We start from the raw sequence: 57,671 nt of genomic DNA on the forward strand, positions 1-57,671 counted from the left end.
CTTCAAAAGGCTCACGGTGCTGTTCCCACTGAGTATTAAATTGCCTGGGGAAACGAGCAAGACTGCTTTCTGAGGGAGACATACCTCCCATGAGATCAAGGAGGCTTTTTGCTTCACCGGGAGACATTTGAGCAACAACCCAGGCAGCTTGCTTTGCAGCCCGAGGCGTCCAGAAGCCTTCCACGATCCCGGCTTTCAACTCCATGGGCACGATACACGGCTCTTTGCCGTTACGGTAAAGTGTGCGCATAACCCGGACTGAACCAACCGCTGTCTGGTAGGTTTTATAACTGCGCAACACCTGCTTATAAGTGATCCCGCTGACCTCAATAGCTGGGGTATCAATATCAAGCTCAGCCAGCGCCTCTGCTAAAAAATCTTGCTGAGCTTGATTAAAGAGAGCATTAACGGTCTGCTCAAACTCTTCAAAGTGCCTGATAGGATTGCCAGACTCTCGCAGAGCCTGCAATTGGTGGCCTAACCGTTGAATCGCATCACAAGAAATGGTGGCGGCTTCAGTCCGTAGCTGACATACTTCCATGGGGCGGCCTCTCACTGGCAAGGTGTTGTGTGCTATCAACATCATACCTGTGATTGGCTGCCTTCTGTTTAAGCATTGAAAAAATAGCTGCCTACTACTTTCCCCGGTTGGCAAGCTGAAGAAGCTCGGTCAATTTGAGACTTTCACCCTAATGATTAGACATCACGGCATAGGCACAGACTTCAATGGCAAAAATAGCAGCCAACTCTGTCAGTCTATCAACCACCCACTGCCGACGGTGCTCATAATTCTTACCTGAAAAATGATCCTTCCCACAAAGATAGGCACGGCGCACACACCGAGCCATACAGTGGTAGTAAGGTGTGCTTTCAGGGGCAATCTGACTGTTACGGGCGCGAGTCATAAGCACTTTTGTCTATAGGGTGAAGTTTTAGTGACAAAAGAAAGGTAGCTTATCTGAGGGATCAGTCAAATTTATGGATGTCCTTTAAGTTCTATATAAAAAATTTAAATAAAGCGGATTTGCTGAACATTTCATCAGTCTATTTAAGTAAAGGTAGTATTGCTGAAATCTATGATGAGAATAATTTACAAGGAAAAAAGCTTACTGTAGAGTCCAGTGGAGATTATCCAGATATCAAACGCTTTATCAAAAGTTTTAAAGTTTCAACAAGGGAGCTACTAAAAAATTCCACTATGCAAACTAGCTCGTACAGTTTAGGCGGGAGTTCTATTGACGATGTTGCGAATTACAGAATCCTGTACAATGAAGATAATTCGATGAGCGCTACTCACATGTTATGGAAAAATACACCAGCTGATCAAGAAACTCGAATTATTGGAAGTCAATATTATGACTATGAAAATAGATATATGGGTGAAGAGTCTGGATTTAAGAAAGTACCAAAGGCTATTTTATTATACCATCAGGGGTCAGACCTTCTTGATGATATAAGTGATGAGTATCTTTCTAAGCGTTACTCAATGGAAAAAAGAATTAAGAGCTATATGTTACCAAAGTGGGTAATAGTTATAGCAGAGTGGGATGATTTAAATAGACCACGAGTAATGAATAAATATGTGCTTAATAATTCTAAATTGCAAAAACGAATATATGATAATGTTGTTGCCGGACGTGATCCATTTGACAATGTGAGCTATGACTATGATCAATTTGACACTGTTTTGGGAGTATATAAGTTCGATTATGTAGGCGACTCTTTATTAGTAAATAAAATAACCACCTATTACATGGATGTTGGTTGTAAAACTTCTTGTACCACCCCCGATGGAATTGAAAATCCTATCCCGGGTTATTATTACACTCAATCACTTATCTATGAAACGGAGTTTGATGGTGTTTCAGGGCTTGCTCACACTACATATTATAGAACCAACTTTGAACAAGGCAGTGATTCCCCCATAGAGGTTTCTTTCTATAAGGAGAGACTAAGCTTTACATATAAAAAAAATTTAGAGAAACAACAAGGGTATTCGATAATTGCGGGCTTAAATAACGGCGTAGCTCATTATGATGTTCCATTTATGGATTATGGGTATGACTATATAGAATCTAATTATGAGCAATTGCCAAATTACGATATATTTCAACTCGGTTATGTCGATATTGGAGGGGCGAGCGATTACCTATATGATTTAACGTTCCCTTCAATACTTGCTGCCGAATTAGATGAAGGGTATAGGGATAAAGGCCTTTTTGCTATAGAAGTATTATCGAGCTACATTGGAGAGCGAGAGATAGCTGTAATGGCTGGAGCGCTTAACTCAATAGCTGTCCCATGAGCCAGTAAAATAGCTCTCTAGAGCAGCTCTTTAGAGAGCTCTTTAGGACAGCCATAAATTTCACACTACATACAGCATTTTTTTAGGACAGCCATAGTTTTTTAGCATAGTTTTTTAGGACAGCCATAAATTTTACATTAAGTAGTGTATAGATTGCTTTCGAATAATTTAACCATCCAGTCGGACAGTATTAGAAAATGAGATCATATACTCCTCTCCAAATGAAAAAAGCACCCGTTCAACTTCTTTTTCAAATTCCGCAAAGCTCTTGATTGACAAGAGGTTGAGCCATTCATACTTTATTTTCCTCCACAGGATTTCAATCAGGTTGAGCTCAGGTGAATATGTTGGCAGAAAGCAGACCAGCAATTTCTTTTCAATCATCCAGTCATCAATTCTGGCACAAAACTTTTTGCTGGTGTGAATGCTGGCATTATCCACCATAACTACCGTGTAACGATCATTTGAGCTGTATTTTTCATCTGCCATTTTCTCTGCAAAGTCATCAAAGGCCGCAATCACCGTATCGCTATTCACTGAACCCACAACAGGATAATGAAATAGCTCACAGCTTCGGTTCATAAACCCCAGTACGTTGATGCGTTTACTTTTGACTGATGGTATTCTGAGCTGCTTTCCTTTTTCCTGCCAACCGTATGGCACACAAGGTTCCTGGGTAAAGCCGGACTCATCAAAATAAAATAAATTGATTAACCCTTTGCTCTCGGCTTCCTGGGCATCTTTCAGAGCAGTTTTACAGTCATGGAATTGCTCTTCGTCCCGTTTATGTTTGCATGATTTACGGAGTCTTTTGTAAACCAGCCCTGCTTTTTTACAATGTTTGCCAGAGTAATTTTTGATGAAGATTTACCGGTTTCATCCTCGATCTTGGATTTGACATACGATAAGCGACGAGGCTCTTCAGCCACTAATTCTTTTATGCGTTGCACTTCGGATTCGTCATATATGCACGGCCTACCGCCACCATGCCCCTTGTACAAGGCACGAATACCATATTCTTCCCAATCATCAATCCACTGAGAAGCAGTTTGATATCTAATTTCAAGTATTTCGGCAATTTGCTCAAGGGTAAAGCCACGATTGCTCAATAAAAGGCTATGGGCTCTTTCCCTTATACATCTCAGAGGTCCGTAGTGTTTGGCGAATTTCAAAGTTAATAAAACAGCTTCATCAGTGATTGTAGTGACGTACTTCATAGGGAGAGGGATTTAAAGACCAGTACTCTCTTTATAATAGAGTAAATGTATCATTCAATAGCTATCTGATCGTTAGATCAAGAAGTAGATTTCTCGTACTGGCCGAACATCCAGTTTATTTGAAACCAAACTATGACCTACTTACAAACCAATAGACTTTGATAAATAAACTATGGAAACAAAAGATGGGGATTAGCTACGATTGGTTTGAATCCAGCAGTGATTTGCAAAATTTAATATTTGACCAAGAATGCTGGTTATATATACAGCATCGGTGGAAGGTTACATGAAGTTTATGGAGTAGGTTCGAAATACACTGCGGGTTAAGCGCTATCTTGAAGCAGGGCATGGCGAAGTATGGATGCCTGATGCCCTGGCAAGAAAGTATCCGTCGGAAGCGTTCAGTTTCCACTGGCAATACCTGTTTGCTTCCTACAAACGCTCTGTTGAACCCCGTTCGGGCAAGGAAATGCGCCATCATATGGGTGACACACTACCGTCCATCCACTTACGCTTTTGTAGAAACAGCCGGTGCCAGGTTATATCTTGCTTTATTTCCATAACTGTAAAAGAGAGGATTATACAGAAATCAAGCCGTAGTCCTATCTCTTGAAACTGCAACGGACAGGCAAGGCTGGGTACTTATGAAATAGCCGAATTAATAAAAGACCGTGGTTTCATCTTCCAGATTATACTTTTTAATCTTTCGGTATAATGTGGCAATCCCTATTCCCAGCTCATCTGCCACCTTCTGTTTACTGCCCGTTTTACCATAGGATTGCAGGGCTTTATTCACCAGATACTTTTCCATTTCTTCCAGTTTAAGGGAGAACTGTCGTGAGTCATCTATGCTTTCTTTGTTGTTACTGTCACCGGTCGTCAGGGCTAATGAGTTGCACTGGCGAATAGGTGCAGGGAGATAACCGGGTGTCACCGGTTCCTCAGGTTCAGCCATATTAACAAGGTATTCAATGGTGTTTGCCAGTTCCCGGACATTTCCTGGCCAGTGCCATAAGTTAAGGCATTCCATGGTTTCATCGGTTAATACCGGTTTTTTTACCCCGATGGCAACAGCATGCATGTCCAGAAAATAGTTCGTCAGCAGTGAGACGTCCCCGGTTCGATTACGCAGTGGGGCTATATTGAGAGGAATAACATTCAAGCGATAAAAAAGGTCTTCCCGAAACTTGCCGTTTTTCACCAGCTTATCAAAATCCTGATGGCTGGCAGAAATAACGCGAATATCCACGGGAATCACGGTGGAAGTGCCCACAGGAATAATTTCTCTGCGATCCAGAACTCGCAACAGTTTGGCCTGTAAATGCAGTGACATATCGCCGATTTCATCAAGAAAAAGCGTTCCGCCGTCTGCTTTTTTGACCAGCCCATCCCGGCCCTGGCTGGATGCACCGGTAAATGCCCCTTTGGCGTAGCCAAACAGCTCGCTTTCCAGTAGTTGCTCCGGTATGGCAGCACAGTTAATGGCAACAAAAGGGTGGTCTGCCCTATTACCTGATTCGTGGATCATACGAGCCACCACTTCTTTGCCTGAACCGCTTTCGCCACGAATCAGAATACTGGAAGGACTGATAGCGACCCGTGCAATTTGCCTACGTAGCTTTTTAATGGCGGGAGACTGCCCAATCAGTTCAGTTTTATTATGTCGGTTATTTCCGGTTCGTGTCTGCCCTGCCTTTGAGTGCAATACTAAAAAACGTCGTTGGTCAAGAACAAGCATACGGCCGGGCAATATCTGCTCCTTATCGCGCACCTGAATAATAAATTTGTTTTGCTGCTGCCTGTTATCGTCTTTGCTGCGGCCAAAAGGTCTAGCCTGTATATGCCCAGCAATTCCCGCAAACCAGATTCCGGCTGGCACATTTTCAGTTAATTAAAAATGATTTTATCGCGGATGAACAGAGCCAGACTGCTGCTATATCGGCAGTCGGTTTTAATGACAGGTAACACAGGTCACAGGGCTAACATCAACGCTCTATGTCGTATCGACAGTCAGCAACTTCAAGCTCACACTTCGCCCTTCAATGATAGCTGTAAATACGTCTGTCCAGTTATCAATGCAGAACCAGTCAAACAGCCCTCGTATGGCATGCCAGAATGCCTTTTTAGACTTTTTTATCTTGAGCGCTTCCTGGAAGAGCTTGCAAGACAGTTGTTCTATCTGGTTGATGAGGAAGGCCGTAAAAGTCAGGCATGCCAGATTGCTGGCCAGATGCTGCTTTCCGTGCCCGTAATTGTGTTCGAGATGGTAGCCCTGTGTTTTCAGTGTATTGAACGTTTCGTTTTCAATTTTCCATTTAGCGCGTGCTCCTCGCATGAATTTATTCACGTTCTCGGCTGAAAGCTCAATGTCCGTGACCCAGGTGTTGACGTACTTCTTGTTGCCCTCTGGATCAATTTCTATATATTCGAGAAAGTTAACCAGCACATCCGGGTGTGACTTGTTAATGGGGGCACCATTCACAAACCGGAACCAGTGCGTAAACCCTTTATCATCGGTATATTCATAGCGCACCACTTTGTCTGCACAATCCAGCTCATCGACGGCCTGGTATAACGACTCATGGGTTGAATCCTTTGCCACCATAATGAAGCTATAGCCAAAGGACTTTACCAACTTGATGGTCGGTCCATCTGAGTACAGGTCATCAAAAGTCAGAACCAGTGGCAGGTGCGGATGCTCTCTGGATAAATTCGCCAATAGCCGCTTGAGCGCTACCTTCTCACAATCATTCTTTGACGCATCAACTTGTTTGATGATGGGTTCAGGCATTAAAGGTAATACTTCTTTCTTGCCCGGCTTTACCAGACAGCAGGCCAGTAACTGATGGTAGTATTGCGGATTTTTGCTGCCTGGCTTTTTTACACAACACTCAGGACAACTAATCTTCCCTGAGCAAAAGTGCCCCGTACCATCGATAGGCGCAAGATACCCTTCCTCAAAATAAGTGAACTGCTTAAGCCGCCCAGATCGTTGCACAAAGGCAAACAGGCGGGTAAAGAACTTCCTTAAATAGCGTGTTTCGATAGGGTCAATCAGATCCCTCAGATAGGTATCACTGGGGACACAGCTGACATTGTACATCGACTTTAAGTTCTTGAGCCTATCTGGGTTATTGACACAATCCTGATCAAAAGCCAGTAATGAAGGGTATTTCAGGTGCATGACTGCCAGGCCACTCATGACCGCATCATGAAGGACAATTTTGTCATGTTGGCTTTTCTTGCGAAAGTCTGGAATTTGACCCGCTTCATCAGAGACTATTTTGAGCAGTTTTTCAGCAATGGTTCTTGGTTTCGTTAGCGGCACAACATGAGCATCGTTATTATTATTGTGGTGAAATTCTACCGGATAGTCTGCGATTTTAGCAAGAGGCTACCAAGCTACAGCCCTTGTTATTAAGGGCTTTAATCAAGTCTGCGGGAATTGCTGGTATATGCCGGATTGACTGGTTGGATTGAATATGTAGCAGTTTTCTGGCGGCAGTATTCATGTGTTGGCATTGGCCCCTGCTATTGAGTTCCAGTAGGCCTTCTACCAGATATTCCCCCACCTCCTTGATCATTTTCTCACTGCGGCGAACCTTGTGGCGATAGATGCTCTCCATGGTTTTGGCAATAAAAAGCTGGGCAGTGTTTTCAATGGATTCAATATAGAAATCAATATTGTTCAGCAACTGGTTTCTTTTTTCTTCACTGAAACAGACCAGGCTAATGACACCAATACAGTCGCCATGAAACATCACCGGTACACCGAGAAATGCTTTTTCCTTGCAGCCTATCCGACGACTGCACATCAGGCATTCCGGGTCTTTGCCGGAGCGTTCAATGACTTTATATTTACGGGTGCTGATAATAGATTTGTAAACATTCGTTCCCGTGGTCAGGGTGCGCCCGAGGTTGCTGGAATATAGGCCGGTTCCAGCAATTCTCAGCAGTTTTTCATCCACTACCTCCACATCCAGATTCAGCATACGGGACAGCACTTGCACGAAACGAAGTACTGTTGACTGAATAGACATCAGGCGGGAGTTAGATAACATAACCATACTCTGCTTTTTTTATTAATCTTTTTTATTCTTCATAGCTGGAAGCTTCCCTACATTGAGCTGGAGCAGTATTTTTATTCTTATGCATCCCTATTTTCGCAATTAATATAAAGAAGCAAATAATTTGAATCAGTGTTCGCTTAATTTTATGGTTATTCAGCCATTAAGTTTCTCTGATATTGACGTAAGTCACGGACGTTTTCTTATATTCATTGCCATGCTGAACCACGACCTATTACAGAGCCATCGTTTGATGGTTCTGTTTAATAATGTTTTTTAATAAACAGGCCAGAAGTATCCTGTATTCAACCGAATTTAAAATCGGTTGCCATCAGTATATTGCTGATAACACTCGGGAGTATCTATGTCCTTATGAATAGCCGGATCAGCAACGGGAATATAACGATGGGGGCCTGATTGCAGTACTGCTTTCATCCGGGATTCTACCGGCGCGGTGAGAATAGTGTGAAATACACTGCCATGGATAAGAACCGGATGGCCAGCCATTTGCCCTGATGTGTTGACTACGGGAAATAGTGTGTCTTGCTGTCTTTGATTCCAGAGCTTTTCGAATACCGTATCAGAAATCAGTGGCATATCACCGTGGCTAATAAACAGGTAGTCACCCTGGCAGTCCTGGCTTTGAAAATGGCGAATTCCGGTCTGAATGGAACTGAACAACCCGAGCCGGTAGGAAGGGTTTTGAACGATTCGCAGGCGCGGCTGTGCCTGGTATCGATCCTGCAGTTCATCGCTGCGATGGCCTGTCACCAGAATAACCTGATGGCAGAATTTCAGTGCGTTAGCAATGCTGTAATCAAGAATGGTTCTCCCTTTTGGGCCAAAGGGGAGCATCATTTTCCATTGCCCCATGCGAGATGAAAGACCGGCTGCGGTGATCAGGCAACTGACAGGTTTGGGTTCTTGATCAGGCATAACAGTATCTCTGAAGCATAGAGTATTCAGGGGAGGATCAAAGGTGTTTTATTTTCCCGGAATCAATCCCGTTAAGGATCGCATTATTGCGGCAACCGGCGCAGGAGGGAAGACCCATTGTCTGGAATATCTGGCCCAAGGGCTTAAAGAACTCGGACACCGGGTATTGTTAACCACCACCACCCGGATTGTTCATCCTGGCAGTACCGGTTTTGGCCAGCATATAGATCGCCTGATTGACCGTAATATTCCAGAATCCCTGGGTATTAAGCCAGCTGCAGCAACACTCACCGTAGCAGGTTATCCGGATAAAGCATCAGGAAAGCTATCAGGTCTGAGCCCGGCTCTGATCGCAGCGCTGGTAAAAGAGGATATTTATGACAGCATTCTTGTGGAAGCTGATGGTTCAAGGGGCTTGCCGCTGAAAGTTCCGGCAGGTCATGAGCCGGTTTTACCCGATGAATGTCAGGTGGTTATTGCGGTTACGGGCTGGAAAGGGATACGCAGGGCCCTTAATAAAGGAATTGATGCCAGCCAGGTTCATCGCTGGCAACGGTTTTCCCGAATGACCGGTTTATTGGACGGTGACCATATAACGCCTGCTGTCATGGGAAAATTACTGGGGGACAACCATGGGCTTTTTAAAAATACACCTGCCAGTGCACGAAAAATATGGCTCGTTAATCAGGTGGATAGCGAGCGGGATAAAAGCCTGGCAACCGAATTTATTCAAACAGTAACAGCCCATTCAATAGCTATTGATCACTGTCTGATAAGTTGCTTTCAAGATACTTCGCAGTTTCCTGTCAGGACAGTGAGCAGAACAAGAAATTTATCAGGAAGGTTTTTTAAAAATAAATCAGAGGGGGTTTAATGAATATTTTTGCGGAAGCGGCCCGGCTCTATGAGCAAAACATTCCTTTTGCGCTGGCTTCAATTATCGAAACCAGGGGGTCAGCCCCCCGGCATGATGCCATGCTGCTGGTCCAGGAAGGAGGAGAAACCCTTGGTACTATCGGGGGGGGCATGATTGAGCGACATGTGATTAATGAAGCGATGGCAGCCCTGAAAGAGGGGCGGTCAAGAACGGTTAAAGGTAGTATGTCAAGGGCTGGCAAAGATGCCATGGACATGGACTGTGGTGGCACTATGAAGGTTCATATTGATGTTCAGGGTATCCGCCCGGATATGCTGCTGGTGGGGGGCGGTCACGTTAACCGGGCTGTTGCAAAACTGGCGGCGGTACTGGGTTATACCATGACTGTGGTGGATTCCTGGGAACCTAACCTTAATGCCCGCTTTTTCCCCCCTCAAACCCGGTTTTTCCTCGGTGGCACCATTACAGGGGCTATCGGTCAGGCAACTATCAGAGACAATACCCAGGTTATTATCGCCACAAACCATGAAGATACTGTGGCATTGCCTGTTATTTTAAAAAGCCCTGCCAGGCATATAGGTCAGCTGGCCAGCAGGAGAAAAGTGGGGATTCTTCGGGAGAAATGCCGGGAGGCAGGCATCAGTGAAGCCCGTTTTAATCAGGTGCGTACCCCGGTAGGGCTGGATATCGGTGCGGAAAGTCCGGAGGAAATTGCCCTGAGCATTATGGCGGAAGTGCTGGCTCTATCTAAAGGTAAGGCGTTGAACTCTGGTCTGCCTTGCGTATCTATCAATGGTAACAGGCGGGTTGTTATTCGTGGAGCCGGGGATTTAGCCACGGGAACTGCCGTTAAACTCCATAACTGTGGCTTTCAGGTGGTGATGCTGGATCTGCCAAAGCCCACCGTTATCAGAACCAATGTATCCTTTGCGGGAGCCTTGCTGAACAGTAATGAATCTATCTGCGTCGAAGGAATTACCGCTCGCAAGGCCTGCTCCGTGAGTGACGCAAGAAGGGTACTGGATCAGGGGGAGGTGGCCGTGCTCGCTGACCCCGATTGTCATACCTTGAGGCAGCTTAAGCCCGCTATTCTGGTGGATGGCATTCTGGCCAAGAGGAACCTGGGAACCACCCGCGATATGGCACCGGTCACCATCGCCCTTGGCCCGGGTTTCAGTGCCGGTGACGACGTGGATGCGGTGATTGAAACCTGTCGTGGTCATAGCCTGGCCAATGTTATCTATCAGTGTGAGGCTTTACCTGATACGGGTAAACCGGGCAATATCCTGGGCTATGATAAAGAGCGGGTTTTGCATGCACCCTGTGCCGGACGGGTGTTGCCTAAAGCGGTGATTGGTGATTTGGTTCAGGAAGGCCAGATTATCGCAGTGATTGAAACCGGGGAGGGTGAGCAACCCGTGACAACCAGAATTAGTGGCAAGGTTCGCGGGTTGATTACCGCAGGAACATCGGTGACCGAAGGCTTCAAGGTGGGCGATATCGATCCCAGGGGAGCCTCTGTTGAACATACCACCGTGTCCGATAAGGCAAGGGCTATTGCCGGTGGTGTGCTGGAGGCTATTCTGAAACTGTCCCGATAAAGGGCAGTCGCTGTGATTGTTTTATGGCCCTGACGGTTTATTGGTTTGCAAACGTCAGGGCTTTTTTTTGAGTGGGGTTTCAAATTGATTGGTTTTTTTCTGTTTTATCAAACTGATAGATCAAAGCGAGCTTAGTGTTTTGTTCCTGAAAAATAGAAATTGCTTCAGGTCATTTTTTTAAATATGGAAAACTTAATTCTAAAGACCACGTTATTTGCATAGTTATTACCTATCACTGATGAATAAAGGGCGATGGATAGTTTTCCAGAAAAATTATTTTTTTGTGGGTTCGTTATCAAGAGTTGGCACGCATATTGGCTATTAAAAGCCATAAATAACAATCTGGCTGATTCTTAGGTATTGCATGGTTAACCACTTCGTATGCCATAGCGTTCAGCCATTCAATGACCCCGGATTCAGGGGCGTTTTTTAGCTCCGGAATCGCTATACCCAAAATAAGGAAACACCGTGAGTAGCTTCAATGCGTTAATACAACAGATTCAAGCCTTCGACACACAACTGCATAACAAGGATCTTATGTTGACCTGGGAGCAGTCAACAGACGAGTTGAAACAGGTATTGAGCGTTGCCGAGGCACTCCGAACCCTGAGAAATGAAAATATCTCCACCCGGGTATTCGACAGTGGTCTGGGTGTTTCCCTGTTCCGGGACAACTCCACCCGTACCCGTTTCTCTTTCTCTTCTGCCTGTAACATGCTGGGGCTGGCAGTGCAGGATCTGGATGAAGGAAAGTCCCAGATTGCCCACGGTGAAACCGTTCGTGAAACAGCCAACATGATCTCTTTCTGCGCCGATGTGATTGGTATTCGTGATGACATGTACCTGGGTTACGGCAACAGGTATATGCGTGAAGTGGGCAAGGCACTGGACTTCGGTAAGGAAAACGGGGTTCTGGCACAGCGTCCCGGTGTGGTTAACCTGCAGTGCGACATTGACCACCCAACCCAGAGCATGGCAGACCTGGCCTGGCTCACCGAACACTTCGGCAGTCTTGAAAACCTGAAGGGCAAGAAAATTGCCATGACCTGGGCGTACTCCCCCAGCTACGGCAAGCCACTGTCTGTTCCCCAGGGCATTATTGGCCTGATGACCCGCTTTGGCATGGATGTCACCCTGGCCCACCCTGAAGGCTATGACCTGATCCCGGAAGTGGTGGAAACCGCAGGCCGTCAGGCCAAAGAAAGTGGTGGCAGTTTCAGGCAGGTCAGCACCATGGCTGAAGCCTTTAAAGAGGCTGACATTGTCTATCCAAAGTCCTGGGCTCCCTATCATGTCATGGGTCGTCGTACCGACCTGTTAAAAGCCGGTGACCATGATGGCCTCAAGGCGCTGGAACAGGAGTGTCTCGCCGAAAATGCCCGGCATAAACACTGGCACTGCACAGAGGAGATGATGAAGCTGACCCGTGATGGTGAAGGGCTCTACATGCACTGCCTGCCGGCAGATATTACCGGGGTTTCCTGCGAGGAAGGCGAGGTCACAGAAAGTGTCTTCAACAAGTATTTGATCCATACCTACAAGGAAGCAGGCTGGAAGCCATTCATTATCGCTTCCATGATCCTTAATCGGCGCTTTGCAAACCCTGAAATAGTGCTGGAAAACCTGATGAAAAATGGTGCCCGTCGTATTGATGCCTGATTGCATCAAGGGAGGTGCATACCATGTCAACATTTGCCTTATCCATTGAGCAGATGCCAAACCGTTTTTTTAACGGTCAATCTTCGCCCCTGTTCAGTGCAGAAATAGCCAGTGCTGTTCGGGCTTTTCATCGAAGGATTCCGGGTTACCAGGCGACGCCACTTTGCTCGCTTGATGGGCTGGCGAGAAAACTCGGTTTGGGGAAAATTCTGGTAAAGGATGAGTCCTATCGTTTTGGCCTCAATGCTTTCAAGGTATTAGGGGGTTCTTACGCCATTGGTCAAAGTATTACCAGAAAACTCGGTATTCCCCTGGAGTCATTCAGTTTTGACAACCTGAACGGCCATGAGCCTATCACCTTTGCCACCGCTACCGATGGCAACCACGGTCGTGGTGTTGCCTGGGCAGCGATGAAACTGGGTCAGCAGGCTGTTGTTTACATGCCAAAGGGCGCAGCGCAGGAGCGGGTAGATAACATTAGAAGGCTGGGTGCTGAGTGCATAGTCACTGACTTGAACTACGACGACGCTGTTCGTCTTGCCTGTCAACAGGCGGATGAAAACGGCTGGTTGATGGTTCAGGACACTGCCTGGGCAGGCTATACCGAAATTCCCACCTGGATTATGCAGGGTTATACAACCATGGCTGATGAAGCCGTTGAGCAGATGCAGGCCATGGGTATAGAGCGTCCCACTCACACTATTCTACAAGCCGGAGTTGGTGCTATGGCGGGTGGGGTGGTGGGTTATCTGGCTAACCGTTTTGGCGCTGACCGGTTCACCGCTATTACCGCTGAGCCTCATCAGGCGAACTGCATCTATCGGTCTGGCTGTAGCGATGATGGTTCAGCCATTAATGTTCCGGGGGATCTGGATACCATGATGGTTGGCCTGGCCTGCGGTGAGCCGAATCCGCTGGGCTGGGAGGTACTAAGGAATTGCTGTCGGCACTTCCTTTCCGTGGAAGACCGAACCGCAGCATTAGGTATGAGGATTCAGGCCAGCCCGATGAAAGGGGATCAGGCCATTATTTCCGGAGAGTCCGGTGCCATTGGTGTAGGAATGCTTTACGCCATTGCCTGCCATCCGGATTCAGAAAGCATCATGAACAGTCTTGGGCTGGACCATCACTCTGTGGTGCTTCTTTTCAATACCGAAGGCGATACCGATCCGGTGAATTATCAGGATGTGGTCTGGGAAGGTAAATACGGTATTGGATCCAGTCAAAGTCAATATTCATAACGTTAAGGTGGTTGACGGGTTGAAACAAAACCCGTCAACAAGGATATCAAGGATATAAAACCATGAGCAGTGAACTTAAAATCCCCTTTGCTGAAATCCTGAAAAAAGCGGAGGAATATAAACCGGAAATGACCCGTTTTCTGCGGGACATGATCGCCATTCCCAGCGAGTCCTGCGATGAAAAAAAGGTGGTTCTTCGCATTAAGGAAGAGATGGAAAGGGTGGGTTTTGACAGGGTGGACATTGACCCACAGGGTAACGTGCTGGGTTACATGGGCCATGGCAAGCGGATTATTGCCATGGATGCCCATATTGATACCGTCGGGGTCGGTAACCTGGATAACTGGACCTTTGATCCCTACGAAGGTTATGAAAATGATGAGACCATTGGTGGTCGTGGTGCATCTGACCAGGAAGGGGGAATGGCATCCATGGTCTATGCCGGTAAGATCATCAAGGATCTGGGGCTGGAAGATGACTATACACTGGTGGTCACTGGTACGGTTCAGGAAGAGGATTGTGATGGCCTGTGCTGGCAGTACATTATTAATGAAACCGGCCTGCACCCTGAGTTTGTTGTCAGTACCGAGCCAACCGATTGCAACATCTACCGTGGTCAGCGGGGGCGAATGGAAATCCGTGTGGATGTCAGTGGTATCAGCTGCCATGGCTCGGCACCAGAACGTGGTGATAACGCCATCTTCAAGATGGGGCCGATTCTGAATGAACTCAAGGAACTCTCCAGTCATCTCGGTGATGACGAGTTTCTCGGTAAAGGTACACTGACCGTTTCCGAAATTTTCTTCACGTCTCCAAGCCGCTGCGCCGTTGCTGACAGTTGCGCGATTTCCATTGACCGTCGTCTGACCTGGGGTGAAACCTGGGAAGGTGCCCTGGATGAAATACGGGCACTGCCCAGTGTGAAACAGGCAGACGCCAGGGTTTCCATGTACAACTATGACCGTCCTGCCTACACCGGCCTGGTGTATGAGACCGAGTGCTATTTCCCGGCCTGGCAGATTCCTGAAGACCACCTGGTGACCAGGACGACCAGCGAGTGTTTCGAGCTGCTCTTTGATAAAAAGCCACTGGTCGATAAGTGGACATTTTCCACTAACGGCGTGTCTATCATGGGTCGGTATAACATCCCTGTGATTGGTTTTGGTCCAGGCAAAGAGCCGGAAGCCCATGCACCCAATGAAAAGACCTGGAAAGACCACCTGGTGAAGTGTGCGGCCATGTATGCAGCTATTCCAGGTATGTATCTCCATAACCTGCAAAAATAATAGCCCCTCAAAGTTAGTCGGCTCAGACCGTGAGCCGACTTTTTAAGACTCCTGACCAGAAGGTAAGGAATCATGAGTGTCCTGATAAAAAATGCGACATTGGTGAATGCGGATACCAGTGAGCGGGCAGATATACTGACTCGCAACGGTATTATCGAAAAAATAGCATCAGAGATTGAGCCTTCAGAGGTGGGGGGCGTGGAAGGCGGCCTGACAGAAATTATTGATGCCGCCGGGCATTATGTGATTCCTGGCGGCGTTGACGTACATACCCACTTTAATATTGATGTGGGCATAGCGACCAGCTGTGATGATTTTTACAGTGGCACTGTATCGGCAGCCTGTGGTGGTACCACCACTATTGTGGATCATATGGGGTTTGGCCCGGCAGGTTGTTCCCTCCATCACCAGCTTGAACGGTATCATGAGTTTGCCCGGGACAAGGCCGTTATAGACTACAGCTTTCACGGCACCATTCAGCATATTAACGATGGCATTCTTAGGGAAATGGAATCCATGGTGCAGGAGGAAGGGATTTCCAGCTTTAAAATCTATCTTACTTATGATTTTAAGCTGAATGATAGTGAGATACTTGCCGCCCTTGAGCGTTTAAATCAGCTTAACGCGCTGACCTGTGTGCACCCTGAGAATGATGGTGCAATCCGCTTTCTCAAAGAACGTATTCTCGGTCAGGGATCAAATGCACCTATCTATCATGCGCTGAGCAGACCGCCGGAATGTGAGGCAGAAGCAGTGGGTCGCATGATCAACCTGGCGACACTGGCGGGTGATGCACCCATTTATATTGTTCACCTGTCCAATGGTATCGGGCTTGAATACATTCGACAGGCCCATCAACGTGGGCAAGCGGTATTTGCGGAAACCTGTCCTCAATATCTGTTACTGGATATCAATAAATACAACACCATGTCGGATCAGGTCAGTATTGCCAGTCATCCTTATGATGAAGGGCTTAAATACATCATGAGTCCGCCGCTCCGGGATCATTACCATCAAAACCAGCTCTGGCAGGGAGTGATAGACGGAACCATCAGTACACTGGCTACCGACCACTGTGCATTTACCCTGGCACAGAAAAGGGCGGGACGGGATGGTTTTCAGTATTGCCCAAACGGTATGCCCGGTGTAGAAAACCGGGTGCCCCTGCTCTTTTCTGAAGGGGTTATGAAAGATCGCATTTCCATCAATCACTTTGTTGAGCTGGTCAGTACCCGTCCTGCGCAATTGTTTGGTCTTTATCCCCGTAAGGGACTGATAGCTGAAGGCGCCGATGCGGATCTGGTGATTATTGACCCCACCAAAGAAGTGACCTTGAGCCAGGGTCTCATGCATGGTGGCTCTGATTATTGTCCTTACGAGGGAATCAAGCTGTTGGGGTATCCGGTAATGACGTTATCAAGAGGGAGAGTCATTGTCCGGGATGGTCAGTTTATTGGCAGGCCGGGACATGGGCGGTTCCTGCATCGTCAGCCACTTAATGAATGTTACCGTTACTGGGAAAATGGGGAATAAATGAATGTCTGTTGGATACCCTCAGGAACGTCTGGATGCCAAAGCCAAGGTAACAGGGCGTTGTCGTTTTACCGCTGATCTGGCTTTACCGGGTACACGCATAGCCAAATACCTGCGCAGCACCATTGCTCACGGCAAAGTCGTGGGGATTGATGTTTCGGAAGCCCTGTTAATAGCGGGTGTAGAAGCGATATTTACCTATGCTGATGTGCCAAAGAAAGCCTTTGCTACAGCAGGGCATGCATTCAACCTTGATCCTGAATCCCGTGATAAGGCAGACCGGCTGCTGCTCACGGACTATGTGCGTTATCACGGTGATGAGATTGCCATCGTCGTAGCGATAGATGAGTTGGCTGCCAGAAAGGCATTAAAAAAAATTAAAGTCACCTATGAAGAGTATCCGGTGATTCTTGACCATGATCAGGCGCTTAATGGTCAGGCGTCTGAGCTGCATGGGAACAGCGGCAATATCGTGGGGGAACATGGTTATGAATGCGGTGATGTAGCGCGGGCTGTTTCAGAAGCGGATCACTGCCTTAAGGGCCAATTCAGAACCCAGATGGTGCAACACTGCCATATGGAAAACCAGGTTGCCTGGGCTTATATGGATGATACGGATCATATTATTATTGTGTCATCTACACAGATTCCCCATATCTGCCGTTGTATTGTCAGTGAGGCGCTGGATCTTCCCATAAGTACCATTCAGGTTGTCAAACCCGCTGTGGGTGGTGGGTTTGGTAATAAGCAGGATGTTGTGCTTGAACCGATGGTGGCCTTTCTGACTCAGAAACTGGAAGGCACTCCTGTAATGATTGATTTATCCAGAGAGGAGTGCCTGACCAGTACACGGATTCGACATCCGTTCCGGGTTGATGTGGAGTGTGCTGTAAACGAGGGCGGGCAGCTTAAGGCTCTGGCCATTGATGTATCCTCCAATACCGGTGCCTACGCTTCCCATGGCCATTCCATTGCCAAGGCGGCAGGCTCGAAAGTGGTACCCTTATATCCCAAGTCTGCCATTGCCTATCATGCCCTGACCCATTACTCCAACCTTCCAGCAGCAGGTGCCATGCGTGGTTATGGTTCACCGCAGCTGGTGTTTGCTGTTGAGTGCATTATGGAAGATGCAGCCAGAAAAATAGCGATGGATAGTATTGATTTTCGTCTGAAAAATGTTGCCAGAACAGGTGATATCAACCCATTGACCGGAAAGGTCATTGAGAGTGCAGGCATTGAAGAGTGCCTGATTAAAGGTCGGGAGCAGTTCCGCTGGGAGCAGAAAAAACAGAGCCACCGGTCTTATAAGTCCGGTAATAGACGTCGGGGTCTTGGCCTTGCCTGTTTTTCCTATGGCAGTGGCACTTATCCGGTATCGGTGGAAATTGCAGGCGCACGAATGGTGCTGAATCAGGACGGACGGGTCTCTGTTCAGGTTGGAGCCACAGAAATAGGGCAGGGGGCTGATACGGTGTTTGCCCAGATGGCCGCAGAACAGCTGGGTATCCCTACCTCTGAAATTCGTATGGTATCGACGCAGGATACCGACACGGTTCCCTTCGATCCGGGTTCCTTTGCTTCAAGGCAAACCTATGTTGCTTCCCGGGCAGTGGCTGAGGCCGGTACACTTCTGAAAAAACGCATACTATCCCATGCCAGCGATATGCTGGAAGTAAGCACTGATCAGCTGACCCTTTCCGAAGGGGTTATTATCAGCCCCGAAGGCACCCGTTGTTTAACCATCGGGGAACTGGCCCTGGATGCCTACTATCACAAAACCCGTGGTGGGCAGCTGACCGCAGAGGTATCCCGAAAGGTGACTGCCAATGCCTATTCCTACGGTTGTACCCTGGTGGAAGTAGAAGTGGATATTGCCCTTTGCCAGGTTTCTATCCTTAATATCCAGAATGTTCACGACGCAGGTACCCTGATTAATCCCGCCCTGGCGGCCGGACAGGTCTATGGTGGTGTGGGCATGGGTATTTCCGGTGCACTCAGTGAAGAGTTGCTGGTGGACCCGGCATCAGGATGGATCTACAACAATAATCTGCTGGATTACAAAATTGCCACTATGGTGGACACTCCTGATATTTGCTGCGCCTTTGTTGAAACCTGTGAACCCACCTCGGCCTTTGGTAACAAGTCACTGGGGGAACCGCCTTTGATCTCGGTGGCTCCGGCCATCAGGAACGCCATTCTTGATGCCACCGGAGTTGCCATAAACCAGCTGCCCATGTCGCCTAAAGCGTTATTTACCGCATTTCGCTCTGAAGGTCTTATTTGAAGGAGATCAGGGATGTTTCCCATAGAACAATATCATCGTGCCACCAGTATTGGGCACGCTTGCAGGTTATTGGCAGATTACCCGGGCAGTAAGCTTATTGCGGGAGGGACCGATGTTCTTATACGGCTTCGTGAAGGTAAGCCCGGCTTCAGTGCGCTGATTGATATCCATGGTTTGAATGAGCTGACAAATATAAAGAAAGCATCAGATGGTACCCTGCATATAGGTTCGGGTGTCAGCTTTTCACAGCTTATTAGCTATTTACGAAAGGGGCGGCTATTGCCAGCACTGGCTGATGGTGCATCGTCTATAGGTGGCCCACAGGTGCGTAATATGGCAACCCTGGGAGGGAATATCTGTAACGGTGCGCCCAGTGCTGACAGTGCTGCCCCCTTATTGGTATTTGATGCCCAAGTCACCCTGCAAAGTCTTAGAGGTATCAGGCATGTTTCCGTGGAAGCCTTTTACGCCGGGCCGGGCAAGGTTCATCTTGAGCCTGATGAAATGGTGACCGGTTTCTCCATAAGCCCTGAAAGCCAGCAGGATACCGGAAGCTATTTCTATAAATACGCCATGCGGAAAGCCATGGATATTGCCACTATTGGCTGTGCCGCTGCCTGTCGTTTAAAAGACAACCGTATTCAAAGCCTGCGTCTTGCCTATACGGTGGCTGCTCCTGTTCCCAAGCGCTGTCACGTGCTTGAAGAACAGGTGACGGGGCAGCCCGTTTCCGGAGAATTGATTGCTGATATCGCTTCCAGGGTGCTTGAGGAGCTTTCACCAAGGAACTCATGGCGTGCCAGCAGGGATTTCAGGGAGCATATTATCCGAACCCTTGCCCACCGGGTGGTTACTGAGGCCATTGTGAGAGCTGGAGGCCAGCTGGAGAACAGAGTATGAAAGAAGTTATTCAATGCCAGCTGAATGGCAAAGCGGCAGAACTGGTGGTGGATATTCGCCAGTCACTGATGGATGCCTTGAGAGTCCACGGCCTCAATGGCTGTAAGGAAGGCTGCGGTGTGGGTGAATGCGGTGCCTGTACGGTATTGGTGGACGATGTGCCAATAAATAGTTGTATCACCCTTGCAATACGTACTGAAGGAAAATCCATTCGCACGATTGAAGGAGAAAGTGTAAAGGGTGTGCTGTCGCCAGTGCAGCAGGCCTACGTTGATGCAGGTGCAGTGCAGTGTGGTTTTTGTACACCCGGACTGGTGATGAAGACCACGGCATATGTTGAAAGTTTGAATAAAGCAGGCTGTTGCCAGAATTCAAAAGACATCAGCCGGGACGATATCCGCCGTGAACATGCGGGTAATTTGTGTCGATGTACGGGTTATCAGACAATCGTGGATGCGGTTGAGAAGGCCATAGATGGGAGTGTGGCAAAACCCTGAATGTTCTCTGCCGTCATCCTGTACAATTCCTGTATAGGATGACGGCATCGAATCTATTTCAGACTTTTGTCACAGTCACGACTGCCGGGAGCCGCAAAGTCCAGCGCAGCGCCCGGGGGTATGACATATACGGGCTAAGCTGTCATTGGAAAATAAGGAAGATCTGTCCTGTTATTTAATGGGTTCTCATTACTGACCGTTATTTTTTGCTCGTCTGTTGCCTGTCGTGAATGACTGGGCGTCTGGTTAAAACGCTTTCTGTAAAGTTGGGTAAAATAGGACTGGCTATTAAAACCTGACTCCAATGCGATATCGATAATGCTTTTATCAGTATTAACGAGTTGGGTGAAAGTCTCATATTGACCACAACTAAACACTGCCACCTTTCTCTGGGAATGGTATGACATTGCTTGTAGCAGCCTTGGTGACTTTCCCGCAATAAGTTGCAGCAAATAACTTCCAGCCATTTTCAAACCAGTGGCTCTGAACTAATGACCGAAGCGTCAATACGCCCTGACCACCCGGATTTCGCCAGCGCATACCTGAGCACTTCATCCGCTGGGTAACCAAGGTTTTACAGGCTGCCTCTACCACACCAGAGCCGATCGGAAGGTTATTCGACAAGTGTTCAGCATAGCGCATACGCTGGCGATTTTTTCTGAAATACTCCAGCTCGGTCTTTAATTTTGAGCGGCGCGGATGCTTTTTATGCTGATAAGCCAGGGCTTTAATAATGCGCTCAACCCCATCGAGTTCCTCTTTTAGGACGTGTCGGTAAGTGACAAACTTTTCTTTGGACTTGATGCTGTTTTCTCCATAAGCCTGGTCAAATGCTTTCTTCAGGTGATCGGCTGCGTGGTAGTAATCAATAACCTCAACACCCGCTGGTAGTTCCTGGGAAAGGTATGACCAGTTGTCCTTGGCGCCATCAGCGACTTTGACCAGTGACAGCTGTGGCTTTTGTCGCAACGCTTCTTGCAATAGTGCTGACAAAGACTGCTTGAGTGTGAGTTTTTTAGTTTCTGGCATTCGTCCTATGCGGACTGTTGATAAACGCTCCCCCTGTTGATCGTAAAACGACAAAGTTCCGCAACTGGCCTCCTTGCAACCTGTTGGCCCTTGAGTCCGTTTGCCTTCAGAAGCGCTCCTGGCTCGCTTTTCTACTCGTTTGCCATCTTTCATGGGCAGCATAACGCCATCCAGGGAGGCGGCTACTGTGACCGCATTGGTGGGCACGTTAAGTTTCTCAATAAGCATCTCTTCAAAAGGCTCACGGTGCTGTTCCCACTGAGTATTAAATTGCCTGGGGAAACGAGCAAGACTGCTTTCTGAGGGAGACATACCTCCCATGAGATCAAGGAGGCTTTTTGCTTCACCGGGAGACATTTGAGCAACAACCCAGGCAGCTTGCTTTGCAGCCCGAGGCGTCCAGAAGCCTTCCACGATCCCGGCTTTCAACTCCATGGGCACGATACACGGCTCTTTGCCGTTACGGTAAAGTGTTCGCATAACCCGGACTGAACCAACCGCTGTCTGGTAGGTTTTATAACTGCGCAACACCTGCTTATAAGTGATCCCGCTGACCTCAATAGCTGGGGTATCAATATCAAGCTCAGCCAGCGCCTCTGCTAAAAAATCTTGCTGAGCTTGATTAAAGAGAGCATTAACGGTCTGCTCAAACTCTTCAAAGTGCCTGATAGGATTGCCAGACTCTCGCAGAGCCTGCAATTGGTGGCCTAACCGTTGAATCGCATCACAAGAAATGGTGGCGGCTTCAGTCCGTAGCTGACATACTTCCATGGGGCGGCCTCTCACTGGCAAGGTGTTGTGTGCTATCAACATCATACCTGTGATTGGCTGCCTTCTGTTTAAGCATTGAAAAAATAGCTGCCTACTACTTTCCCCGGTTGGCAAGCTGAAGAAGCTCGGTCAATTTGAGACTTTCACCCAACGAGTTGGTTATAGGCGTATTGCAATCGCATTTCATTAATCCAGGCTTTTGGTGTCGTTCTGTAAATTTTATTAAAGAGGCTTTTAAAGCTGCTTAGACTGGTATTAAATTCTGATGCAAACTGCTCAAGACTCCAGTTCTTCCGGTAATTCTCATTCATAAACCGTCTCAACCGACGGGAAGAGCTGCTACCGATCCACTTTAATGTTTGTTCAAAATGCTCTCCCTGGGGTTGGCTTAGCATCAGCAAAAAGATTTCTTCCACTTTTAAGGCAATCAGATGAGCATTAGCCGGTGATTTTTCAACAATATTGTTGGCAATTAGAATAATGGCGTGTTCCAGTAAGTGATTGATATGCAACTGGTTATAACCATAAACTTGAAAGCTGTTCTCACGATTAAACAGAGCACCATACTTTTCAATTAAATGTGTAATAAAATTCACTGACAGAGAGATAAATATCAATTGACAGGCATCTTCGTTTAGTTTTTGTTTATTCGATAAAAGATAAGTGCCAGCCGGTAACAAAACGGGATTATGTTCGTTAATTGTTAGCTCAAAATCCGGACCGGAAACATTGATTGTTCCAGTTGCTACCATAACCAGAGTTTCTGATGTCAGGCTTTTTTCACAGGTGCCCAGAAGCTCCTCTCTTTTCACTGTCCCAACATTAACAAGTTCCAACACAACTCGTCCCCTTTTTAATAGACCCGTTTTAGCTCTGGTATCATGCTAGAAAAAGAAAAATAAACAGGGACTTACTGGCGGGGATTTTCAGTGTAATACCTGATATTGGGAGAGGTCGAAAGGGTTTGTTGCTTATCTTGCTAGGTATTTTTTCTTGCCCTGTGCTTGTTTTTTTATTCAGTGTCTTGGCTTTGTTAAGGAATGATGACACTGGCGTTGGCTGCCACGTCTATAGACATTGGGGGAAAAAACTAAAATTTATCGCCTTATTCTAAAAGAAACTTGTTGGTTTGCCTTTTAAAATTCGTTCTCTTTAAATCCCTAATCGCCCTTTTTAGTACTTTTGACTGCCTTAAGAGGTGAACTCGTGAATATCACTATCCAGCAACTGTTTCCATTAATTATGGAGCAGCAAGTGCAGTCAGAAGCCATTGGAGAAAATCATTACGTCATTGAAATTAATAAAGAGCTATCGGCTCAGGTTATTACCGGCAGTCAACAACTATGGCTGATAACAGAGTTGGGTTCCTGGCTGGAAAATAACCAGTCTCTTGAAACTGATCAGGTTGCAAAAGTTCTGCGTACTATGCTGGCTAATGCGGCTGGATATGAAGAGAGTGTGTCGATTGATGAAGAGGGTAAGCTTCTGCTTCAGCGCTGTATTAAATTCACAGATTTGACAGAAGATGAACTGATTGACGCTTTTTATAGGCACGGGACATTTGCTACTTATTTGTACCCACTGCTGGAGCGGAAGGAGTCGATTACCTGGCAGCACCATGGATTTATTCGCCCATGATTAAAACGTTTACCTGGATACAGGCGGCAGTATTTGTTTTATTCGCTTTCTCTGGCTCAGTACTGGCTAAACTCCCCGGTGCTTCCCGGCCTTTTGAATACTATGCCAATGGTGAACCGTTAACAGATGTTATTAACAGCTTTGCTTCTAACTATAAAATTTCGGTGACAGTAAGCCCGGCTATCAAAGATATCGCCAATGGCAGCTTTAAAAGTGTTCGTGCAGAAGAGTTCCTGAATCAAGTCAGTAAACTCTACGACCTGACCTGGTATTACGATGGAAAAGTGCTCAACCTTTCGAAAAATCATGAGGCACAAAGTCGCTTATTAACGCTTAAAAGCCTGAAGCCCGCTGAGCTTGAAAAAATGCTTAAACGGGCAGGTATGTGGGATGAGCGGTTCCGTTGGAGAGAACTGTCTGATCAGGGGGTGTTATATCTGTCAGGCCCTCCCGGTTTTGTTAACCTGGTCAGCCAGACGGCAGAATTTATTGATCGTCAGGCGGTTGAGCAGGGCAGTAATAGCCTGGTCATTGAAATTTTTCCACTGAAGCATGCCTCCGCCTCTGACCGTCAGTATCAAATGCGGGACAAGAAAATGTCATCGCCTGGGGTGGCGAGTATCCTCAAGACGGTGCTGATCAGTCATCAAGAGCAACCCGTTGCCAGCCAGGTGGCAGAAAGCAAGACATCTGTAGGGAAAGAGCAAAAAAGTCGGCAGGCAAGTACTGCGGTTACTCGTGCCCCTAAAAGTGCAAGGATAGAAGCGATACCTCAGATGAATGCCATCCTGATTCAGGATAGCCCCGAGCGAATGGCTCTTTATCGTACCTTGATAGCTGAATTGGATCAGCCACAGTCTCAGGTTGAGATTGGCCTGTCTATTATTGATGTTAATGCGGGCAATCTGGATGAGCTGGGTGTTGACTGGAACTTTAGCCATAATCTGGGTGGTGGCAATAGTCTTGAGTTTGTTACTCCAGGTGGACTGGATCCAGTTACGGTGGTAGGAAGCAATATCACCAACTTTGTTTCCAGAGTGAAGCTTTTGAGCCAGAAAGGTAAGGCTCGCATTGCCTCAAGACCTGCTATCCTGACTCAAAACAACACTGAAGCAGTATTGGACTTTAGCAGTACATTTTATGTTCCCCTGCAGGGTAAGGAGGCCGTTAAGCTGGAGTCCGTTGACTATGGCACGGTTCTGAACCTTCGCCCGCGTATTGTTGAAACGCCCGGGAAAAAACAGGTGGCGTTGAAAATTCATATTGAAGACGGTGCCCAGGCATCCAATGACAAAGTATCCGGTACACAGCTGCCTTTGGTTAACCGGACGATGATCGATACTTTGGCCACCATTAATGAAAATGAAAGCCTGCTGATTGGGGGGTATTTCCGGGATGTTGTCATTGATGGGGAAAATAAAATTCCGGTTTTGGGCGACATTCCCTTACTGGGTAAATTGTTCAGAAGTAAAAGCCATAAAGTGGAGCAGACCGTCCGGCTGTTTCTATTGCAACCGAGAATTCTGGAGCCGGGCAAAATGAATAATGTAGCCGATCATAGTGAAGAGCAATTGTTGCTGGGTCAGAGCGTGATTTCTGGTGAGAAACTGGATATCCCACCCCGTAAGGTGGTGAAAGAAACTAATCCTGAAGGAACCGCCTGTTATCCGAACTCTGTGGCTGGTACCTTGAAGGCACTGTTAAAATCCCAGGGATATCCTGTTCAGGAAATGGGATGTACAACCGCTGACGGAAGCCAGGGATTACGTATCCTGTCGGGTTCGGCAGCTCATGCAAGCTAGATGTAAATAATCAGGCTGTAGTGTATAGGCGATCCGGTAACAGCAGAATGCAGAGTATGAATAACAGTGTCTGGAAACTGAAAATATTATCTGGCCCTCATCAGGGCACAGAGCTTCAGTTGCCCTGTGGGAAAACGACGCTGGGCAGTGATGACCTCGAGGCAGATCTGGTACTCAAGGGGAGTGATTTAGCGCCTGTCCATCTTTTGCTGGATGTGACCGATCAGGGACAGTTACTGGTTTCCCTAATGGCTGATCATGCTGCAATGGCTATTAATGGAGAAACCTGTAAGCAGGGAACTGTAGAAATTATAGAGGGCACTGTTGTTTCAGCGGGCGGAGTGGATTTGGCGCTGACATGCGGTGATCACCCATGGCCTGAGCTAAAGCCTTCCCGAGATGAACAGAGCCGGTCTGTGCCGTCTGCTGAAGTGGTTACTAACGAAATTGATGACAAAGTGGAACTGCCCATCAATAGGCTAGGCAAGGCGTTTAATGGAGCAGGAGTAAAGCGATTATCACGGATTATTGCCATACCTGTGCTGCTTATTATTGTCAGTGTGTTCTGGTTCAATGATAACCATGTAAAAGCCGCTAAAGATGTGGTGTTATCACCGCTGGAAAAAAGCCAGCAGCTGACAAGGCAGTTGAATTTAACCGATGTTGCCATGACCTGGAATAAGGGTAAAAGAAGGGTTGAGCTGACCGGGTATGTCAATAGCAAGCAAGATAAAATCGAGCTGACAAAACAGCTAAAGGCCTTGGGTATTCGTTATAAAAGCCGGATTAAAGTCATGAACAGTATTATCCGGTCTGTGGATTTTGCCCTTGATGAAGTGGGCTATACCCATATTGATGTTCAGGCGGGTAAGAAACCCGGCACTGTGTTATTAACCGGCACTGTCAGCGATCGGAGTCGCTGGCAGGATCTGGAAAGAATACTGGATAATGATATTCCTGGACTGAAAGCCTGGAAGGTGGATTTCAGTGATAGAGAAAATAGAATCAAGGCCTTTAATTTAATGTTGGCAAAGGCTGGCCTGGAAGGGCGGCTCCAGCTGAAAAAGGTGAATGGTTCCATAAAGGCGCTGGGTTTATTAGAACCGAAGGAACTTCAATCCTTTTATCAGGCTGCCGAGGCATTCCGGCAACAGTATGGGTACACACCAGAACTGTCGGTATCCCCCAGAAGACTGGCCACTGGCAAGTTGCCGGTTAAGGGCGTGAACCTGGGAGAGGTGCCCTTTCTGGTGATGGCTGATAATCAGAAGTATTTGGTTGGCGCTAAACTACCCAATGGTTATCGGATTAAAGAAATATCCCGGAATGGTGTGACCCTGAGCCGGGGGGCAGATACCGTTTTTTTCTCGCTGGATACCTATGCCAATGACCAAAGATACACTCTTAATGACCACTCTTGAAGAGCAGCTAAAACAGGATGCGACAGGTCATTATCAATTGAAGCTACTTGATCAGCTCAATCATGAAGGGATGAGGGTTAACCGGATACTTAATCAGGGGTGTCGACCCGATGAGTACAAGCGGTATAAAGCATTAAGTGAGGCTTTGGCAGCTGCCGGAATCATTCTTAAGCAAGCGGTATATAATTTGAGTGACTCTAAAGGTTATTAAGCTTTTGGGTCAGGTTGATTGCATTGATTATTCATAAGGAGTAAATGATATGGCCGATACAGCACCAGCAGGTATTTATTACAAAGACAGTAATGTTAACCTGGACGCGGCTGTGAATGCGGCGAAGAAAGCTGTCGAAACTGCCGATGCAGATGTTGCCGAAAAGCTTAAGGCGCTGGAGACCGATACCGGCGGCAAGCTGGATCCGGCAGCATTGGCCAACGTTCAGCATGCCCTGAACCAGTGGTCTATATCCTATAACCTGGCGGCCAGTACTAACCGCTCTATTAAAGACCTTATGTCCGGCATTATTCAGAAGATCTGATTATGGATGTAGAACTGCGTCGTTTATTAGTGGAAACAGCTTTTGTGGGCGCAGGTCATGGCCTGCACCAGGAAGCTGAAACCATCCTGAAAGCCCTGGAACTGAATGAATGTCAGCCTTTACCCATAGCCATAGGGAGAGTTTTGACGCTGATTAGCCAGAACCGGCTGGATGAGGCAGGTAAAACACTGGTGCCGTTTATCAGCGAAACGGAAGGAGCCTGCGAGGCTGATGCTTTTATGGCGCTGGTTAATTTAAAACAGGGTCAGTTTCGCTCGGCAGAGTTCTATCTGCAGCGGTGTGAACGTGCCGGAGGAACCCTGGCGGAGATGGCAAGCCATTTACGCCAGGACTTTAAAGGAGGCGGTGGTCCTTATGGTTTCTAGTATTGGCAATAAATCTCCAGGGGTATTACCACCCGGATCCCCTGAAGATGTATTTCAATCTGGCCGGAGAGCTACTTCCACACCATCAGTAAACTCCCGTGATCAACAGGATTTTGAAAAATTGATGGCTGGTCATGTACCTGCCGCAGCTGAATATCATTCAGAAGTAGCTTCTCCGTCGGCAACTCAGGAAGATGTCAGAAAATTCCAGGCTAACATGTGTGTGGATGCACTCATGAATAACCGAATTGAGGTTGAAAAAGAGCAATGGTAGGTACTGAAGGTATTTCTGCTGTCACCCAGTCAGCCCTGGAGCTGACAGATAGCTCAAGCCAGGTTGATGAAGTGGCAGTGGAACAGTTTGAACAGGCTTTTGCTGGAAACCATGGTGATAGTCTGGGGCAGGATGTGATTGAGGGATTGGGCGATATTCGGGAGTCCTATAATCAGAAAGTTGAGTCCATTACCCAGAGTGCCTCTGAACTCAGTAGCCCTGCTGAAATGCTGCAGTTGCAGTTTCAAGTAAGCTCCCTGACGTTACAGCAGGATTTGCTGGCTAAAACGGCAGGTAAGTCAAACCAGAATCTGGAAACATTGCTGAAAATGCAGTGATTAATGTAAGGAAGTAATATGAGGCGTTTGGCCTGTATGCCCACCCTGCACGCCCCGCTTTTTGCCTCCAGGATCGGGGGGAGAGGTTTTTTTCATATAAGGCAGCTTTGTGCCCGACCGGTGACATTATTGCTGTGTGCAGTACTGTTGCTAACCGGCTGTAAGTCCGAGTTATATAGCGGCCTTTCAGAAAAAGAGGCCAATGCCATGCTGGTATTGCTCCAGAAGCACCATATCAGTGTTGATAAGGTCACAGTTAAAGGGGGAAAGGTGACCATCAGGGTCAGTAACAGTGACCAGGCGGAGGCCATCAGTATTCTCAATCGGGCAGGCTTTCCCCGGGAACAGTTTGATACCGTGCCCGGATTATTTCCCCAGGACACGCTTATCAAGTCTCCTTTGGAAGAACAGGCCCGATTTACCTATGCCAAAAGTCAGGAGTTGGCGGCAACGCTTGCAGAAATTGATGGGGTGTTGAGTGCCAGGGTTCACCTGGTTTTGCCTCATTCCGAGAACAAAAGAAATAAAGGAAATGAAATAGATGAGGCTTCGGCATCGGTTTTTATCAAGCATAATGCCAGTGTTGAGGTGAGTGGCTATACCCCGCAGATCAAGCTTCTGGTTAGCAAGGCAGTGTCAAGTCTAAAATATGATAATATCAGTGTGGTTTTCTTTCCCAGCGATAGTGCTGCGGATCTGGCGCCCGAAAAGAGTTGGAATGAATTCCTGTTTATTCGAGTGGAAAAAAGCTCCAGCACTGCTTTTATTATTCTTATTCTATCGCTGATTGGCTTGATATTAGCCATTCCCGCAGGTTTTTTCTTCTGGTATCAACGGCAGAACAGACAACAGGACAGCCATGGATAAGGCCGCATTTGCTGCTTTGACTGATAGTGAGCACTGGCCGAGGATTCATGACTTTAACTTTCGGCCATTGACTTATATCCAGCAAGGCTGGTTTTCTGAGTTAAGGGTTGATACTGAGCTTGTTGAGGTTTTTAGTCAGTGTCCGGATGAAGGCAACCAGTGGTTAATAGATAAGTTGGGATTGGGTGAGCAGTGGGTATTTGAATTTCCCAATGCTGTTTCCTGGCTTGCTTTGGCTGATCCCTGTCATTTGCAGCAAATTATCCGTTACTGCGGATTAGCCCGCTGGAATCCTGCCCTTCGGCAAATAATATGGCGGGAGCAACGTGACCGGGTGCGTCAGTGCCTGGGGGATAAGGCCTATGAATTTGCAGTCAATGCAGCACCCTTATTGCTCAGTCAATGGCCAGCACATCTGTTAAAAAAAACAGCGTTGCCCCAGAATGATAATGAGTTGTTGTATGCCCTTGATACCAGTGGATTGGAATTGCTGACAGCACTCCTTCCAGAAAAAAGAAGTGCACTGGCTACTCGCTTAAAACTGAAGTTTCCAGCCTGTTTTGAGGTTTATTTTTCCCAAGGGGAACAGACTCGGTTCAGTGATGATGCTCGTTTATTACAACTGTTAAGGAAAGTGACCAAGGTAGCAACACCCCAATGCCTGTATTTATTGAATTAAGCCCCGACTGTTTTCAGCTAGCTCCCGGCATTAAGGTCTTAAAAGCCGAGGAATACAGCCGGTATCTGGAAGCCGGGAAAATTGTTGAAGCGGCACAAAACCAATATCAACGAATGATTAAGGATGCTGAGAGCATTTATCAGTGTGAGAAACAGCGCGGGTACGAGGAAGGCATTAATCAGGCAAAAGTAGAGCAGGCCTCAGAAATTATGGCAACTTTGGCCCACTGTCGGCAGCGGTTGAAATCACTGGAACCTCAATTGGCACAACTTGTGATGGAAACCGTTAGTAAGGTGATTGGTCAGTTTGATAATCAGGAATTAACACGGAAACTGATAGAGCAAGCATTGCATCAGAATAAGTGCAGTCGGGCTATTTTGAGGGTACACCCGGACAATGCCCAGGTACTAAAGTGTCAGCTGGCAGAGATTAAACAACGTTACTCTGATATGGAATATCTGGAGGTTCAGAAAGATAGCATGGTAGAGGAGGCAGGTTGCATTCTGGAAACTGATCTGGGTAACATTCAGGCAACCCTCTCTTCACAGCTAGCGGCCCTGGAGCATGCGGCTAGCCGACTGTAGCTTATTCGGACTGGTGTCTCGAGGGTGTTGCGACACCCTTTCTGGGGTTATCGCAAAACTCAGTTAAGCGTGAAAAACCGGGAGTTGTCTCTCTTTCTTTTCACCACAGAGACACCGAGGACACGGAGTTTTCATGCTCTAAAAACAATAAGCCTCTGTACTCTCTTTGCCTCTGTGGTGAATCAAAACATCCTTCGAGACACCCTTTCTTGCTGGGAATGTATACCGGTGTTTCAGTATATTCAATCACTACATTATAGAAGATGGATACCGTCTTCTTTTATGGTAATCAGACGTTTTTTATACAGGCCACCCAATGCCATTTTAAAGCTGCGCTTACTGGAGCCAAAGACTTTTTTAATGGTATCGGGTTCGCTGCGGTCATTAAAGGGTAAAAAACTGTCATTATTCTTTAGGTTGTCCAGGATTTTTTGCTCCAGCTCATTGATACCTGCTTGATTAAATCCCGGTTTTTTCAGGCAGAGATCCAGTTTTTTATCAGGTCGAACCCGTTTGATATAACCCTGGAATTTCATTCCCATCCGCACTGGCTGATCCAGATCCTGGTGAAATAGAACACCCATATATTGATTATCAACGATAGCGGTATAGCCTATATCTGTTTTATCACAGATCATCAGGGATACCTCCTGCCCGTTACGATAGCGGTGAGGTTGAGTGCTAAGAAATTTATTGATTTTTGAAGACGCAACCATTCGATAGTTTTGCTTCTCCTGATAAACATATACTGTATAAAAGCGGTCTTTTTCCATTCTCTCCTTCTGTTCGCTGAAAGGTACGAGCAGGTCTTTTGGCATGTTCCAGTCGAGGAATGCACCTACCCGGTTTGTGTCTGTTACCTTAAGGCAGGCAAATTGCCCTGCCTGGGCTTTTGGGCGAAGGGTTGTGGCAATAGGGATATCATCCGAATCAAGGTAGATGAATACATCCAGCTCATCGCCAACTTTGCACTCTTCAGGTACGAAACGGCGGGGCATCAGGATATCTTCCAGTAGTCCTCCGTCAAGAAAGGCACCAAAGTCTAATAGGTTAACAACTTTTAAACGGTTTACTTGGCCGATTTTCGCCATGGTTAAGCCTGATTAAGTTAGGAGGAGGCGGAGTATAATGCCTATTGCTGTTTATCACTACATGACTATTGTCTTTCGTAACAGCAATCAAATGATAGTCATAGGGTTGGGCTAGTGTAATAGTGGGGTCTGTAGGAAAAAGCCGAAAAAAATGAGTCCTTTATTATTAAAAATCCAGGTAAAAAAGTAAGCAAAATCAGCCGGTTGGACTACCATTGCTTGGTGGGAGGCATGCTTATACATCACCGCTTACGGGAGAAAATATACAACCATGGATACTGTGCAGAAGAAAAAAAGTGCGAAGGAGCTTTTTCGTCGTTTGCTTTTCTTGGTAGTAATTGACATCCCTCTGGTGTTAATCTCATACAATGTTTATGCAACCCTTCCCTGTTGCGCTAAAAGAGTTTATACAAATACAGGCAATAAAACAAAAATAACAGGTTGTCAAAAAGTAATTAATTGCCTCTACGCTGATTCTGGCATAGTGTTTCTTACAGAAAATCTCGAGCCGAGGTTAGACAATACGTCAGGGTATTGTCATTATTGTTGCCCGACTCCAGTGTATGACAAGGCGGGGCGGCGTATCTCTGACAAGCCGGTTTCAATTGAGGGTGATAGCCAGCTAAAACTGTTTATAGGTATTTTTTATCAACGAGTTATAAATGATTTACTTGATAAACTGTTTAAGGCTGGCAGCCAAAAGAATTATCACATTCATCCCGAGGGCTATCTCGATAAGTGGCTAATGCCTCTGACAAGAAGAGATGATCGTTTTTATCCTGAAATGTTGATATTTCCCCATCAAAACATTAATAATCTGCTGGACGCAAGTCAACAGGTAGTACCTTTGAGACTAGATGACGTCTTTCCTTATTGCGGCGATAATAACAATCACTATCTGTGTACGGGACAAAAATCAGGAAAGCTAGAAAAACCAAGGGGTATGAGCTGACGCCCATGTAGAGTAACCTGTATGGTCCTAACCTCCGTACAGTTACCGTAGTCGTACATGGAAGACGTCAGCTCATTAGCCCAAGAGCTTAAAGCTCATCTCCCCTGGCATCAAGCCCGGATTATATTTCTTGCCCAGTTCATACTTGCTCTCATAAGGGCACGCTCCTGCAACCTTTGCCGTGTGGCAGAAGAGTTCCAGAGCAAAGCGCTGGAAGACTCCAGCTATCGGCGCATAAAACGATTTTTTTCAGGCTACACATATTGCTATGAGCAGCTCGGACGGTTGATTTTACATTGGCTGAGTCTCACCACCTACACACTCTGCATGGATAGAACTAACTGGAAATTTGGCTCTCATCACGTCAACTATCTGGTGGTTTCAATTGCCTGGCAGGGTGCTGCCATTCCTATCGCCTGGGTATGTCTGGATAAGTCAGGCGGCAACTCTAATACCGCCGAGCGCATAGCCATCATGAAGAGAGTGCTGGCGTTGATCCCGGCAGACAAGATTGATGAACTGCTCGCCGACCGGGAGTTTGTTGGCCGTGATTGGTTTAAGTGGCTGGATGAGCAAGGCATTATCTGTCAGCAATTCCCGCAAACCAGATTCCGGCTGGCACATTTTCAGTTAATTAAAAATGATTTTATCGCGGATGAACAGAGCCAGACTGCTGCTATATCGGCAGTCGGTTTTAATGACAGGTAACACAGGTCACAGGGCTAACATCAACGCTCTATGTCGTATCGACAGTCAGCAACTTCAAGCTCACACTTCGCCCTTCAATGATAGCTGTAAATACGTCTGTCCAGTTATCAATGCAGAACCAGTCAAACAGCCCTCGTATGGCATGCCAGAATGCCTTTTTAGACTTTTTTATCTTGAGCGCTTCCTGGAAGAGCTTGCAAGACAGTTGTTCTATCTGGTTGATGAGGAAGGCCGTAAAAGTCAGGCATGCCAGATTGCTGGCCAGATGCTGCTTTCCGTGCCCGTAATTGTGTTCGAGATGGTAGCCCTGTGTTTTCAGTGTATTGAACGTTTCGTTTTCAATTTTCCATTTAGCGCGTGCTCCTCGCATGAATTTATTCACGTTCTCGGCTGAAAGCTCAATGTCCGTGACCCAGGTGTTGACGTACTTCTTGTTGCCCTCTGGATCAATTTCTATATATTCGAGAAAGTTAACCAGCACATCCGGGTGTGACTTGTTAATGGGGGCACCATTCACAAACCGGAACCAGTGCGTAAACCCTTTATCATCGGTATATTCATAGCGCACCACTTTGTCTGCACAATCCAGCTCATCGACGGCCTGGTATAACGACTCATGGGTTGAATCCTTTGCCACCATAATGAAGCTATAGCCAAAGGACTTTACCAACTTGATGGTCGGTCCATCTGAGTACAGGTCATCAAAAGTCAGAACCAGTGGCAGGTGCGGATGCTCTCTGGATAAATTCGCCAATAGCCGCTTGAGCGCTACCTTCTCACAATCATTCTTTGACGCATCAACTTGTTTGATGATGGGTTCAGGCATTAAAGGTAATACTTCTTTCTTGCCCGGCTTTACCAGACAGCAGGCCAGTAACTGATGGTAGTATTGCGGATTTTTGCTGCCTGGCTTTTTTACACAACACTCAGGACAACTAATCTTCCCTGAGCAAAAGTGCCCCGTACCATCGATAGGCGCAAGATACCCTTCCTCAAAATAAGTGAACTGCTTAAGCCGCCCAGATCGTTGCACAAAGGCAAACAGGCGGGTAAAGAACTTCCTTAAATAGCGTGTTTCGATAGGGTCAATCAGATCCCTCAGATAGGTATCACTGGGGACACAGCTGACATTGTACATCGACTTTAAGTTCTTGAGCCTATCTGGGTTATTGACACAATCCTGATCAAAAGCCAGTAATGAAGGGTATTTCAGGTGCATGACTGCCAGGCCACTCATGACCGCATCATGAAGGACAATTTTGTCATGTTGGCTTTTCTTGCGAAAGTCTGGAATTTGACCCGCTTCATCAGAGACTATTTTGAGCAGTTTTTCAGCAATGGTTCTTGGTTTCGTTAGCGGCACAACATGAGCATCGTTATTATTATTGTGGTGAAATTCTACCGGATAGTCTGCGATTTTAGCAAGAGGCTACCAAGCTACAGCCCTTGTTATTAAGGGCTTTAATCAAGTCTGCGGGAATTGCTGATTATCTGTCGGCTTCGAATAAAGGAAGACACTCCTGTTCTTGGTAGCTGTGGTAAAGACATTAATGCCAAACAACTATTCAGGAATGTAAAACTCAATCAGACAGAAACTTGGTTCACCAAGCGTAAAGTATCTGGTGTCTGTTTATATATCGCTGCCAGACGCACGATAAAAGGTCTTTTGATTGTAGTGGCAACGAAGAAACCTGAAACTATGATCGAAGACTATTATAAGCGCTGGTCTATTGAGACTCTGTTTGGCTGCCTTAAAAGCAGGGGATTTGACCTTGAATCGACTCATATGACTGAGCTTGACCGTATGGATAAGCTGATGGGGGTTCTTGCACTGGCATTTGCCTGGTGTCTGATAGCAGGGCATTGGAAATACGGGGAAGCGGAAGGGCTGCCTCTCAATAAGCACTGGCGACCAGCCAAAAGCCTGTTCCGACTGGGGTTGGATATGCTCCGAAGAGTTTTGAAGAATGGATGTTCAAAAAGTGATCAGATTGATTTTCAGATTTTACTTAAAGTTTTGTCCCGTACATAGAATCACTATATAACCGTAAACTCGCATTATTTCACAGGGGCAATTTTAACGGTACCTAAAAAAGCATGTGAAGATAATATCGAAGGCTACAACCAGCAAGTAGACGTGATTGAGGCAGTACCATCAGGGGTTCAGAAAATAGAGGCTACCCCTAACGAATTAGTGCCAGAGATAGTGAATATTAGGAACAGTGTTGTGAAGGCGATCGCCCTAACATGCTTGGGGGTGCAACGTATGTTTTTTAATGCCTGGAATATGAACATGGATGACCCGAAGGCTGGTTGTCCATATTGTCGGGGAATCGGCAAGGCTCTGATGGCTAGGTTGTATCAGTCTTTGAAACATCGTAGAGCAAAAAAAGACGACGATCAAAACGCAAAGATCATCAGAGAACTTGGAGACTTGCTTTATTTTGATTGTTCGCATTTCCTGGAAGAGGGGATAGTTTTATTAGGAGAATGTCAGAACCTCTATGCTATTCTGGACGGGCATGAAGAAATGTTTCTAGATCAGCTATATTTAGACAGGGTTTTGTATGAAGAGTCACTGCTAGTACACAGTGAAGAAGAGGATAAAGAACCAGCGTTTAAGGGGTATGCTGATTTTGATAAACGGCTTTCCTCATTTCAGGGGAGTGCTGATAATCAGGGGTGGGGTGAAGGTTTACCTGCTCCTCATATCCTGTCTGACGCAGGACTGTTTTGGACTAGGACGGGGGACACTGTCCGATGCTTTCATTGTGGTATTTGTCTGTTTAAATGGATTCCTGATGATAATCCAATAGAAAAACATGCTTGTAAGTACCCTAAGTGTGGCTTCCTTCAGGGCTATGCGGATCGTCATGGACAGCATCAGAGTTACCAAAATGGTAAACAACAGTTTGATAAGATGCGGAGTAAATACTTGGAGATGGAACCTATAGATGGAGATGAAACTGCAGATGGAAGCTTATAGACCATGATATGAGCTATCGCTAGTGCACTAAGGAGTATACAGCCAACACCACGTTCCCGGTGTCTCGCCGGGAATTCATTCGTGTGCTTCACTTATGCTTAACTGAACTTATTGTATTAATGCCAGCGCCTCCCAGCGCTAGGATCAAAGGGTTGAATAGGGATATTCTTTCACTACAGTATGGCTATTTTTTAAAAGGTTTCAGCTTCAGGTTTTCCAGATGCCTGTTTTTCCAAAGGTCGTAGCTAATCTGAATATCCATCCAGTACTTGGCTGATGTTTTGGTTGTTAACGATAACCGGTAGGCCAGTTCTGCATCCACCGGCTTTTTCTGCAATAAAAAGTCGGATAGCTCTTTTTCAGGGATGCCCAGGGTTTGAGCGGCATCAGTTTTCTTAAGATCCAGGTCTATCATGTAGTCATCATAAAAAATTTCGCCGGGATGCTTGGGGATGCGCATGAACTAATCACCAATATTTTTATTATTAATAACTGTTAAGATAATAAAGATAAATACAAATGTGAATGTTCTAATTTCTACTTAAGGAGCACTGTTATGGGGTTTGAGGTAGCAACCATAGTCTTTGTTGTGCTGATAGGTGTGTTGATTGCCAGAGGAGTCAGGATGGTTCCTCAGGGTTTTCAGTATACGGTGGAGCGCTTTGGAAAATACACCCGCACACTGCCTTCCGGGCTTCATATTATTATCCCCTTGATTGATGGTGTTGGACGTAAGGTTAATATGATGGAGCAGGTACTGGATATCCCTCCCCAGGAGGTTATCTCTTCTGATAATGCTCAGGTTACCACCGATGCTGTTTGTTTTTTTCAGGTTCAGGATGCGGTTAAGGCGTCTTATGAGGTTAATGACCTGCCCAGGGCCATGCAAAATCTGGTTATGACCAATATCAGGGCTGTGCTGGGTTCTATGGAATTGGATGAGATGTTATCAAACCGGGACCGGATTAATGGTCAGCTGCTTACCAAGGTGGATGAAGCCACTGATCCCTGGGGGGTTAAGGTGACTCGAATCGAGCTTAGGGATATTGCGCCTCCTGCCGATCTGGTTGAGTCGATGGCCAGACAGATGAAGGCAGAACGTGAAAAACGGGCTCAGATTCTTGAGGCTGAAGGCTCCAGGGAAGCAGCAATTAAGGTGGCTGAAGGGGAAAAACAGGCACAAATTTTAAAGGCTGAAGGTGAGCTGGAAGCTGCGAAGAGAGAGGCTGAAGCAAGAGAGCGGCTGGCAGAAGCTGAAGCGAAAGCGACGGATGCGGTTTCCCAGGCGATTGCTGAAGGTGATTCCCGCGCTATCAACTATTTTATTGCCCAGAAATATGTTGATGCCTTGAAAGATGTGGCGGCAGCAGAAAACAATAAAGTAATTATGATGCCTCTGGAGGCAGGTAGTGTCATTGGCTCCCTGGCAGGAATCAAGGAGCTGGTGGGAGAGGCGACCTCACATAAAACCCGGGAGAGTTAATGGAGTTTTTGAATACCATTCAGCCATGGCATTGGCTAATCATAGCGTTTTTACTGTTAGGTGCTGAGGCGTTAGGGGCGGGCGGTTTTTTACTGGGTAGTGCTGCGGCAGCTTTTTTAGTGGCAGGCGCTATAGGGTTGTCATCGGATCTTAGCTGGGCATGGCAGATGGCATTGTTTGGTCTTTTTAGTCTGCTATTTACCATTGCCTACTGGAAATTTTTCAAAAACCTCAATGAGCGTAGCGACCATCCAGAACTGAACAACAGGGCCTCTCAACTTATTGGGTGTATTTTTGAACTGGAGCAGGATCTGCCTAACGCCCAGGGTCGGGTTCAGCTAGGCGATACCTTCTGGAAAGTACAGGCCAGTAAGCCATTGGAGAAAGGGACTTTGGTAGCTGTTACAGGGAGTCATAATATGACGTTAATCATTGAGGAGCGAGGGCGATAAATTCCTGTTTGATGATTAAAGGAACTTTTTTACCCGGTTGATTCGAGCCAAGAGGCTGTTTGAAAAATAGCTTCTTGGCTTTAATGGTCTGAATTAGCTTATAAAAAAACTGATTTTATCCAATCATACCAAATATCTATTATTTACCAATCTATGGCTTACGTTGGCCAGGCTGTTTCCTATAAAACAGGAAGCCTGACCCTGCTGGATTTAAGAAAAGAACTGGCGGATCACCTGGGAGTCGATGAAGCTAATATTCCTGTGAAAGATATGAAGGAGTTCCATCATAAAATCCTTGAGCTCGGTGCATTGCCTATGGGAGTGCTGCAAGCCAAGATCAGGCGCTGGATCGGGTCTATTAAATCTTAAACCCAAACTGGTTTTGGCTTAAAAACAGGCTTGCTATCAGGGGCTATTGTTATTCATAGCCCCTTGCTATTTCATGCATTCTGCGGGGTACGAAGTGCTCCTATGACTCAAAGCAAAAAATAATACCGGTTAACATTCTAATATAAGGTTTTTGCCAAACTGACTGGATCGCTCCCGTGACTATTGATCTCCTCTCGCTGCTGAAGCAAAGCACCGAGTTATTGCTATTTGTGATTCTTGGCATAGGCCTGTTAATAGGGAAGTTAAATATAGGGTCGTTTAAAATCGGTGCCACTATCGGTGTGCTGGCTGCGGCCCTTGCTTTTGGTGAAATCGGTTTTCAACTGCCAAAGGGTCTCGACAGTGTGGGCTTTATGTTGTTTATTTTTTGCGTTGGTATTGAGGCAGGCCCCCACTTTTTCAGTGTTTTCCTTCGTGATGGTAAGCATTACGCACTGCTGGCATTATTTTTGACTGCCACTGCATTTGGCCTGACCCTGTTAATGTCGGGTCTTTTCCACTTCGATACAGGGCTGACCGCCGGACTGCTGGCCGGTGCATTAACCTCAACGCCGGCACTGGTTGGTGCCCAGGAAGCGCTTCGAAGCCTGAGTGACCCTAATGTTGTTAGCCAGCTGGACACACTGCAGGATAATCTTAGTATCGGTTATGCCCTGACCTACCTGGTGGGGTTAATTGGTTTGATGCTGGTGGTGCGCTATTTGCCGCGTCTGGTGAGGCTGGATTTGCCCGATGAAGCCAGAACTATTGCCAGGGAAAGGGGGTTTGATGACAAGGAGAATCAAAAAACCTATCTGCCTATTATTCGGGGCTATCGGGTTAATAAGGCACTGGCAGAATCTTTTGAAGGCCAGACACTGAGGGATGTGGGGATTCACCGTCGCACCGGTTGTTATATTGAGCGAATCCGTCGGAAAGGTATTCTCGCTGAACCTGCCGGTGATGCTTTGCTTCAGGAAGGGGATGAAATTGCCCTGTTGGGATATCCGGAAAGCCATGCGTTGCTGGACCCGCTTTTTCGTGATGGTAATGAAGTCTTTGACCGGGATCTGTTGGATTTACAGATTGTCACAGAGGATGTGGTGGTTAAAAATGATCGCTGGGTAGGGAAGCATCTTTCAGAATTGAGTTTGGCTGAGTCAGGCTGCTTTTTAAATCGGATTACCCGCTCCCAGATAGAAATGCCCATTGAACGGGATATTCTTCTCAATAAAGGGGATGTCTTACGGGTGAGTGGTGAAAAACGACGGGTGTCCAAGCAGGCTGATCGAATCGGTTTTATCAGTGTGCACAGCCGAATTACGGACCTGGTTTCATTCTCAACATTCTTTGCCATTGGTCTGATGATCGGTAATATCAATGTGATTTTTGGCAGTTTTGACTTTACCATCGGAAATGCCACCGGACTTTTAGCTTCCGGTATTATTATGGGGTATCTTCGCGCAATTCATCCAACCGTTGGTCATGTTCCCCAGGCTGCATTGAAACTTTTAAAAGATCTGGGCCTGCTGGTCTTTATGATTGGTATTGGTCTCAGCGCAGGTCGGGGAATTCTGGATTATCTCACCCAGGTAGGACCTGTAATTATTGTTTCAGGCCTTCTTGTGAGTATTGTGCCGGTTATACTGAGCTACTTGTTTGGTAGGCACGTTTTGAAAATGAATCCGGCGTTGTTGATCGGTGCTCTGACCGGAGCCAGAACCTGTGCTCCGGCAATGGAAACTGTTAACGAAATGGCGCAGAGCACTGTACCCTCTTTGGGGTATGTGGGTACTTATGCGCTGGCTAATGTTTTGTTCACCGTTGCTGGATCATTGATAGCAACGCTGTTTTAGCATTTTGCCAAGCCGGGTAGCGGGTTATCCGGCTTGGTAATAATCAATCAAGGGTGACGGTTTGTTCAATGCCTCCCCAGATAGATTCACCTTTATGATCTTTGATCTCAATATTGACCTTATCCCCTGTTTTTAACCAGGGTGTTTTAGCTTCGCCAAACTCAATAATCTCCAGCATTCGTTTTTCAACCAGGCAACAGGAACCTTTGCTTTTATTGGTATTGGAGATGGTTCCTGAGCCAATGATGGTTCCGCTACCCAGCTTTCTGGTTTTGGCCGCATGGGCAATGAGCTGGTGAAAGCTAAATACCATATCAGTACCGCAATCAGGTGAGCCAAAGGGTTGGTCATTAAGTTGGACAGTGACCGGCAGATGCAGTTTGCCATCTTGCCAGTGGGGTTGAATTTCATCGGGTGTTACTGCAACAGGTCCAAAGGCACTGGCCGGTTTGCTTTGCAAAAAACCAAATCCTTTGGCCAGCTCTGCTGCCACTAAATTACGCAGGGAAATATCATTGCACAGTGTAATCAGTCGAATATGCTGTTGAGCCTCTTCAGCCGGACAGCCTTGTGGAACGTCTCCGGTTATCACAGCCAGCTCTGCCTCAAAGTCCACTCCCCATGCTTCTTTTCCAGTAATAGGCTCTGTTGGCCCCAGCAATTGATCGGATATTCCCTGATACATTAAAGGGTCTGTCCAAAAGCTTTCCGGCATTTCTGCCCCTCGTGCTTTTCTGGCCAGTTCCACATGATTTACATAAGCACTGCCATCCAGCCATTGCGTGGCTCTTGGTAATGGGGCTGTGAGGGTATCAGGGATAAAAGACTCTGCCTGGCGACAAAGCCCCAGATTCAACTGTTGGTAAGTACTTTCCAGTTGGGGGGCCGCTTTATCCCAGTAATCCAGGGCATAACGCAAAGAGGGGGCTATATCTGGGACTGATACCATGGTTTTTAAATCACGGGAGACCAGGTATAACTGGCCATCAGGATTTTGTGTTTTCTTTGTGGCCAGTTTCATGATGGTTCCTGCCCGGTGGTTTTCCAGGAGTTGGCATAAGAGGCAATTTCTACAGCTTTGGCATTATCTGATATATGTAAAGGGCGACGGGTATCTACCATGACGGCCACTTCATCGGTAAATGTTGCGGGATTATTCTGACTTTTCTCTAAAGCGTTTGGGTGAGGGCCATGGGGAAATCCGCAGGGGTGAAAGGTAACCATGCCCGCTTCAATCTGGTCACGGCTAAAAAAGTTACCTTTATGATAAAAAAGCACTTCATCAAAATCATCATTATTGTGGTAAAAAGGAACCTTTAGGGCTCCGGGATCTGACTCTATAGGCCTTGGGCAAAAAGTGCAGACCACAAAATCCTGGCCTATAAATGTGGTATGCACGGAAGGGGGCATATGATAACTGTGACTGACTATAGGCCGAATATCCCGCCAGTTCAGTCTTACCACGGTATTGGTTCCGTGCCAGCCAACCGCATCAAGGGGGTTGAACGGGTAGGTGATACGGGTAACCTGGTCCAGTCGTTTGACAAGGATATCCCAGTGGTTTTCATCTTGCTGGTTTAAGAACTGGTCATTGATTCTAGGATAGTCCAAGGCTGCCGGGTCGTAGACTGCGTTGTAACCAGCAAATCCTTTATCCGGAAAACGATAGCAACCATCGCGATTTTCTATCAATAGCAGGGTTAGTCCGGTTTGAGTTTCAAGCCGCCAGGCTGAGCCTCTCGGAATAACCAGGTAATCGCCTTCAGAAATAGATAAATGACCGTAGTCGCAAAAGAGATCCCCCTGGCCTTGATGGATAAATAGCAGCTCATCACCGTCACTGTTACGAACTAAATGATCCATGGATTGGGATAAAGTCCATAGCCGGAGATGGGTATTTTCATTAAAAAGAAATGGTGAAAGCTCCCAGGGATTGGAGACATGGTTATCCATCTTCAGGAGATCAAAGGCCCGGGGAGATAAGGGGCCTTCAAAAGAGGTCCAGCCAGTGGGAGGATGGCGATGATGCATTTGGGTTACTGGTCCGAAAAAGCCTTCTCTACCCAGCTCCCTTTCATAGGTGTTTTTTGGTAGGTCACAATGGGCCTGTCTGGAGTGGATCCCTTCTCTAATGGGGAGGCTGATCCATGGTTTTTTGGTCATGCTATACTCTTTTTTTATTTTTCTATGATAAATATATTGGGTTTTAGTTTGAGATAAGGGGGATTCTTTGAAATCGAGATTTGTCAGTCATGTTATTTTTTTTGATATTTGTATTTATGACGTGTTATTCGAAAACCGCAATATCTGCTATCTATATTGAGACTATATATATCATACCTCATAAATGGGAGACAAAAAAGGAAGCATCGCAATACGTGTATGAACAAGTTATCGCTTTTTTGGATAAAATATCAGGTATTGAAAATGGCAAGGTGAATTTATGGATGGTTGTTTCTGGCAGTAATGAAGAAATGAAATTAATGACTGAAGCCAATAAACAGCATCGACCGCCTCAGGAAAATGAAAAATTTTATGCCAGAGCAGGGAGGGATAGAAAAGTATGTTTGACAACAAGCGTGATAAAAACAAAATATATGGAGGTTTTGCTTGAGTTTTGGGCGTTAGTGAAAGTAGGAAAGGCGCAAAAACTAAGGGAGGCTACAGTCTCAACCTGGGTTATTCCGGTTCAGTATGAAAAAACAGTTAGTGATCAGGTGGAATTAGTAAGTGATAATATACAAATGCTATATGGTCAAATGCTCACGAATTCTGATGATGAGTGTAATATCTATTTTTTATTTTCTGATGATTATAATAATCTTCTTTATTGGTCAGATGATATCGGTAGTAAAAGAAGAAAAGCAATGGATGATTTTTTAAGACAGGCGATTGATAATTTCAAAACTGCTACTGCTGATTTTGATAAAGAATCGCAATTCAGTTTAGAAGCTGGGCATGGGGAAAGTAGTGGAGCTGAAACCGAGGATTTAAGTGAAAATTTAAACTGTTTAGCTAAAGGAATGGCTAGCGCATCGATTAATAATTTTCCCCATGGTGGTTCTAATCAAAAACATATGGGGCTTATGGTAAAGCCTGAGACATGTGATGCTGAAACAATGACAGATTTTGAATTGCCAGATGGTGATCGCTACAGGGCGTTGGAATGTCCCATTTGTTTTTGTAGACTACCTGGAATACCGGTTACAACAGGCTGTTGTAATATAGATGTTTGCAGTTTTTCTGACCTTTTGAGACGAAGAACGTCCTGCCCTTATGGTTGTGGGGATTTTAGGGAGTTTATTTGCTTTCCGCGAGGTATCAAAGATTTTGGGAAGATGAGAGTGCTGATTGAAGACGGAAAGTGTTTATCAATTATTATTAAGATCCAAAAAGGCAGGTATTATACTGATGATTATTCAGGTGTTCGTCATTGCTATCAATATGAGAAGCTTACCCAGCATTTTTATCTTCCACCCTATAATTCTAAAGAGAAAAGAAACAATAAGCTTGTGGTGAAAATTATGGATCTGCTTCGATTTATAATCAGTTTTGAGTCTGAAAGATTAGCTTTGGATCTTGTTATATCTAAAAATGGGGTGCGCTATTTTAAGGTATCAGATGGATTGCTTCCCACTACAGAAGTGGAAGCATGGAAACTGTATGAAAATATTGAAGGGTTAATGGGTATTCATAGGAAGATGCAAGATAAATTTCCTGAGGGGTTTAGAGAGAAATGGAAGAAAATAATTTCAAATGAATCAAACCCAGAGCAGCCAGTGCTCTGAGTTTTTCCATTAAGATAAGATTCTTGATTTCAGTTGAAATCAAGAGATATTGGATTCAGGTATTTTACCATTACGATAAGCATCCAATAGCAAGTTAAGCCGGTTGATTTCCTTGCTGATGTTTCTTCCTGCATCCGTATCCATCACCCGTTTGCGATGGGTTTTTTTCAATACCCGGATAGCAGAGTTGATTTCTACCCCTTCTTTTATCACTTGCTCAGTGGAGCTGAAGGGCTTGTGCGACACCAGTCTTAAGCCCCATGAGTTATAGATCAGGGTATAACCGCCAATACCGGTAGTCACCTGATAGGGACGAGAGAGTCCTCCATCAATCACCAGTAACCGGCCGTTGGCTTTAATAGGACTTTCTCCCTTGATCTCCTTAACCGGGGTATGACCACTGATAATATGGCCATTCTTGGGATCAAGACCAAAATCGTCCAGTATTTTCTGGCAAATTTCTTCATGCCCACGAAGTTGAAAGTAGGGGTTAAGAACTTCCTTGTGCAGCGCTTTATCCTTCAGGAAATAACGCTCAAAGGTGGCCATTTTGTGTTTGGCAAACATTGGGGACTTGGGGCCTGTCCAGAGATACCATAGCCAGTCTGCATCATTGATATTGCGGGTGTATTGTGCCTTGCGAACCAGCTCATCAAATTTATCCAGAAGTGCCTGACCGGAATAATTTTTGCCATTGATGGCCAGGTTCTGGTACTGCCCATGGTCATCCAGCACAATACAACCGTGAATCAGCAGGTTGCCATTGCAGGTAAGGTAGAGAGAGCCATTGGTATAGAAAAAACGAACATGTTTTTGCAGCTTTTCACTATTGCTGAAATAGAACGTCAGTCTATCAATAACAGCCTGTTCATCCTTGGTAAGCTTTAAAGGGTCTTTAGGGTCAATGGTTGGGAAATGGTTACTGGTGAGTTCAACATGGCCTTTAGCTGTTTTGAATAGTCCTTTGGCATAATCAATACGACTCAGGCAGTCCCTGTCGTCCATTGAGAATTCAGGGCGGCGTTTAATTAACTGGCCTTCCAGCTTGAACTGGATGACAGATATGGCTTTATGCATTCGGGCAATCAGAAGCTTGTCCTTTTCTGCATAAAACTCTTCATTGCCAGTCAGTCGGGGTAAAAATTCGGTACAGGGGTCATCATGATAGACTTCCATAGCCAGCTGACCAAGGGGAAGCAGGTTGATACCGTAGCCTTCTTCCAGACATTCAAGGTTGGCGTAACGCAGGGCGATGCGAATGGCTGTGGCTACCATTACCGGGTGGCCAATGGCTGCACCCATCCAGAGAACATCATGGTTACCCCACTGTATATCAACATCATGGTGAGCCATCAGATGATCCATGACTTTGTGGGGGTAAGGTCCCCGGTCATAGATATCACCAATAATATGCAATCGGTCAACAGCCAGTTGTTGCATTACCTTACAGATGGCAATAATAAAATTATCAGCCCGCTCCAGCTCAATGACCGTATTGATAATCTGGTGGTAGTAGTCCTCTCTATTGAGCTGGCTGATCTCCATATGCAATAGCTCGTCAAGGATATAGGAAAAATCCCCGGGCAGGGACTTACGAACCTTCGAGCGGGTATATTTTGACGTCAGTACTTTGCAGATAGTAATAAGCCGGTGAATAGTGACCTGATACCAGTCTTTTTGGTTGCGGCCTTCTTCCCGAACGATTTTCAGGCGTTCTTCGGGGTACGATATCAGTATGGCCAGCATTTTTTTATCATGTTCAGATAAAGAGTAACCAAAAATATCATTCACCTTGAACATCATGACGCCGGAGGCGGTGCGCAGATGATGGGAGAAGGCTTCGTATTCGCCATGTATATCGGTGAGAAAGTGCTCAGTCCCCTTGGGGAGGTTGAGAATGGCTTTCAGGTTGATTAACTCAGTGGCTACATCACCAATACTGGGGTATTGCCTGGCCAGTAACTGCAGGTACTCCGTATTGTCCATAACTCCCCTTTTAAATGGTCAAATTGTCTGAAAATTAATTATCCTGGGGATTTAATCCCGGTGTATTCTCAGGTTTAATCGAGAATAATTCCGGGTTAACTCACCTACCAGTAAAACGGGATATCATTCTATAACAAAACTTATCATAAAGGTTAGAATGGCTCTTACTTATCTGATTTTACGATGATGATGATTCCTATATAACCATAATAAAATCAGGTGAGCAGCATAAGATATGATCGTCAGGTCTATTTATGGGAGAAACGGTATTTGGAAACCATCAAGTACATGCTGAAGTTTTTAAATGACCAGCTGCTCAGATTAAGCTGGTTGGCCCTATTGGCCTTATTGCTTTTACATTACGCATCCAGTTGGTTATTGATGATAGCTGTCGGTGAGCCGGTACTCATTGAACCGGGGAACTGGTTTTACTTTTATGTGACCACTGCCACTACCGTAGGATATGGTGATTTTAGCCCGGACACCCTGGGGGGCAGACTGGTGGCAGCTATTTTTCTAATGCCGGGGGCTGTGGTTCTTTTTGCAGCTTTTCTGGGTAAATTATCATCCTTTTTTATCGAGATCTGGAGAAGAGGCATGCAGGGTAAAGCGGATTATTCACAGTTGCGGGATCACATTGTTATTCTTGGCTGGCATCCTGAAAAAACTAATAGAATGGTGCAGTTGATATTTGGCGATACCCGCCGTTTAAGCAGGGAGGTGGTTCTTTGTACTGATCAGGATATGGAAAACCCTTTGCCCCATCAAGTGCGCTTTGTTCGTGGTGAGCAGCTAACAGATCAGGATATCTTTGATCGTGCTGCTATTGAACGGGCCAGCCGGATCATTGTTTTTCAGGAAACAGATGACCAGACATTAGCCACTTGTCTTTCGGTTTGTGCCACTAAAACCAAAGCACATATTGTTGCCTGGTTTGAGCATTATCGAATGGCAAAATTGGTTGAATCCCACTGTCCGCAAGTGGAGTGTCATACCAGTATATCGGTTGATCTTTTGGTAAGGTCGGCTCAGGATCCTGGATCCTCAAGGTTGCAGTCCCAGTTACTGTCTACATTGGAAGGGCCTACCCAGTATAGTATTCAGGTGCCGAATGATTTTTCAGGGACGACGTTTGGCCAGCTTTTAAAAGTTATGAAAGGACGGCATGAGGCCATTGCCCTGGGTATTGCTGACACTATAACAGGTAATGATCTGCTGCTGAATCCGCCCAGCCAGCAGCCTGTCAGGGCAGGTCAGTTTGTCTATTTTATGTCTGCGCAGCGAATCAGGGGGAATGAAATTGCCTGGGAAGAAATGGCTTGAGCCGGGCATTCTGGATTTTGTTCCCTGCCCTGAACCGGGTAGCCGGCTCAGGACGAAGTGACAGTTCCTGTCTATCCGTTGAGTTGGTGCAACAAGACGCCATCTTTAAAGACAACCATTTGCCCCGTGTTCAACCTGGCCCACGATTCATTATCTGTCAGCGGTTCTGTGGCGATAATTGTCACAATATCATTGGGGGTTGTTTCTTTCTCAAAATCAATGGTGAATTCATCATCCTTAAGGGTTGCCCTGTCAAAAGGAGCCTGACGGGTCAGCCAGCTTAGCTTGGTACTGCAATAACAATAAAGGTGACTGGAGTCGGTGAGCAGCATATTGAATACACCCAGTGATCGAAGCTCTTCACTGAGTGTGTGAAGGAGCCTGGATAGGGCCTTGTTACTTCTTGGTTTTTTGGGAAAGGCAGTACGGATTTGATCCATAATCCAGCAAAAGGCATATTCACTGTCAGTGGTACCCACAGGGAAGTAATAGTTCAGTGCTTTTTTCTTGATACCTTTTAACTGGCCGTTATGGGCATAGCTCCAGTATCTTCCCCAGAGTTCGCGGGTAAAAGGATGGGTGTTTTCCAGACAAACCCGGCCCGCATTGGCCTGACGTATATGGCTAATTACAACATGGCTTTTAATGGGGTAGTTCCGTATCAGTTTTGCGATTTCGGAAGTACAGCTAGGGAAAGGATCCTTGAATTCTCTCAGGCCTCGTCCTTCATAAAATGATATTCCCCAGCCGTCCCGGTGGGGGCCGGTTTTGCCACCACGTTGCATCAGCCCTGCAAAACTGAAGCAGATGTCTGTGGGTACATTGGCGCTCATACCTAGAAGTTCACACATAATCAGCACGTCGGCTCTTTACGGACAGGCCGTTGTGGCTGTTTTTTGGCGGGTTGATTCTTTTCAGCGGATGCTGCTGCTCTTTTTACAGGAATGCAAAGGGTTATCACCGTTGTAGCCGCTAAAGCCGCCGCCACCACCAGGCCAGCCCTTTGCATAGCATCTGTACCCTGGCCAAGGCCATCATAAATGGCTGCAAGAAGGGCTGGCGAAAGATAACTTTGATCCGGAATGGTTTTCCAGGGAAGGTAGAGCAGTACAGCAGCATCCATATATAGCACCCGCCTTAACCGGACAGGTAGATTTTTAGTGATTAGCCAAAGAGAGATCATGCAACCCGTTGCACCTGCCAGGTAGGCAGCCCAGCCTATCATATATTGCGTGCTAGTCATCTGTTTTCCTGAACCGGTTTTAACCGGTGGTATTCCTTAATGATTATTGGCCGATAATAAGGGACGAGACTGTTGGACAGTAGTCTATAATCCGTGAGGTTATCAGGGATGTCTTATCATATGTTAGAAGAACAAATCTGTCATTTGCAGGTTTCAGACAAATAGACTTGTTGCTGCCTGGAGAATAATTATGTTAAGTGCCTCATGGGTTCTGGGTTCTTTTCTTGATTGGCTGGCCTTATTTGCCATGTTGTTATGCTGGGTCGGGTATACGGTTTATTCAAGAAGGAAGGGGCGGGAGACGCCCTGCCTTGCCAGTGTCCTGGCACTGTACCGGCGGGACTGGATGCTAAGGTTGCTAAAGCGTGATAACCGTATTGCTGACGCCAGTTTACTCACTAACCTTCGGGCTGGGGTGAGTTTTTTTGCCTCTACCAGTATTCTGGTTATTGCGGGTCTTATTGCTGGAATTGCAGCCTCGGAAGAGGCGGTGGGTATTCTGTCTACCTTTCCTTTTGTCTCCACAACCACGCGTGAACTGTGGGAATTCAAAGTGCTGGTTATGGTTATTATTTTTGTGTATTCCTTTTTCGAGTTTACCTGGAGCCACAGGCTGTATAACTTTGCCAGTGTGATAATGGGAAGTGCACCCCTTTGTGAAGACATTGACGGACGACCCGTGGAACAACAGGTTTTTGCCACCCGGGCTGGACAGATTATGACTGAGGCCGCCTATCACTTTAACCTGGGGTTGCGGGCTTACTACTTTGCCATGGCATCAATGGCCTGGTTTATCAACCCGTGGCTGCTGATTCTTATGTCAATGCTGGTGGTGGTTATATTATATTGCCGGGAATTTCACTCCAAGGTACTCAAAGTGCTGGCTTCCAGTGAAAAGCAGATAAATATATAAAAATATTTATTGATGCAGCACTTGAAAATCTCTTCCCAGCCCTTACTTAGTCTTCAAGGTGATTTTACTGTACAGCAGCCGTTAAGTTGCTGAATTTCTATCAGTATTCAATGAAATGAATTGTTGACTTAAGGTATAGGGATCAATGACTGTCGAAACGAATAAAGAAACATTAGGCTTTCAAACTGAGGTTAAGCAGTTATTGCACCTCATGATCCATTCTCTCTATTCCAACCGGGAAATCTTCCTCAGAGAGCTGGTATCCAATGCCTCTGATGCCAGCGACAAGTTGCGCTTTGAAGCACTCCATAATAGTAGTTTGTTGGAATCTGATCCTAACCTTGAAATCCGTATTGGATTTGATAAGGAGGCTAAAACGGTCACCATTGCTGATAATGGTATTGGCATGAACCGTGATGATGTGATTGCTCACCTGGGAACTATTGCTAAATCTGGTACAGCGGACTTCCTGAAAAACTTGACGGGGGACCAGAAAAAGGACTCCCAGCTCATTGGCCAATTTGGTGTTGGTTTTTATTCTGCATTTATTGTGGCGGATAAAGTCACTGTTGAAACCCGTCGCGCTGATTCTGAACAAGCCATTCGTTGGGAATCTGATGGTTCCGGTGAATTCAGTGTTGAAAATATTGATAAAGAAAAGAGAGGCACAAGCATCACCCTGCATTTGAAGCAGGACGCAGAAGAGTTTGCTGATGGCTGGCGCCTGAGAAACATTATTCGCAAGTACTCTGATCATATTTCCCTGCCAATTCTGATGATCAAGGAAAACACAGGGGAGGATGAGAAGGAAGGGAGCAAGAAAGAGATTGAGTGGGAAACGGTTAATACGGCCAAGGCGTTATGGTCCAGGCCTCGTACTGATGTTTCTGAAGATGAGTATAAAGAATTTTACAAGCATATCAGCCATGATTTTGCTGACCCACTGAAATGGAGTCATAACAAGGTTGAAGGCAAGCTGGAGTACACTAGCCTGCTGTATCTTCCTTCCAAGGCTCCCTTTGATCTGTATAACCGTGAAATGCAGAAAGGGCTTAAGCTCTATGTCCAGCGGGTTTATATCATGGATCAGGCAGAGGAATTCCTGCCAATGTACCTGCGCTTTATTAAAGGTGTGGTGGACTCCAATGATCTGTCCCTGAACGTTTCCCGTGAAATTCTGCAAAAAGACCCTCAGGTGGATAGCATGAAGAGTGCGCTCACCAAGCGTGTTCTTGATATGCTGGATAAGATGGCTAAGAAAGAGCCGGAAGCCTATGCGTCCTTCTGGAAGGAATTTGGTCAGGTACTGAAAGAAGGGCCTGCTGAAGACTATGCCAACCGGGAAAAAGTCGCCAAGCTATTGCGTTTTGCTACGACCCAGAGTGAAGGTGCTGCCCAGGATCAGTCTCTGGTTGATTATGTAGCGCGAATGAAAGAAGGTCAGGAAAAGATCTACTATATTTGTGCTGAAACCTATAACGCGGCGGCTAATAGCCCTCACCTGGAAGTGTTCCGCAAAAAAGGTATTGAGGTACTGCTGCTTTCTGACCGGGTTGATGAATGGTTAATGTCCCACCTGACAGAGTTTGACGGCAAGCAGTTTGCGGATATTGGTCGGGGTGACCTTGATCTTGGCAAGCTGGATGACGAGGCTGATAAAAAGGCCACAGAGGAAGCTGCCAAGGAAAAAGAGGACTTGATCAAGCGTATCCAGGATATCCTGAAGGATGAGGTTGAGGAAGTTAGGGTTACCAATCGTTTGACTGATTCCCCGGCTTGTCTGGTTGTAGGTCAATTCGATATGGGAGCGCAGATGCGCCAGATTATGGAAGCCGCAGGTCAGGCTGTTCCCAGCTCTAAGCCTATTTTCGAAGTCAATACAGACCATCCTTTGATACTGAAACTGGATCAGGAGCAAGATGAAGATCGCTTTGCTGATCTGGTGAAAATCGTTTTTGACCAGGCTAATCTGGCAGCGGGTGGTAAGCTGGATGATCCTGCCAGCTATGTGCATCGCCTGAATAAGCTACTGCTTGAAATGGCGGACTAAAATTTCTCGTAAAACACCTATAGACCTTTTTATTTAAAAAGGTCTATAGCGACTACAACTAATTATACCAATCGCACTGATTTTCAATTAATTGAGTTTTTCTATTTTTTTAAGTCTTTATGAATTGATACTTTGTTGTCAATTTTATCAGAAGAATTATTTTGTATTATTTTCTCTTCTATAGAAGAAAATTTTGGCGTTCTTTAGATGGACTTTGGGCGTTATTTGCTTTAAATAACTAATGATTTTTTTGAATATATATTCTCGAGTTTTGATTGTTGAAGGTTGTGCTCTGCTGTGAACTACTGCCTGCATTGTGTTTGGTTATTATCCTCTTTATTTAACCTTGCTCCAGGTCAATAATTACCTATTTCCACGAGAGTAATCTGGTCTTAATCAATGCTGCTTGCTTGAAATAGTTGGCAGTCATACCTTATTTACTTGAATGGAGGCTCTTATGTCCGCAATGAAATTTTTTATGCCTAGTGTAAATCAAATGGGCAGCGGCTGCTTGGAAGAGGCTATTAAGGATATTGGTTCATTAGGCTTTAAGCAGGCTCTTATTGTTACCGACCAGGTATTGAATAAGATTGGACTGGTAGGCAAGGTAGCTGAACAGCTGGATCAGAAAGGTATTGGCTCTGTTATTTATGATGGTACTCAGCCTAATCCAACATGCGGTAATGTTGAAGAAGGTGTTGAGCTCGTTAAACAGCATGATTGTGATTTTATCATTTCCCTGGGTGGTGGTTCTCCCCATGATTGTGCCAAAGGTATTGCTATTGTTGCAGCAAACGGCGGTAATATTCGTGATTACGAGGGTGTTGATAAATCGGCTAAACCTCAGTATCCACTGGTAGCAATTAATACTACTGCCGGTACAGCCAGCGAAATCACTCGTTTCTGTATTATTACTGATGAAAAGCGCCATATTAAAATGGCTATTGTTGACAAGCATACAACACCACTGATGTCTGTGAATGACCCGGCATTGATGGTTGGAATGCCTAAGTCACTGACGGCTGCAACCGGTATGGATGCGCTGACCCATGCTGTGGAAGCTTATGTTTCTACTATTGCGACACCTGTGACAGACTGTTGTGCTATCAAGGCTGTTGAGCTGATTGCTGCTTATCTTGAGCGTGCCGTTGAGAATGGTGAAGACCTGGAAGCCCGTGAGCAGATGGCTTATGCTCAGCTGTTGGCTGGTATGGCCTTTAACAATGCCAGTTTGGGTTATGTTCATGCTATGGCTCATCAGCTGGGTGGTTTTTATGATCTGCCTCATGGTGTATGTAACGCAATATTGTTACCGCATGTTCAAGCCTATAATGCATCTGCCTGTCCAGACCGTTTGGCTGATATTGCAAAAGCAATGGGTGAAAATGTACAGGGACTGAGTGCTGAGCAGGGCGCTGAAAAAGCATTGGAAGCGATTAAAAGGCTTTCCTCTGCTGTAGAAATTCCTGCTGGACTAAAAGAACTGAATGTTAAAGAAGAAGATATTTCTGTTTTGGCTGAAAATGCATTGAAGGATGCTTGTGGTTTTACAAATCCAATACAGGCAACACATGATGAAATTATGAGGATTTTCCTCAGCGCAATGTAATAAATATAGCACATTAATTCTTTGCCGCACTATGTGCGGCTTTTTTTGCTTGAAATATTAACTAATAAGAAAAATGTTATTTAATTGTTGGCTATTCTTTAACTGATAGTGTTTTTATTGTCAATTGCTATTTGAATGTAGTCTTGTGTTAGTTGTCAGTTGGGGGATGTTGCTTTATGAGCACGGTCGATAAAGGGACGGGTAAGGGTGATTCAAATAATAACGGTCAAGATGGTAAAGTCTTTGATGCGTTAAATCAAAGGTTAGAAGAAGTTGATTTAATAAAAGGATTGGAGAGTTTTTTTAATCCCGCTATCTTTAGACAGTTTTTTGTTGAAAATCAAGAAAAAAGCCATATTTCAGTTTCTAATTCTAATCAAGAAGAGATCCTGGCTGAAAAAATAAGAGATCTTATTAAAGCAGGTGTAAATATTGAAGATGCTTTTGAAGCACCTGCATCTGGTAATTCAAAAAAAAGTAATGAGCCGGAGTTTTTTGAAGATCAAAAAAGGTATGTTCAAAACATCCTTGAGCGTGCTGGGGCAGATGATGAATCGGTTAACAATATTCTTGAAGGTTTATTTCGCTCTGGAAGAGATAGTAGTGAGGTGGGAGAAAGTGGATATGAAAATCTAGAAAAGGATAAATCTTTAGCTAATAGCAGGCCAGATACAGATAATATAGATATTAGAATTGATGAGGATGGAAGTTATATTTTCAGCGTTGATGATTTTTCTTTTAGGGATGACTCTGATACAAGCTTAAAAAGCATAAAGATAACAAGTATCCCTATAAATGGAAGATTGCTTTTTAATAATGAAGAAGTTAATGAAGTAATTGAAGTTAGTGAAAAGGATCTATTATCTGGACGATTAAAATATGAGCCTGACCCCAATGGGTTTGGTGAGGGTTATTCAGTTTTTAATTTTCAAGTTGGTGATGGTGAGCTGTTTTCAGAAAATTATCAAATTGTCTTCAATGTAAATCCTGTTAATGATGCGCCTATAATTAATGCGGGTGAAGCTATTGATGTTCAGGAAGAAGGGATAAGTGAAGGGGATACTGTTGCTTTATTTTTAGCCAGTGATTTTGACCCTGATGATACTATTACTTTCAGTCTGACTAGCGGCAATGACCAGGGCTATTTTGCCATTGATGGCAGCACCGGAGTGGTTACGCTAACTCAGGTGGGTGTAGATGCTATTAACAGTGATGTTGGAATTGACCTAACAAATCTGAATTTGGGAGTAACTGCTAGTGATGGAGTTCTTAATTCTAGTGAATCCATAGTCAATATTGATATTACCCGGATTAATGATAATGCACCGGTGATGGATACCGCGGCGGGCAGCACCATCACAGAAGAATCCATTGATATAAATACCGTAGTAGCCAGCTTTACCGCTAGCGATCTGGATGATGCGGATACGGTCACCTTTAGCCTAACTAGCGGCAATGACCAGGGCTACTTTGCCATTGATGGCAGCACCGGAGTGGTGACCCTGACCCAGGCAGGGGTGGATGCCATTAACAGCGATGCCGGCATTGATATCAATAGTCTGAGTCTGGGTGTTACCGCCAGCGATGGTACCCGTACCTCCAGTGAGTCCACGGTGACCGTGGAAATTACCCGGATTAACGATAATGCACCGGTGATGGATACCGCGGCGGGCAGTACCCTTACCGAAGGCGCTATCAATACCAGCACGGTGGTGGCCAGCTTTACCGCCAGCGACCTGGATGATGCGGATACGGTGACCTTTAGCCTGACCAGCGGCAATGACCAGGGCTACTTTGCCATTGATGGCAGCACCGGAGTGGTGACCCTGACCCAGGCAGGGGTGGATGCCATTAACAGCGATGCTGGCATCGATATCAATAGTCTGAGTCTGGGAGTGACGGCCAGCGATGGTACTCGCACCTCCAGTGAGTCCACGGTGACCGTGGATATTACCCGGATTAATGATAATGCACCGGTGATGGATACCGCGGCGGGCAGTACCCTTACCGAAGGCGCTATCAATACCAATACCGTAGTAGCCAGCTTTACCGCCAGTGATCTGGATGATGCGGATACGGTCACCTTTAGCCTGACCAGCGGCAATGACCAGGGCTATTTTGCCATTGATGGCAGCACCGGGGTGGTGACTTTGACCCAGGCGGGAGTGGATGCCATTAACAGCGATGCCGGCATCGATATCAATAGTCTGAGCCTGGGTGTGACCGCCAGCGATGGTACCCGCACCTCCAGTGAATCTACGGTGACCGTGAATATTACCCGGATTAACGACAATGCACCGGTGATGGATACCGCGGCGGGCAGCACCATCACAGAAGAATCCATTGATATAAATACCGTAGTAGCCAGCTTTACCGCCAGTGATCTGGATGATGCGGATACGGTGACCTTTAGCCTAACTAGCGGCAATGACCAGGGCTACTTTGCCATTGATGGCAGCACCGGAGTGGTGACCCTGACCCAGGCAGGGGTGGATGCCATTAACAGCGATGCTGGCATCGATATCAATAGTCTGAGTCTGGGAGTGACGGCCAGCGATGGTACTCGCACCTCCAGTGAGTCCACGGTGACCGTGGATATTACCCGGATTAATGATAATGCACCGGTGATGGATACCGCGGCGGGCAGTACCCTTACCGAAGGCGCTATCAATACCAATACCGTAGTAGCCAGCTTTACCGCCAGTGATCTGGATGATGCGGATACGGTCACCTTTAGCCTGACCAGCGGCAATGACCAGGGCTATTTTGCCATTGATAGCAGCACCGGGGTGGTGACTTTGACCCAGGCGGGAGTGGATGCCATTAACAGCGATGCCGGCATCGATATCAACAGTCTGAGCCTGGGTGTGACCGCCAGCGATGGTACCCGCACCTCCAGTGAATCTACGGTGACCGTGAATATTACCCGGATTAACGACAATGCACCGGTGATGGATACCGCGGCGGGCAGTACCATTACCGAAGGTGCTATCAATACCAATACCGTAGTAGCCAGCTTTACCGCCAGTGATCTGGATGATGCGGATACGGTGACCTTTAGCCTAACTAGCGGCAATGACCAGGGCTATTTTGCCATTGATGGCAGCACTGGAGTGGTGACCCTGACCCAGGCAGGGGTGGATGCCATTAACAGCGATGCCGGCATTGATATCAATAGTCTGAGTCTGGGAGTGACGGCCAGCGATGGTACCCGTACCTCCAGTGAATCTACGGTGACCGTGAATATTACCCGGATTAACGACAATGCACCGGTGATGGATACCGCGGCGGGCAGTACCCTTACCGAAGGCGCTATCAATACCAATACCGTAGTAGCCAGCTTTACCGCCAGTGATCTGGATGATGCGGATACGGTCACCTTTAGCCTGACCAGCGGCAATGACCAGGGCTATTTTGCCATTGATGGCAGCACCGGGGTGGTGACTTTGACCCAGGCGGGAGTGGATGCCATTAACAGCGATGCCGGCATCGATATCAATAGTCTGAGCCTGGGTGTGACCGCCAGCGATGGTACCCGCACCTCCAGTGAATCTACGGTGACCGTGAATATTACCCGGATTAACGACAATGCACCGGTGATGGATACCGCGGCGGGCAGCACCATCACAGAAGAATCCATTGATATAAATACCGTAGTAGCCAGCTTTACCGCCAGTGATCTGGATGATGCGGATACGGTGACCTTTAGCCTAACTAGCGGCAATGACCAGGGCTACTTTGCCATTGATGGCAGTACTGGAGTGGTGACCCTGACCCAGGCAGGGGTGGATGCCATTAACAGCGATGCCGGCATTGATATCAATAGTCTGAGCCTGGGAGTGACGGCCAGCGATGGTACCCGTACCTCCAGTGAATCTACGGTGACCGTGAATATTACCCGAATTAACGACAATGCACCGGTGATGGATACCGCGGCGGGCAGTACCCTTACCGAAGGTGCTATCAATACCAATACTGTGGTAGCCAGCTTTACCGCCAGCGACCTGGATGATGCGGATACGGTAACCTTTAGCCTAACTAGCGGCAATGACCAGGGCTATTTTGCCATTGATGGCAGCACCGGAGTGGTGACCCTGACCCAGGCAGGGGTGGATGCCATTAACAGCGATGCTG

General features: G+C 46.2%; 53 protein-coding genes and 1 pseudogene (2 of these 54 running past the window's edge). 35 read left to right on the top strand and 19 right to left on the bottom strand.

From position 1 onward, the window contains the following. Positions 1–586, bottom strand: partial view of a hypothetical protein gene (locus MJ595_RS16255; protein WP_263079027.1) — the 5' portion only. 389 nt of this gene lie to the left of the window's left edge; only the first 586 of its 975 coding nucleotides appear in the window; the start codon lies at positions 584–586; its stop codon lies beyond the left edge, outside the window. A gap of 103 nt (positions 587–689) precedes the next feature. Further along, a complete protein-coding gene (locus MJ595_RS16260; protein WP_263079028.1) occupies positions 690–905 on the bottom strand; it encodes a hypothetical protein in 216 nt (71 codons plus the stop codon). A gap of 77 nt (positions 906–982) precedes the next feature. Here MJ595_RS16260 and MJ595_RS16265 point away from each other — a divergent pair, with 77 nt between their 5' ends. Then, positions 983–2,305 (top strand): hypothetical protein, encoded by a 1,323-nt coding sequence (locus MJ595_RS16265; RefSeq protein ID WP_263079029.1) that lies wholly within the window; start codon positions 983–985, stop codon positions 2,303–2,305. Positions 2,306–2,473: 168 nt separating this feature from the next. On the opposite strand, the gene MJ595_RS16270 is transcribed toward MJ595_RS16265, so the two are convergent. From MJ595_RS16270 to MJ595_RS16295, 6 genes are all read right to left on the bottom strand, one after another. Beyond that, on the bottom strand, positions 2,474–3,127 hold the full coding sequence (locus MJ595_RS16270; protein ID WP_263322427.1) for an IS630 family transposase: 654 nt from the start codon (positions 3,125–3,127) through the stop codon (positions 2,474–2,476). Further along, complete coding sequence (locus MJ595_RS16275; RefSeq protein ID WP_263078037.1) at positions 3,049–3,522, bottom strand: helix-turn-helix domain-containing protein; 474 nt, start codon at positions 3,520–3,522, stop codon at positions 3,049–3,051. The genes MJ595_RS16270 and MJ595_RS16275 overlap by 79 nt, the downstream gene beginning before the upstream one ends. Before the next feature lie 658 nt (positions 3,523–4,180). Then, a complete protein-coding gene (locus tag MJ595_RS16280) occupies positions 4,181–5,401 on the bottom strand; it encodes a sigma 54-interacting transcriptional regulator (RefSeq protein ID WP_263079030.1) in 1,221 nt (406 codons plus the stop codon). 114 nt (positions 5,402–5,515) lie between these two features. Continuing rightward, positions 5,516–6,850 carry a transposase gene (locus tag MJ595_RS16285; protein WP_263078000.1) on the bottom strand — a complete coding sequence of 445 codons (1,335 nt, stop codon included), beginning with the start codon at positions 6,848–6,850 and terminating at the stop codon, positions 5,516–5,518. Positions 6,851–6,905: 55 nt separating this feature from the next. Continuing rightward, entirely contained in the window at positions 6,906–7,583 is a 678-nt protein-coding gene (locus tag MJ595_RS16290) for a hypothetical protein (protein WP_263079031.1), read from the bottom strand. A gap of 321 nt (positions 7,584–7,904) precedes the next feature. After that, entirely contained in the window at positions 7,905–8,525 is a 621-nt protein-coding gene (locus tag MJ595_RS16295) for an NTP transferase domain-containing protein (protein WP_263079032.1), read from the bottom strand. 43 nt (positions 8,526–8,568) lie between these two features. Here MJ595_RS16295 and yqeC point away from each other — a divergent pair, with 43 nt between their 5' ends. The 9 genes from yqeC (at position 8,569) to MJ595_RS16340 (ending at position 20,403) form a co-directional block, all read left to right on the top strand. Further along, positions 8,569–9,399 (top strand): selenium cofactor biosynthesis protein YqeC, encoded by an 831-nt coding sequence (yqeC, locus tag MJ595_RS16300; RefSeq protein ID WP_263079033.1) that lies wholly within the window; start codon positions 8,569–8,571, stop codon positions 9,397–9,399. Further along, positions 9,399–11,003 (top strand): selenium-dependent molybdenum cofactor biosynthesis protein YqeB, encoded by a 1,605-nt coding sequence (yqeB, locus tag MJ595_RS16305; protein ID WP_263079034.1) that lies wholly within the window; start codon positions 9,399–9,401, stop codon positions 11,001–11,003. The genes yqeC and yqeB overlap by 1 nt, the downstream gene beginning before the upstream one ends. A gap of 468 nt (positions 11,004–11,471) precedes the next feature. Further along, positions 11,472–12,662, top strand: a complete 1,191-nt coding sequence (ygeW, locus tag MJ595_RS16310; RefSeq protein WP_263079035.1) for a knotted carbamoyltransferase YgeW — start codon at positions 11,472–11,474, stop codon at positions 12,660–12,662. 23 nt (positions 12,663–12,685) lie between these two features. After that, positions 12,686–13,903, top strand: a complete 1,218-nt coding sequence (gene dpaL / locus MJ595_RS16315) for a diaminopropionate ammonia-lyase (protein WP_263079036.1) — start codon at positions 12,686–12,688, stop codon at positions 13,901–13,903. A 62-nt stretch (positions 13,904–13,965) separates the two neighbouring features. After that, a complete protein-coding gene (locus tag MJ595_RS16320) occupies positions 13,966–15,189 on the top strand; it encodes a YgeY family selenium metabolism-linked hydrolase (RefSeq protein ID WP_263079037.1) in 1,224 nt (407 codons plus the stop codon). A 72-nt stretch (positions 15,190–15,261) separates the two neighbouring features. Then, complete coding sequence (gene hydA, locus MJ595_RS16325; RefSeq protein WP_263079038.1) at positions 15,262–16,722, top strand: dihydropyrimidinase; 1,461 nt, start codon at positions 15,262–15,264, stop codon at positions 16,720–16,722. A gap of 4 nt (positions 16,723–16,726) precedes the next feature. Then, positions 16,727–19,006 (top strand): xanthine dehydrogenase molybdenum-binding subunit XdhA, encoded by a 2,280-nt coding sequence (gene xdhA, locus MJ595_RS16330; RefSeq protein WP_263079039.1) that lies wholly within the window; start codon positions 16,727–16,729, stop codon positions 19,004–19,006. Between the two features lie 12 nt (positions 19,007–19,018). Further along, a complete protein-coding gene (xdhB, locus tag MJ595_RS16335; RefSeq protein WP_263079042.1) occupies positions 19,019–19,906 on the top strand; it encodes a xanthine dehydrogenase FAD-binding subunit XdhB in 888 nt (295 codons plus the stop codon). Then, complete coding sequence (locus MJ595_RS16340; RefSeq protein ID WP_263079043.1) at positions 19,903–20,403, top strand: 2Fe-2S iron-sulfur cluster-binding protein; 501 nt, start codon at positions 19,903–19,905, stop codon at positions 20,401–20,403. The genes xdhB and MJ595_RS16340 overlap by 4 nt, the downstream gene beginning before the upstream one ends. Positions 20,404–20,537: 134 nt before the next feature. Here MJ595_RS16340 and MJ595_RS16345 read toward each other — a convergent pair. The 3 genes and pseudogenes from MJ595_RS16345 to MJ595_RS16355 form a co-directional block, all read right to left on the bottom strand. Next, a pseudogene (locus tag MJ595_RS16345) lies at positions 20,538–20,744 on the bottom strand (AraC family transcriptional regulator); the annotation flags it as partial. A 28-nt stretch (positions 20,745–20,772) separates the two neighbouring features. Next, on the bottom strand, positions 20,773–22,248 hold the full coding sequence (locus tag MJ595_RS16350; protein WP_263079044.1) for a hypothetical protein: 1,476 nt from the start codon (positions 22,246–22,248) through the stop codon (positions 20,773–20,775). 98 nt (positions 22,249–22,346) lie between these two features. Then, positions 22,347–23,042, bottom strand: a complete 696-nt coding sequence (locus MJ595_RS16355; protein WP_263079045.1) for an AraC family transcriptional regulator — start codon at positions 23,040–23,042, stop codon at positions 22,347–22,349. Positions 23,043–23,409: 367 nt separating this feature from the next. Here MJ595_RS16355 and MJ595_RS16360 point away from each other — a divergent pair, with 367 nt between their 5' ends. The 11 genes from MJ595_RS16360 to MJ595_RS16410 are packed head-to-tail and all read left to right on the top strand — an operon-like array spanning position 23,410 to position 30,728. Then, positions 23,410–23,841: a hypothetical protein gene (locus tag MJ595_RS16360; protein ID WP_263079046.1), complete on the top strand. Its 432-nt coding sequence runs from the start codon at positions 23,410–23,412 to the stop codon at positions 23,839–23,841. After that, positions 23,838–25,643 (top strand): type III secretion system outer membrane ring subunit SctC, encoded by a 1,806-nt coding sequence (gene sctC / locus MJ595_RS16365; protein WP_263079047.1) that lies wholly within the window; start codon positions 23,838–23,840, stop codon positions 25,641–25,643. The genes MJ595_RS16360 and sctC overlap by 4 nt, the downstream gene beginning before the upstream one ends. A 56-nt stretch (positions 25,644–25,699) precedes the next feature. After that, positions 25,700–27,064 carry a type III secretion system inner membrane ring subunit SctD gene (gene sctD / locus MJ595_RS16370; RefSeq protein WP_263079048.1) on the top strand — a complete coding sequence of 455 codons (1,365 nt, stop codon included), beginning with the start codon at positions 25,700–25,702 and terminating at the stop codon, positions 27,062–27,064. Then, positions 27,051–27,275 (top strand): EscE/YscE/SsaE family type III secretion system needle protein co-chaperone, encoded by a 225-nt coding sequence (locus MJ595_RS16375; RefSeq protein WP_263079050.1) that lies wholly within the window; start codon positions 27,051–27,053, stop codon positions 27,273–27,275. The genes sctD and MJ595_RS16375 overlap by 14 nt, the downstream gene beginning before the upstream one ends. Positions 27,276–27,324: 49 nt before the next feature. Next, a complete protein-coding gene (gene sctF, locus MJ595_RS16380) occupies positions 27,325–27,600 on the top strand; it encodes a type III secretion system needle filament subunit SctF (protein WP_263079051.1) in 276 nt (91 codons plus the stop codon). Positions 27,601–27,602: 2 nt separating this feature from the next. Continuing rightward, positions 27,603–27,986, top strand: coding sequence for a hypothetical protein (locus MJ595_RS16385; RefSeq protein ID WP_263079052.1), 384 nt, complete (start codon positions 27,603–27,605; stop codon positions 27,984–27,986). Continuing rightward, positions 27,976–28,260, top strand: a complete 285-nt coding sequence (locus MJ595_RS16390) for a hypothetical protein (protein ID WP_263079053.1) — start codon at positions 27,976–27,978, stop codon at positions 28,258–28,260. The genes MJ595_RS16385 and MJ595_RS16390 overlap by 11 nt, the downstream gene beginning before the upstream one ends. Continuing rightward, positions 28,254–28,598 (top strand): type III secretion system inner rod subunit SctI, encoded by a 345-nt coding sequence (sctI, locus tag MJ595_RS16395; protein ID WP_263079054.1) that lies wholly within the window; start codon positions 28,254–28,256, stop codon positions 28,596–28,598. The genes MJ595_RS16390 and sctI overlap by 7 nt, the downstream gene beginning before the upstream one ends. A gap of 36 nt (positions 28,599–28,634) precedes the next feature. Next, a complete protein-coding gene (sctJ, locus tag MJ595_RS16400; RefSeq protein ID WP_263079055.1) occupies positions 28,635–29,465 on the top strand; it encodes a type III secretion inner membrane ring lipoprotein SctJ in 831 nt (276 codons plus the stop codon). Next, entirely contained in the window at positions 29,458–30,144 is a 687-nt protein-coding gene (locus MJ595_RS16405) for a Yop proteins translocation protein K (RefSeq protein ID WP_263079056.1), read from the top strand. The genes sctJ and MJ595_RS16405 overlap by 8 nt, the downstream gene beginning before the upstream one ends. Then, the gene (locus tag MJ595_RS16410; protein WP_263079057.1) at positions 30,123–30,728 is read left to right on the top strand and encodes an HrpE/YscL family type III secretion apparatus protein; all 606 of its coding nucleotides are present in this window, start codon (positions 30,123–30,125) and stop codon (positions 30,726–30,728) included. Before MJ595_RS16405 ends, MJ595_RS16410 begins: the two co-directional genes overlap by 22 nt. Positions 30,729–30,982: 254 nt before the next feature. Here the strand turns inward: MJ595_RS16410 and MJ595_RS16415 are convergent, their stop codons facing one another. Next, a complete protein-coding gene (locus MJ595_RS16415) occupies positions 30,983–31,819 on the bottom strand; it encodes a S1-like domain-containing RNA-binding protein (protein ID WP_263079059.1) in 837 nt (278 codons plus the stop codon). A gap of 271 nt (positions 31,820–32,090) precedes the next feature. On the opposite strand from MJ595_RS16415, the gene MJ595_RS16420 reads away from it, so the two are divergent. Both MJ595_RS16420 and MJ595_RS16425 read left to right on the top strand, forming a co-directional pair. Next, positions 32,091–32,771: a hypothetical protein gene (locus tag MJ595_RS16420; RefSeq protein ID WP_263079061.1), complete on the top strand. Its 681-nt coding sequence runs from the start codon at positions 32,091–32,093 to the stop codon at positions 32,769–32,771. Between the two features lie 57 nt (positions 32,772–32,828). Continuing rightward, positions 32,829–33,479, top strand: a complete 651-nt coding sequence (locus MJ595_RS16425; RefSeq protein ID WP_263079062.1) for a hypothetical protein — start codon at positions 32,829–32,831, stop codon at positions 33,477–33,479. A 28-nt stretch (positions 33,480–33,507) separates the two neighbouring features. On the opposite strand, the gene MJ595_RS16430 is transcribed toward MJ595_RS16425, so the two are convergent. Then, entirely contained in the window at positions 33,508–34,842 is a 1,335-nt protein-coding gene (locus MJ595_RS16430; protein WP_263078000.1) for a transposase, read from the bottom strand. 117 nt (positions 34,843–34,959) lie between these two features. Here MJ595_RS16430 and MJ595_RS16435 point away from each other — a divergent pair, with 117 nt between their 5' ends. Both MJ595_RS16435 and MJ595_RS16440 read left to right on the top strand, forming a co-directional pair. After that, positions 34,960–35,511: a transposase gene (locus MJ595_RS16435; RefSeq protein WP_263079064.1), complete on the top strand. Its 552-nt coding sequence runs from the start codon at positions 34,960–34,962 to the stop codon at positions 35,509–35,511. 105 nt (positions 35,512–35,616) lie between these two features. After that, positions 35,617–36,465, top strand: a complete 849-nt coding sequence (locus tag MJ595_RS16440) for a hypothetical protein (protein WP_263079065.1) — start codon at positions 35,617–35,619, stop codon at positions 36,463–36,465. Between the two features lie 184 nt (positions 36,466–36,649). Here the strand turns inward: MJ595_RS16440 and MJ595_RS16445 are convergent, their stop codons facing one another. Continuing rightward, the gene (locus MJ595_RS16445) at positions 36,650–36,925 is read right to left on the bottom strand and encodes a HigA family addiction module antitoxin (protein WP_263079066.1); all 276 of its coding nucleotides are present in this window, start codon (positions 36,923–36,925) and stop codon (positions 36,650–36,652) included. A gap of 96 nt (positions 36,926–37,021) precedes the next feature. Here MJ595_RS16445 and MJ595_RS16450 point away from each other — a divergent pair, with 96 nt between their 5' ends. From MJ595_RS16450 to MJ595_RS16465, 4 genes are all read left to right on the top strand, one after another. Further along, positions 37,022–37,948 (top strand): SPFH/Band 7/PHB domain protein, encoded by a 927-nt coding sequence (locus tag MJ595_RS16450; protein WP_263079067.1) that lies wholly within the window; start codon positions 37,022–37,024, stop codon positions 37,946–37,948. Next, positions 37,948–38,400: an NfeD family protein gene (locus MJ595_RS16455; RefSeq protein WP_263079069.1), complete on the top strand. Its 453-nt coding sequence runs from the start codon at positions 37,948–37,950 to the stop codon at positions 38,398–38,400. The genes MJ595_RS16450 and MJ595_RS16455 overlap by 1 nt, the downstream gene beginning before the upstream one ends. A 153-nt stretch (positions 38,401–38,553) precedes the next feature. Then, positions 38,554–38,769 carry a DUF885 family protein gene (locus MJ595_RS16460; RefSeq protein WP_263079071.1) on the top strand — a complete coding sequence of 72 codons (216 nt, stop codon included), beginning with the start codon at positions 38,554–38,556 and terminating at the stop codon, positions 38,767–38,769. A gap of 176 nt (positions 38,770–38,945) precedes the next feature. Further along, positions 38,946–40,625, top strand: coding sequence for an aspartate:alanine antiporter (locus MJ595_RS16465; protein ID WP_263079073.1), 1,680 nt, complete (start codon positions 38,946–38,948; stop codon positions 40,623–40,625). 43 nt (positions 40,626–40,668) lie between these two features. Here MJ595_RS16465 and MJ595_RS16470 read toward each other — a convergent pair whose 3' ends face one another. Next, the gene (locus tag MJ595_RS16470; protein WP_263079074.1) at positions 40,669–41,646 is read right to left on the bottom strand and encodes a fumarylacetoacetate hydrolase family protein; all 978 of its coding nucleotides are present in this window, start codon (positions 41,644–41,646) and stop codon (positions 40,669–40,671) included. Continuing rightward, positions 41,643–42,788 (bottom strand): homogentisate 1,2-dioxygenase, encoded by a 1,146-nt coding sequence (locus MJ595_RS16475; RefSeq protein WP_263079076.1) that lies wholly within the window; start codon positions 42,786–42,788, stop codon positions 41,643–41,645. The genes MJ595_RS16470 and MJ595_RS16475 overlap by 4 nt, the downstream gene beginning before the upstream one ends. 215 nt (positions 42,789–43,003) lie before the next feature. Here MJ595_RS16475 and MJ595_RS16480 point away from each other — a divergent pair, with 215 nt between their 5' ends. After that, positions 43,004–44,413 carry a hypothetical protein gene (locus MJ595_RS16480; protein ID WP_263079078.1) on the top strand — a complete coding sequence of 470 codons (1,410 nt, stop codon included), beginning with the start codon at positions 43,004–43,006 and terminating at the stop codon, positions 44,411–44,413. A gap of 39 nt (positions 44,414–44,452) precedes the next feature. On the opposite strand, the gene MJ595_RS16485 is transcribed toward MJ595_RS16480, so the two are convergent. Next, complete coding sequence (locus MJ595_RS16485) at positions 44,453–46,399, bottom strand: fructose-1,6-bisphosphatase (protein ID WP_263079079.1); 1,947 nt, start codon at positions 46,397–46,399, stop codon at positions 44,453–44,455. Between the two features lie 219 nt (positions 46,400–46,618). Between MJ595_RS16485 and MJ595_RS16490 the strand changes: the two genes are divergently transcribed. Then, complete coding sequence (locus MJ595_RS16490) at positions 46,619–47,722, top strand: ion channel (RefSeq protein ID WP_263079080.1); 1,104 nt, start codon at positions 46,619–46,621, stop codon at positions 47,720–47,722. Between the two features lie 71 nt (positions 47,723–47,793). Here MJ595_RS16490 and MJ595_RS16495 read toward each other — a convergent pair whose 3' ends face one another. Together MJ595_RS16495 and MJ595_RS16500 are read right to left on the bottom strand one after the other, a co-directional pair. Next, on the bottom strand, positions 47,794–48,573 hold the full coding sequence (locus MJ595_RS16495; RefSeq protein WP_263322531.1) for a class II glutamine amidotransferase: 780 nt from the start codon (positions 48,571–48,573) through the stop codon (positions 47,794–47,796). A gap of 2 nt (positions 48,574–48,575) precedes the next feature. Continuing rightward, positions 48,576–48,965 carry a hypothetical protein gene (locus MJ595_RS16500; protein WP_263079082.1) on the bottom strand — a complete coding sequence of 130 codons (390 nt, stop codon included), beginning with the start codon at positions 48,963–48,965 and terminating at the stop codon, positions 48,576–48,578. 190 nt (positions 48,966–49,155) lie between these two features. On the opposite strand from MJ595_RS16500, the gene MJ595_RS16505 reads away from it, so the two are divergent. The 4 genes from MJ595_RS16505 to MJ595_RS16520 form a co-directional block, all read left to right on the top strand. Beyond that, positions 49,156–49,878 carry a DUF599 family protein gene (locus MJ595_RS16505; RefSeq protein ID WP_263079084.1) on the top strand — a complete coding sequence of 241 codons (723 nt, stop codon included), beginning with the start codon at positions 49,156–49,158 and terminating at the stop codon, positions 49,876–49,878. A gap of 145 nt (positions 49,879–50,023) precedes the next feature. After that, on the top strand, positions 50,024–51,928 hold the full coding sequence (htpG, locus tag MJ595_RS16510) for a molecular chaperone HtpG (protein ID WP_263079086.1): 1,905 nt from the start codon (positions 50,024–50,026) through the stop codon (positions 51,926–51,928). A 457-nt stretch (positions 51,929–52,385) separates the two neighbouring features. Further along, on the top strand, positions 52,386–53,537 hold the full coding sequence (gene yiaY, locus MJ595_RS16515) for an L-threonine dehydrogenase (RefSeq protein ID WP_263079087.1): 1,152 nt from the start codon (positions 52,386–52,388) through the stop codon (positions 53,535–53,537). Positions 53,538–53,713: 176 nt separating this feature from the next. Then, positions 53,714–57,671, top strand: the beginning of a protein-coding gene (locus tag MJ595_RS16520) for a cadherin domain-containing protein (protein ID WP_263079088.1). The gene runs 15,212 nt beyond the window's last position; only the first 3,958 of its 19,170 coding nucleotides appear in the window; its start codon is at positions 53,714–53,716; its stop codon lies off the right edge, out of view.

Source organism: Endozoicomonas sp. Mp262 (genome assembly GCF_025643335.1).
GTDB lineage: Bacteria > Pseudomonadota > Gammaproteobacteria > Pseudomonadales > Endozoicomonadaceae > Endonucleibacter.

Coding starts and splice junctions, on each gene's coding strand:
- MJ595_RS16295 (WP_263079032.1), bottom strand. CDS start 8,525: ATGCCTGATCAAGAACCCAAACCTGTCAGTTGCCTGATCACCGCAGCC.
- sctD (WP_263079048.1), top strand. CDS start 25,700: ATGAATAACAGTGTCTGGAAACTGAAAATATTATCTGGCCCTCATCAG.
- MJ595_RS16350 (WP_263079044.1), bottom strand. CDS start 22,248: ATGATGTTGATAGCACACAACACCTTGCCAGTGAGAGGCCGCCCCATG.
- MJ595_RS16385 (WP_263079052.1), top strand. CDS start 27,603: ATGGATGTAGAACTGCGTCGTTTATTAGTGGAAACAGCTTTTGTGGGC.
- hydA (WP_263079038.1), top strand. CDS start 15,262: ATGAGTGTCCTGATAAAAAATGCGACATTGGTGAATGCGGATACCAGT.
- htpG (WP_263079086.1), top strand. CDS start 50,024: ATGACTGTCGAAACGAATAAAGAAACATTAGGCTTTCAAACTGAGGTT.
- MJ595_RS16275 (WP_263078037.1), bottom strand. CDS start 3,522: ATGAAGTACGTCACTACAATCACTGATGAAGCTGTTTTATTAACTTTG.
- MJ595_RS16265 (WP_263079029.1), top strand. CDS start 983: ATGTCCTTTAAGTTCTATATAAAAAATTTAAATAAAGCGGATTTGCTG.
- MJ595_RS16420 (WP_263079061.1), top strand. CDS start 32,091: ATGGATACTGTGCAGAAGAAAAAAAGTGCGAAGGAGCTTTTTCGTCGT.
- MJ595_RS16260 (WP_263079028.1), bottom strand. CDS start 905: ATGACTCGCGCCCGTAACAGTCAGATTGCCCCTGAAAGCACACCTTAC.
- MJ595_RS16450 (WP_263079067.1), top strand. CDS start 37,022: ATGGGGTTTGAGGTAGCAACCATAGTCTTTGTTGTGCTGATAGGTGTG.
- MJ595_RS16320 (WP_263079037.1), top strand. CDS start 13,966: ATGAGCAGTGAACTTAAAATCCCCTTTGCTGAAATCCTGAAAAAAGCG.
- MJ595_RS16505 (WP_263079084.1), top strand. CDS start 49,156: ATGTTAAGTGCCTCATGGGTTCTGGGTTCTTTTCTTGATTGGCTGGCC.
- dpaL (WP_263079036.1), top strand. CDS start 12,686: ATGTCAACATTTGCCTTATCCATTGAGCAGATGCCAAACCGTTTTTTT.
- MJ595_RS16475 (WP_263079076.1), bottom strand. CDS start 42,788: ATGACCAAAAAACCATGGATCAGCCTCCCCATTAGAGAAGGGATCCAC.
- xdhB (WP_263079042.1), top strand. CDS start 19,019: ATGTTTCCCATAGAACAATATCATCGTGCCACCAGTATTGGGCACGCT.
- MJ595_RS16390 (WP_263079053.1), top strand. CDS start 27,976: ATGGTTTCTAGTATTGGCAATAAATCTCCAGGGGTATTACCACCCGGA.
- MJ595_RS16425 (WP_263079062.1), top strand. CDS start 32,829: ATGGAAGACGTCAGCTCATTAGCCCAAGAGCTTAAAGCTCATCTCCCC.
- MJ595_RS16500 (WP_263079082.1), bottom strand. CDS start 48,965: ATGACTAGCACGCAATATATGATAGGCTGGGCTGCCTACCTGGCAGGT.
- yiaY (WP_263079087.1), top strand. CDS start 52,386: ATGTCCGCAATGAAATTTTTTATGCCTAGTGTAAATCAAATGGGCAGC.
- sctJ (WP_263079055.1), top strand. CDS start 28,635: ATGCCCACCCTGCACGCCCCGCTTTTTGCCTCCAGGATCGGGGGGAGA.
- MJ595_RS16445 (WP_263079066.1), bottom strand. CDS start 36,925: ATGCGCATCCCCAAGCATCCCGGCGAAATTTTTTATGATGACTACATG.
- MJ595_RS16415 (WP_263079059.1), bottom strand. CDS start 31,819: ATGGCGAAAATCGGCCAAGTAAACCGTTTAAAAGTTGTTAACCTATTA.
- sctI (WP_263079054.1), top strand. CDS start 28,254: ATGGTAGGTACTGAAGGTATTTCTGCTGTCACCCAGTCAGCCCTGGAG.
- xdhA (WP_263079039.1), top strand. CDS start 16,727: ATGTCTGTTGGATACCCTCAGGAACGTCTGGATGCCAAAGCCAAGGTA.
- MJ595_RS16375 (WP_263079050.1), top strand. CDS start 27,051: ATGACCACTCTTGAAGAGCAGCTAAAACAGGATGCGACAGGTCATTAT.
- MJ595_RS16485 (WP_263079079.1), bottom strand. CDS start 46,399: ATGGACAATACGGAGTACCTGCAGTTACTGGCCAGGCAATACCCCAGT.
- MJ595_RS16410 (WP_263079057.1), top strand. CDS start 30,123: ATGCCTGTATTTATTGAATTAAGCCCCGACTGTTTTCAGCTAGCTCCC.
- MJ595_RS16455 (WP_263079069.1), top strand. CDS start 37,948: ATGGAGTTTTTGAATACCATTCAGCCATGGCATTGGCTAATCATAGCG.
- MJ595_RS16495 (WP_263322531.1), bottom strand. CDS start 48,573: ATGTGTGAACTTCTAGGTATGAGCGCCAATGTACCCACAGACATCTGC.
- MJ595_RS16340 (WP_263079043.1), top strand. CDS start 19,903: ATGAAAGAAGTTATTCAATGCCAGCTGAATGGCAAAGCGGCAGAACTG.
- MJ595_RS16470 (WP_263079074.1), bottom strand. CDS start 41,646: ATGAAACTGGCCACAAAGAAAACACAAAATCCTGATGGCCAGTTATAC.
- yqeB (WP_263079034.1), top strand. CDS start 9,399: ATGAATATTTTTGCGGAAGCGGCCCGGCTCTATGAGCAAAACATTCCT.
- MJ595_RS16460 (WP_263079071.1), top strand. CDS start 38,554: ATGGCTTACGTTGGCCAGGCTGTTTCCTATAAAACAGGAAGCCTGACC.
- sctF (WP_263079051.1), top strand. CDS start 27,325: ATGGCCGATACAGCACCAGCAGGTATTTATTACAAAGACAGTAATGTT.
- MJ595_RS16290 (WP_263079031.1), bottom strand. CDS start 7,583: ATGTTATCTAACTCCCGCCTGATGTCTATTCAGTCAACAGTACTTCGT.
- sctC (WP_263079047.1), top strand. CDS start 23,838: ATGATTAAAACGTTTACCTGGATACAGGCGGCAGTATTTGTTTTATTC.
- MJ595_RS16405 (WP_263079056.1), top strand. CDS start 29,458: ATGGATAAGGCCGCATTTGCTGCTTTGACTGATAGTGAGCACTGGCCG.